The sequence below is a fragment of the Limnohabitans sp. genome (assembly GCF_044373035.1).
In the GTDB taxonomy this organism is placed as follows: Bacteria; Pseudomonadota; Gammaproteobacteria; order Burkholderiales; family Burkholderiaceae_C; genus Limnohabitans_A.
Genome location: NZ_JBILQU010000007.1, coordinates 1 through 54,781, shown reverse-complemented (window position 1 = coordinate 54,781; position 54,781 = coordinate 1). Strand labels below are relative to the sequence as shown.

The 54,781-nt window shown below is 60.0% G+C and carries 58 protein-coding genes, 1 tRNA gene and 1 pseudogene (1 of these 60 cut by a window edge); 25 read left to right on the top strand and 35 right to left on the bottom strand.

The genetic code is table 11. The features are described 5' to 3' along the window. Window positions 1-218, bottom strand: the 5' portion of a protein-coding gene (locus tag ACIQ47_RS02435; RefSeq protein WP_396436673.1) for an NAD(P)-dependent oxidoreductase. The gene continues 688 nt to the left of window position 1, outside the view; the window shows 218 of its 906 coding nt (coding positions 1-218); the start codon lies at window positions 216-218; its stop codon lies beyond the left edge, outside the window. A gap of 121 nt (window positions 219-339) precedes the next feature. Between ACIQ47_RS02435 and ACIQ47_RS02430 the strand changes: the two genes are divergently transcribed. Further along, window positions 340-1,023 carry a YggS family pyridoxal phosphate-dependent enzyme gene (locus ACIQ47_RS02430; protein ID WP_396436672.1) on the top strand — a complete coding sequence of 228 codons (684 nt, stop codon included), beginning with the start codon at window positions 340-342 and terminating at the stop codon, window positions 1,021-1,023. 139 nt (window positions 1,024-1,162) lie between these two features. Here the strand turns inward: ACIQ47_RS02430 and ACIQ47_RS02425 are convergent, their stop codons facing one another. The 4 genes from ACIQ47_RS02425 to ACIQ47_RS02410 all read right to left on the bottom strand — a co-directional run bounded on the left by ACIQ47_RS02425 (window position 1,163) and on the right by ACIQ47_RS02410 (window position 5,001). After that, complete coding sequence (locus ACIQ47_RS02425; protein WP_396436671.1) at window positions 1,163-2,173, bottom strand: asparaginase; 1,011 nt, start codon at window positions 2,171-2,173, stop codon at window positions 1,163-1,165. 126 nt (window positions 2,174-2,299) lie between these two features. Then, window positions 2,300-3,496, bottom strand: coding sequence for an amidohydrolase family protein (locus ACIQ47_RS02420; protein WP_396436670.1), 1,197 nt, complete (start codon window positions 3,494-3,496; stop codon window positions 2,300-2,302). Window positions 3,497-3,507: 11 nt separating this feature from the next. After that, complete coding sequence (locus ACIQ47_RS02415) at window positions 3,508-4,221, bottom strand: TetR family transcriptional regulator (RefSeq protein ID WP_396436669.1); 714 nt, start codon at window positions 4,219-4,221, stop codon at window positions 3,508-3,510. 6 nt (window positions 4,222-4,227) lie between these two features. Further along, the gene (locus tag ACIQ47_RS02410) at window positions 4,228-5,001 is read right to left on the bottom strand and encodes a ferredoxin--NADP reductase (RefSeq protein WP_396436668.1); all 774 of its coding nucleotides are present in this window, start codon (window positions 4,999-5,001) and stop codon (window positions 4,228-4,230) included. A 207-nt stretch (window positions 5,002-5,208) separates the two neighbouring features. Here ACIQ47_RS02410 and ACIQ47_RS02405 point away from each other — a divergent pair, with 207 nt between their 5' ends. The 11 genes from ACIQ47_RS02405 to ACIQ47_RS02355 all read left to right on the top strand — a co-directional run bounded on the left by ACIQ47_RS02405 (window position 5,209) and on the right by ACIQ47_RS02355 (window position 19,904). Further along, on the top strand, window positions 5,209-6,804 hold the full coding sequence (locus ACIQ47_RS02405; protein WP_396436667.1) for a 6-hydroxynicotinate reductase: 1,596 nt from the start codon (window positions 5,209-5,211) through the stop codon (window positions 6,802-6,804). A 10-nt stretch (window positions 6,805-6,814) separates the two neighbouring features. Beyond that, the gene (locus tag ACIQ47_RS02400) at window positions 6,815-7,735 is read left to right on the top strand and encodes a UPF0280 family protein (protein WP_396436666.1); all 921 of its coding nucleotides are present in this window, start codon (window positions 6,815-6,817) and stop codon (window positions 7,733-7,735) included. A gap of 20 nt (window positions 7,736-7,755) precedes the next feature. After that, complete coding sequence (locus tag ACIQ47_RS02395) at window positions 7,756-8,400, top strand: amino acid synthesis family protein (RefSeq protein ID WP_396436665.1); 645 nt, start codon at window positions 7,756-7,758, stop codon at window positions 8,398-8,400. 42 nt (window positions 8,401-8,442) lie between these two features. After that, complete coding sequence (locus tag ACIQ47_RS02390) at window positions 8,443-9,027, top strand: amino acid synthesis family protein (RefSeq protein ID WP_396436664.1); 585 nt, start codon at window positions 8,443-8,445, stop codon at window positions 9,025-9,027. Between the two features lie 56 nt (window positions 9,028-9,083). Continuing rightward, window positions 9,084-10,289 (top strand): ABC transporter substrate-binding protein, encoded by a 1,206-nt coding sequence (locus ACIQ47_RS02385; RefSeq protein WP_396436663.1) that lies wholly within the window; start codon window positions 9,084-9,086, stop codon window positions 10,287-10,289. 90 nt (window positions 10,290-10,379) lie between these two features. After that, entirely contained in the window at window positions 10,380-12,314 is a 1,935-nt protein-coding gene (locus ACIQ47_RS02380) for an ABC transporter permease (protein WP_396436662.1), read from the top strand. Beyond that, complete coding sequence (locus tag ACIQ47_RS02375; RefSeq protein ID WP_396436661.1) at window positions 12,311-13,081, top strand: ABC transporter ATP-binding protein; 771 nt, start codon at window positions 12,311-12,313, stop codon at window positions 13,079-13,081. The genes ACIQ47_RS02380 and ACIQ47_RS02375 overlap by 4 nt, the downstream gene beginning before the upstream one ends. Next, on the top strand, window positions 13,078-13,812 hold the full coding sequence (locus tag ACIQ47_RS02370; RefSeq protein ID WP_396436660.1) for an ABC transporter ATP-binding protein: 735 nt from the start codon (window positions 13,078-13,080) through the stop codon (window positions 13,810-13,812). The genes ACIQ47_RS02375 and ACIQ47_RS02370 overlap by 4 nt, the downstream gene beginning before the upstream one ends. A 27-nt stretch (window positions 13,813-13,839) precedes the next feature. Further along, window positions 13,840-14,328, top strand: coding sequence for a (2Fe-2S)-binding protein (locus tag ACIQ47_RS02365; RefSeq protein ID WP_396436659.1), 489 nt, complete (start codon window positions 13,840-13,842; stop codon window positions 14,326-14,328). Continuing rightward, complete coding sequence (locus ACIQ47_RS02360) at window positions 14,325-17,993, top strand: molybdopterin cofactor-binding domain-containing protein (protein ID WP_396436658.1); 3,669 nt, start codon at window positions 14,325-14,327, stop codon at window positions 17,991-17,993. Before ACIQ47_RS02365 ends, ACIQ47_RS02360 begins: the two co-directional genes overlap by 4 nt. A gap of 111 nt (window positions 17,994-18,104) precedes the next feature. Next, window positions 18,105-19,904, top strand: coding sequence for a carboxyl transferase domain-containing protein (locus tag ACIQ47_RS02355; protein ID WP_396436682.1), 1,800 nt, complete (start codon window positions 18,105-18,107; stop codon window positions 19,902-19,904). A 56-nt stretch (window positions 19,905-19,960) separates the two neighbouring features. On the opposite strand, the gene ACIQ47_RS02350 is transcribed toward ACIQ47_RS02355, so the two are convergent. The 3 genes from ACIQ47_RS02350 to ACIQ47_RS02340 all read right to left on the bottom strand — a co-directional run bounded on the left by ACIQ47_RS02350 (window position 19,961) and on the right by ACIQ47_RS02340 (window position 21,644). Continuing rightward, window positions 19,961-20,578, bottom strand: a complete 618-nt coding sequence (locus ACIQ47_RS02350) for a BON domain-containing protein (RefSeq protein ID WP_396436657.1) — start codon at window positions 20,576-20,578, stop codon at window positions 19,961-19,963. Next, on the bottom strand, window positions 20,579-21,163 hold the full coding sequence (locus ACIQ47_RS02345) for an SIS domain-containing protein (protein ID WP_396436656.1): 585 nt from the start codon (window positions 21,161-21,163) through the stop codon (window positions 20,579-20,581). A gap of 91 nt (window positions 21,164-21,254) precedes the next feature. Beyond that, a complete protein-coding gene (locus ACIQ47_RS02340) occupies window positions 21,255-21,644 on the bottom strand; it encodes a YraN family protein (protein WP_396436655.1) in 390 nt (129 codons plus the stop codon). A gap of 14 nt (window positions 21,645-21,658) precedes the next feature. Between ACIQ47_RS02340 and rsmI the strand changes: the two genes are divergently transcribed. From rsmI to ACIQ47_RS02320, 4 genes are read left to right on the top strand one after another with little or no spacing between them, the layout of a single operon-like run. Next, window positions 21,659-22,561 (top strand): 16S rRNA (cytidine(1402)-2'-O)-methyltransferase, encoded by a 903-nt coding sequence (gene rsmI / locus ACIQ47_RS02335; RefSeq protein ID WP_396436681.1) that lies wholly within the window; start codon window positions 21,659-21,661, stop codon window positions 22,559-22,561. Window positions 22,562-22,601: 40 nt separating this feature from the next. Further along, complete coding sequence (locus tag ACIQ47_RS02330; RefSeq protein WP_396436654.1) at window positions 22,602-23,003, top strand: glycerate kinase; 402 nt, start codon at window positions 22,602-22,604, stop codon at window positions 23,001-23,003. A gap of 48 nt (window positions 23,004-23,051) precedes the next feature. After that, entirely contained in the window at window positions 23,052-24,002 is a 951-nt protein-coding gene (locus ACIQ47_RS02325; RefSeq protein WP_396436653.1) for a branched-chain amino acid transaminase, read from the top strand. A 3-nt stretch (window positions 24,003-24,005) separates the two neighbouring features. Beyond that, the gene (locus ACIQ47_RS02320; RefSeq protein ID WP_396436652.1) at window positions 24,006-24,212 is read left to right on the top strand and encodes a zinc-finger domain-containing protein; all 207 of its coding nucleotides are present in this window, start codon (window positions 24,006-24,008) and stop codon (window positions 24,210-24,212) included. 51 nt (window positions 24,213-24,263) lie between these two features. Here ACIQ47_RS02320 and ACIQ47_RS02315 read toward each other — a convergent pair whose 3' ends face one another. The 3 genes from ACIQ47_RS02315 to ACIQ47_RS02305 all read right to left on the bottom strand — a co-directional run bounded on the left by ACIQ47_RS02315 (window position 24,264) and on the right by ACIQ47_RS02305 (window position 27,763). Continuing rightward, window positions 24,264-25,610 (bottom strand): ATP-binding protein, encoded by a 1,347-nt coding sequence (locus ACIQ47_RS02315; protein ID WP_396436651.1) that lies wholly within the window; start codon window positions 25,608-25,610, stop codon window positions 24,264-24,266. Window positions 25,611-25,625: 15 nt separating this feature from the next. Further along, a complete protein-coding gene (locus ACIQ47_RS02310; protein WP_396436650.1) occupies window positions 25,626-26,327 on the bottom strand; it encodes a response regulator in 702 nt (233 codons plus the stop codon). 92 nt (window positions 26,328-26,419) lie between these two features. Beyond that, window positions 26,420-27,763: an AmpG family muropeptide MFS transporter gene (locus ACIQ47_RS02305; RefSeq protein ID WP_396436649.1), complete on the bottom strand. Its 1,344-nt coding sequence runs from the start codon at window positions 27,761-27,763 to the stop codon at window positions 26,420-26,422. A gap of 85 nt (window positions 27,764-27,848) precedes the next feature. Between ACIQ47_RS02305 and ACIQ47_RS02300 the strand changes: the two genes are divergently transcribed. Next, window positions 27,849-28,721: a M48 family metallopeptidase gene (locus ACIQ47_RS02300; protein WP_396436648.1), complete on the top strand. Its 873-nt coding sequence runs from the start codon at window positions 27,849-27,851 to the stop codon at window positions 28,719-28,721. Window positions 28,722-28,768: 47 nt separating this feature from the next. Here the strand turns inward: ACIQ47_RS02300 and ACIQ47_RS02295 are convergent, their stop codons facing one another. Continuing rightward, window positions 28,769-29,410, bottom strand: a complete 642-nt coding sequence (locus tag ACIQ47_RS02295) for an MBL fold metallo-hydrolase (RefSeq protein WP_396436647.1) — start codon at window positions 29,408-29,410, stop codon at window positions 28,769-28,771. A 94-nt stretch (window positions 29,411-29,504) separates the two neighbouring features. Here ACIQ47_RS02295 and ACIQ47_RS02290 point away from each other — a divergent pair, with 94 nt between their 5' ends. Continuing rightward, window positions 29,505-30,254, top strand: coding sequence for a class I SAM-dependent methyltransferase (locus ACIQ47_RS02290; protein WP_396436646.1), 750 nt, complete (start codon window positions 29,505-29,507; stop codon window positions 30,252-30,254). 9 nt (window positions 30,255-30,263) lie between these two features. Here the strand turns inward: ACIQ47_RS02290 and ACIQ47_RS02285 are convergent, their stop codons facing one another. Beyond that, window positions 30,264-31,067 carry an exodeoxyribonuclease III gene (locus ACIQ47_RS02285; protein ID WP_396436645.1) on the bottom strand — a complete coding sequence of 268 codons (804 nt, stop codon included), beginning with the start codon at window positions 31,065-31,067 and terminating at the stop codon, window positions 30,264-30,266. Between ACIQ47_RS02285 and pyrE the strand changes: the two genes are divergently transcribed. Further along, window positions 31,066-31,770: an orotate phosphoribosyltransferase gene (gene pyrE, locus ACIQ47_RS02280; protein ID WP_396436644.1), complete on the top strand. Its 705-nt coding sequence runs from the start codon at window positions 31,066-31,068 to the stop codon at window positions 31,768-31,770. The genes ACIQ47_RS02285 and pyrE overlap by 2 nt on opposite strands. 774 nt (window positions 31,771-32,544) lie before the next feature. On the opposite strand, the gene ACIQ47_RS02275 is transcribed toward pyrE, so the two are convergent. From ACIQ47_RS02275 to ACIQ47_RS02255, 5 genes and pseudogenes are all read right to left on the bottom strand, one after another. Further along, on the bottom strand, window positions 32,545-32,793 hold the full coding sequence (locus ACIQ47_RS02275) for a hypothetical protein (protein WP_396436643.1): 249 nt from the start codon (window positions 32,791-32,793) through the stop codon (window positions 32,545-32,547). Beyond that, window positions 32,790-33,912: pseudogene (locus ACIQ47_RS02270) on the bottom strand (YhcG family protein). The gene ACIQ47_RS02275 and the pseudogene ACIQ47_RS02270 overlap by 4 nt, the downstream one beginning before the upstream one ends. A gap of 67 nt (window positions 33,913-33,979) precedes the next feature. Next, complete coding sequence (locus ACIQ47_RS02265; RefSeq protein WP_396436642.1) at window positions 33,980-35,059, bottom strand: Fic family protein; 1,080 nt, start codon at window positions 35,057-35,059, stop codon at window positions 33,980-33,982. A 304-nt stretch (window positions 35,060-35,363) separates the two neighbouring features. Further along, entirely contained in the window at window positions 35,364-36,350 is a 987-nt protein-coding gene (locus tag ACIQ47_RS02260) for a tyrosine-type recombinase/integrase (RefSeq protein ID WP_396436641.1), read from the bottom strand. A 286-nt stretch (window positions 36,351-36,636) separates the two neighbouring features. Beyond that, window positions 36,637-36,712, bottom strand: a tRNA-Arg gene (locus tag ACIQ47_RS02255). Between the two features lie 140 nt (window positions 36,713-36,852). On the opposite strand from ACIQ47_RS02255, the gene ACIQ47_RS02250 reads away from it, so the two are divergent. Continuing rightward, window positions 36,853-37,368 carry a c-type cytochrome gene (locus tag ACIQ47_RS02250; RefSeq protein WP_396436640.1) on the top strand — a complete coding sequence of 172 codons (516 nt, stop codon included), beginning with the start codon at window positions 36,853-36,855 and terminating at the stop codon, window positions 37,366-37,368. Between the two features lie 44 nt (window positions 37,369-37,412). Here ACIQ47_RS02250 and ACIQ47_RS02245 read toward each other — a convergent pair whose 3' ends face one another. From ACIQ47_RS02245 to ACIQ47_RS02190, 12 genes are all read right to left on the bottom strand, one after another. After that, window positions 37,413-37,964 (bottom strand): DUF2946 family protein, encoded by a 552-nt coding sequence (locus ACIQ47_RS02245; protein WP_396436639.1) that lies wholly within the window; start codon window positions 37,962-37,964, stop codon window positions 37,413-37,415. Then, window positions 37,957-38,970 carry a YheT family hydrolase gene (locus ACIQ47_RS02240; protein ID WP_396436638.1) on the bottom strand — a complete coding sequence of 338 codons (1,014 nt, stop codon included), beginning with the start codon at window positions 38,968-38,970 and terminating at the stop codon, window positions 37,957-37,959. The genes ACIQ47_RS02245 and ACIQ47_RS02240 overlap by 8 nt, the downstream gene beginning before the upstream one ends. A 7-nt stretch (window positions 38,971-38,977) precedes the next feature. Beyond that, window positions 38,978-39,427: a YybH family protein gene (locus ACIQ47_RS02235; RefSeq protein ID WP_396436637.1), complete on the bottom strand. Its 450-nt coding sequence runs from the start codon at window positions 39,425-39,427 to the stop codon at window positions 38,978-38,980. Between the two features lie 139 nt (window positions 39,428-39,566). Continuing rightward, window positions 39,567-39,980, bottom strand: a complete 414-nt coding sequence (locus tag ACIQ47_RS02230) for a F0F1 ATP synthase subunit epsilon (RefSeq protein WP_108352574.1) — start codon at window positions 39,978-39,980, stop codon at window positions 39,567-39,569. 69 nt (window positions 39,981-40,049) lie between these two features. Beyond that, entirely contained in the window at window positions 40,050-41,453 is a 1,404-nt protein-coding gene (atpD, locus tag ACIQ47_RS02225) for a F0F1 ATP synthase subunit beta (protein ID WP_396436636.1), read from the bottom strand. A 38-nt stretch (window positions 41,454-41,491) separates the two neighbouring features. Further along, window positions 41,492-42,376, bottom strand: coding sequence for a F0F1 ATP synthase subunit gamma (gene atpG, locus ACIQ47_RS02220; protein ID WP_396436635.1), 885 nt, complete (start codon window positions 42,374-42,376; stop codon window positions 41,492-41,494). 27 nt (window positions 42,377-42,403) lie between these two features. Further along, window positions 42,404-43,957, bottom strand: coding sequence for a F0F1 ATP synthase subunit alpha (gene atpA / locus ACIQ47_RS02215; RefSeq protein ID WP_396436634.1), 1,554 nt, complete (start codon window positions 43,955-43,957; stop codon window positions 42,404-42,406). A 44-nt stretch (window positions 43,958-44,001) separates the two neighbouring features. Then, a complete protein-coding gene (locus tag ACIQ47_RS02210) occupies window positions 44,002-44,532 on the bottom strand; it encodes a F0F1 ATP synthase subunit delta (RefSeq protein WP_396436633.1) in 531 nt (176 codons plus the stop codon). Between the two features lie 22 nt (window positions 44,533-44,554). Next, a complete protein-coding gene (locus ACIQ47_RS02205; protein WP_396436632.1) occupies window positions 44,555-45,025 on the bottom strand; it encodes a F0F1 ATP synthase subunit B in 471 nt (156 codons plus the stop codon). A gap of 36 nt (window positions 45,026-45,061) precedes the next feature. After that, on the bottom strand, window positions 45,062-45,310 hold the full coding sequence (gene atpE, locus ACIQ47_RS02200) for a F0F1 ATP synthase subunit C (RefSeq protein WP_108352568.1): 249 nt from the start codon (window positions 45,308-45,310) through the stop codon (window positions 45,062-45,064). A gap of 53 nt (window positions 45,311-45,363) precedes the next feature. Continuing rightward, complete coding sequence (gene atpB, locus ACIQ47_RS02195) at window positions 45,364-46,242, bottom strand: F0F1 ATP synthase subunit A (protein ID WP_396436631.1); 879 nt, start codon at window positions 46,240-46,242, stop codon at window positions 45,364-45,366. A 15-nt stretch (window positions 46,243-46,257) separates the two neighbouring features. Beyond that, window positions 46,258-46,767: an ATP synthase subunit I gene (locus tag ACIQ47_RS02190; RefSeq protein WP_396436630.1), complete on the bottom strand. Its 510-nt coding sequence runs from the start codon at window positions 46,765-46,767 to the stop codon at window positions 46,258-46,260. 249 nt (window positions 46,768-47,016) lie between these two features. Here ACIQ47_RS02190 and ACIQ47_RS02185 point away from each other — a divergent pair, with 249 nt between their 5' ends. The 5 genes from ACIQ47_RS02185 to yghU are packed head-to-tail and all read left to right on the top strand — an operon-like array spanning window position 47,017 to window position 50,379. Continuing rightward, the gene (locus ACIQ47_RS02185) at window positions 47,017-47,406 is read left to right on the top strand and encodes a CopD family protein (protein ID WP_396436629.1); all 390 of its coding nucleotides are present in this window, start codon (window positions 47,017-47,019) and stop codon (window positions 47,404-47,406) included. Between the two features lie 25 nt (window positions 47,407-47,431). Beyond that, entirely contained in the window at window positions 47,432-47,731 is a 300-nt protein-coding gene (locus ACIQ47_RS02180; protein WP_396436628.1) for a DUF493 family protein, read from the top strand. A gap of 2 nt (window positions 47,732-47,733) precedes the next feature. Beyond that, a complete protein-coding gene (gene lipB, locus ACIQ47_RS02175) occupies window positions 47,734-48,396 on the top strand; it encodes a lipoyl(octanoyl) transferase LipB (protein WP_396436627.1) in 663 nt (220 codons plus the stop codon). Window positions 48,397-48,454: 58 nt separating this feature from the next. After that, window positions 48,455-49,465, top strand: coding sequence for a lipoyl synthase (lipA, locus tag ACIQ47_RS02170; RefSeq protein ID WP_396436626.1), 1,011 nt, complete (start codon window positions 48,455-48,457; stop codon window positions 49,463-49,465). A 41-nt stretch (window positions 49,466-49,506) separates the two neighbouring features. Then, window positions 49,507-50,379, top strand: coding sequence for a glutathione-dependent disulfide-bond oxidoreductase (gene yghU, locus ACIQ47_RS02165; protein WP_396436625.1), 873 nt, complete (start codon window positions 49,507-49,509; stop codon window positions 50,377-50,379). 48 nt (window positions 50,380-50,427) lie between these two features. Here yghU and ptsP read toward each other — a convergent pair whose 3' ends face one another. The 5 genes from ptsP to ACIQ47_RS02140 are packed head-to-tail and all read right to left on the bottom strand — an operon-like array spanning window position 50,428 to window position 54,699. Next, complete coding sequence (gene ptsP / locus ACIQ47_RS02160; RefSeq protein ID WP_396436624.1) at window positions 50,428-52,176, bottom strand: phosphoenolpyruvate--protein phosphotransferase; 1,749 nt, start codon at window positions 52,174-52,176, stop codon at window positions 50,428-50,430. Between the two features lie 3 nt (window positions 52,177-52,179). Further along, window positions 52,180-52,449: an HPr family phosphocarrier protein gene (locus ACIQ47_RS02155; protein WP_396436623.1), complete on the bottom strand. Its 270-nt coding sequence runs from the start codon at window positions 52,447-52,449 to the stop codon at window positions 52,180-52,182. Continuing rightward, complete coding sequence (locus ACIQ47_RS02150) at window positions 52,418-52,861, bottom strand: PTS sugar transporter subunit IIA (RefSeq protein WP_396436622.1); 444 nt, start codon at window positions 52,859-52,861, stop codon at window positions 52,418-52,420. The genes ACIQ47_RS02155 and ACIQ47_RS02150 overlap by 32 nt, the downstream gene beginning before the upstream one ends. 15 nt (window positions 52,862-52,876) lie before the next feature. Continuing rightward, window positions 52,877-54,154, bottom strand: coding sequence for an MFS transporter (locus ACIQ47_RS02145; protein WP_396436621.1), 1,278 nt, complete (start codon window positions 54,152-54,154; stop codon window positions 52,877-52,879). Next, window positions 54,151-54,699, bottom strand: a complete 549-nt coding sequence (locus tag ACIQ47_RS02140; protein WP_396436620.1) for a hypothetical protein — start codon at window positions 54,697-54,699, stop codon at window positions 54,151-54,153. The genes ACIQ47_RS02145 and ACIQ47_RS02140 overlap by 4 nt, the downstream gene beginning before the upstream one ends. Between the last annotated feature and the right edge of the window lie 82 nt (window positions 54,700-54,781).

Genomic DNA, 54,781 nt, shown 5'->3' with positions numbered 1-54,781 from the left:
GCACCCGCTGCCGCTTCACGCGGGGTCGGGGCAGTGGCGTTGCCGGGGCATTCGGCGGCCCAAGCCGCGGCCTTGGCCGCACTGCGGTTGTACACGGTGACGTGGTGACCGGCACGGGCCAAATGGCCCGCCATGGGGTAGCCCATCACGCCCAAGCCCAAAAAAGCAACTTTTTTGGCAGGGGCGGCATCGTAGGTTTTGGCGGCAATTTGGCTCATGGCGTGTCTCTTTGTGGAGTGAAGAAAAGGGCTATTTTGGCAGCCTGTGGTTGGTCTGGTGTGCACCGGGTGTTTTGGACTGACGACTGGGTGACATCGCCGCTTTTGGTACGCTCCATCCATGAGCCCATCCATTGCCGACAACATCGCCCGCGTCAGGGTACTGATTCAGACCGCTTGCCAGGCGGCGGGGCGAGACGCAGGCAGCGTGCAGCTGCTGGCTGTCTCCAAAACCTGGGGGGCTGAAGCGGTGCGCCAAGCCCATGCGGCAGGGCAAACCGCCTTTGGCGAAAACTACATCCAAGAAGCGGTGGACAAGATCACGGCATTGCGCGATTTACCACTGGTCTGGCACTGCATCGGCCCCATTCAGAGCAACAAAACGCGGCTGGTGGCCGAGCATTTTGACTGGGTGCACAGCGTGGACCGCCTCAAAATCGCCCAGCGTCTGTCTGAACAACGCCTTGGACACCTGCCGCCCTTGCAGGTGTGCATTCAGGTCAATGTGGACGGGGGCGAGAACAAGTCGGGCGTGAGCCCGCAAGAGCTGCCCGCGCTGGCGCAGGCCGTGGCCGCTTTGCCGCGCCTGCAGTTGCGCGGCCTCATGACCATTCCCGAACCTGCCGAGACCGACGCGCAAATGCGGGCTGTTCATGCCCAGGCCAAAGCCTTGTTTGAATCCTTGCGCCAGCAAGGCTTGCCACTGGATACGCTGTCCATGGGCATGAGCGCCGACATGGCGGCGGCCATTGCCGAAGGCAGCACGATGGTGCGGGTGGGCACCGCCATTTTTGGTCAACGCTGACAAAGGCTGACGATCCATCGCAGACCACCACCCAGCGCCTAGAGGGTTTGCAGGGCGTGTTCCAAGCCCATCGCCCACAGGGGTGGGCTCCTACAAAAAACCCTCCCTTGAATGTTGTTCAAGATTTCAGCGTACCGATTCAATAGGCATACCGCAGCTTGAACACGCTGCGCCGCTCGCCCACCGGCGCACCCGCCACATTCAGCAGCACCTGCGCACGCCACGGGTTCAGTGCGGAGCGCTGCGCATCGTCTAACCAACCCAGTTGGTCCAAGGCCTCCACGGTGGCGGCAAACAACGCGGCTTTGTTACCGTCCATGATCTTGATGGCCAGAGCCTGGCCCCGAGAGCGGCTGCCCACCACCTGCACGCCGTCGGCGCCCACCTTGGTGACCCAGTCGCCCCGGCCAGCGCGCATGAAGTCGGCGTCGTTGCGGCCCGTGCCTGAGACCAATTCGGGGTGGGTGCTCATGGCTTGGCCCAACTGTTGCAGGCTCTCGCCGTACAGGCCGTCCGACTCGGGCTGCGCCAATCGGGCATAGCTGCGGGCCAAGCGCGACAAGGGCATGGCGTAGTTGGGGGCCGAGCAACCGTCAATGCCCAGCGCCAGCTCTTCTTCGCTCAACCCCGCCAAGTGCGCCACGGCTTGGCGCACTTGCTGCTGCAATGGGTGGTCCACCTCGGTGTAGCTGTCGGTGGGCAGGCCGTGCTGCACGCAATAGGCCAAAAAGCCGCTGTGCTTGCCGCTGCAGTTGTGGTGCCGCTCGTCGTAAGCAAAGCCTTCGGGCATGGGTTGGTCAAAAAACGTGAAGCGATAAGGCACATGGCAGCCGCAGCGCATCTGGCGCGTGCTGCTGCCGCTTTTGCGCAAGATGGACGACACCTGCTCGACATGCATCTCTTGCCCGTTGTGGCTGGCGCACATCATGGCGAGTTCTGGAGGGGTGAAGCCAAAATGCGCCACCCCGCCCGACTGGATCAGCGGCAAGGCCTGCATGGCTTTGAGGGTGGAGCGGGTGAAGCACAGCCAAAGCGGGTTGCCCACTTGCGCCAGCACGCGGCCCTCGGTATCGGTCACGGCCAGTGCACCCATGTGCACGCATTCCTGGGTGCCGTTGCGGGTCAGCTCGATCAGGGGTTCAAAGTTCATGGGACTGGAGGTCGTTATCGAAAACAAGTGGAAGGTGCCCCACCGTTGCACCGCTGTCACCGCGAAAGCGCTGGGGCAGGGTGATCAGCGGGATGCAAAAAAGCTGCCCGTGTTGCAGCCACAGCGTCAATGGCTGCCCAGCACCACCGGGATTTCGGTGGCGGGGGGCGTGTTGCGGCTGCGGCCACACCGCACGATGCCGTCGATCATGACCATGCCAATGCCGGGGATATCGCCCAGCTGAACGCTCTCCAGCAGGGTTTTGCCTGCCGTGTGCTGTGCGCGGTCCATGAAAACAAAATCGGCGGCCCGCCCGACTTCGATCAAGCCACAGTTCAGGTTGCGGATGCGGGCCGTGTTGCCGGTGGCAAAGCAAAACACCAATTCGGCCGGGATGTTGGCCAGGCTCGACAACAGGGACACCATGCGCAACATGCCCAGGGGTTGAACGCCTGAGCCCGCCGGGCCATCGGTACCCAAAATGATGCGGTGCGGGCACTTGAGTTCAAGTGCCGCACGCGCCGCCGCTATGGCCACCCGCTCGTTGCCGTTGTGCACGATCTCGATGGCGCGTGAGGATTTTTCGCACAACTCGCAGACATGGGCTTCGGGCAGCGAGGTGTGCCCGCCGTTGATGTGACCAATGACGTCGGCATCGGCTTCGAGCACCACATCCTTGTCGATCATGCCCGAGCCTGGAATGGAGGGGCCGCCGGTGTGGATCGTGCTTTGGATGCCGTGCTTGCGAGCCCAGGCCACCATTTGCTGGGCCTCATACCCGGCCTTGACGGATCCCAAGCCCACCTCTCCCAGCAGCGTGACACCTGCGTCGGCCAAATCCTTGAAGTCTTGCTCGGTCATGCCTTTTTCAATGATGGGCGCGCCCGCAATCACCTTCACGCCCCCGGGGCGGAAGTTGTCAAAAGCGCGTTGTGCCGTGATGGCCAGGGCTTTGAGACCGACGATGTCTTTGGGGCGGCCTGGCAAGTGCACTTCTCCGGCCGAAACCATGGTGGTCACGCCGCCGTTCATGGTCGAGTCAATCCAACCGATCTGATTTTGGCGCGGGGTCCAGTCGCCAAACACCGGGTGCACATGGCTGTCGATCAAACCCGGACAAACACAGGTTTGCCGCGCATCGATGACGGTTTGGGCGCCTTCCAGATCGCAATCTTTCTCGCGGCCTACGGCGGTGATGAGGCCGTCCTGCACGACGATGGTGTCCGCCTGCAAGATGGGCTGATCCAGGTCGCCCGAGAGCAGCAAGCCAATGTTTTTGATGACGACTTTGCCGGATGCGCCGGTGGTGCTGATGTCTGCCATGAGGAGTCTCCTTAAGGATGGGATGCAAGGGGGACATTGACCACGCGGAACACGGTGTCAATGACGAAAGATTTCCACTGCGCCACAGCCTGCGGGGCATCGATGTTTTCGCCCAAAAAGGCCGACAGCGTGTACCGGTTGGACATGTAGAAATAGCCGGTAGCTGCGATCAACAAGTAAACATCGCGGGCCGATATGTCGGCGCGAAAAAGCCCCTGCGATACACCAGCGCGCAAGATGTCACGGATCACGGCGATGGCTGGCGATGAAAATTCGCGTGCACGCAGCGATTTCACGATGTGCTTGCCTTTGTGCAAGTTTTCCGTGTTGAGCAGGGTGACGAATTCCGGATGACTGCGGTAGTAGTCGAGCACAAAATGAACCACTTGCTCCAAGGCAAGAAGCGGCGTGCTCACATCGATGACCAATTGCGCTTCTGCGTCGTTCATGCGGCGGTAAATCGTCTCCAGCACTTCGATGAACAAGCCTTCCTTGCTGCCGAAGTAGTAATAGATCATGCGGTCGTAGGACATGGCCTGCCGCGAAATTTTTTCGACACTGCCGCCTTCATAACCGTGCTGCGCAAACACCTTGATGGCGGCGCGCAAAATGCTCTCGCGTGTTTGTTGCGCGTTGTGTTCGCGCACCCCTACCACGCGCTTGGCACTTGGCTTGGCACCGGGCTTGGCCTGGCTGGGCTTGGGTTGACGTGATGTAGTCACCATGTGTGTTTATTTCTCGACAAATGCCCGTTCAATGACAAAGTCACCAGGGGTGCTGGTGTTGCCCTCAGCAAAGCCCTGTGTCTCCAGCATGTGCTTGAGGTCGTTGAGCATGCCCGGGCTGCCGCACAGCATGACCCGGTCCTCGGCCGGGTTCATGGGGGGCAAGGCCAGATCCGTGAACAGTTTGCCACTTTCAATCAGCGCCGTCACACGGCCCATGTTGCGGTAAGTCTCGCGCGTGACTGTCGGGTAGTAGCGCAGCTGCTGGCCGATCATGTCGCCCAGAAATTCATGTTGCGGCAAGTGATCGACGATCAGTTCGTGGTAGGCCAGTTCATCCACCTGACGCACACCATGCACCACCACCACGGTTTCAAATTTTTCATAGGTCTCGGGGTCACGGATGATGCTCAGGAACGGCGCCAAGCCCGTGCCGGTGGACAACAGGTACAAGCGTTTGGCCGGCGTCAGGTAGTCGATCAGCAAGGTGCCCGTGGGCTTTTTGCCGACGACGATGGTATCGCCCACCTGGATGTGCTGCAAGTGGGAAGTCAAAGGGCCTTCTTCAACCTTGATGCTCAGAAATTCCAGATGTTCTTCGTAGTTGGGGCTGGCGATGCTGTAAGCCCGAAGCAGCGGCTTGCCGTTCAAGCGCAGGCCAATCATGGTGAAGTGGCCATTGGAAAAACGCAGCGATGGATCGCGTGTGGTGGTGAAGGTGAACAGGCGGTCTGTCCAGTGGTGCACGCTCAATACGCGTTCTTCAAAAAAGGCGCTCATGGTCGATCAAGGTCAGGTTGAACACAACAAAAACCCTTGGCAGGGCTGTGCGCAACAGCTTGGGGAAAACACTGTTGCACGGCAAAACAGGATGCGCTACATTGACTTTAATGTAGTGAATACAACATTTTAGTGTTGTGAATGCTACACAGAATGAATCTGTCGTGCAAGTGCGCACCTCAGCTTTTGGACAAGCAAAAATCCGAGATGACCGAACACTCAAAAACCGATGGGCTTCCCGGCATGGAGACACCTGCGACGCAGCAGGTGCCAGAGCGTGCCATCCCGCGCAATGAGCGCATGAGCAGTGCCAAGATCGAGTGCAATGCCTGCCCCGTCCTTTGCCAAATTTCTGAGGGGCGGCTGGGTGCTTGTGACCGCTATGCCAACCGCGAAGGTCTGCTGGTGCGTGTGGACCCGGTGGTTTTTCTGCGCCGCACGCTCGAGAAAGACGAGCCAGTGCTCGTGCCGTTTGCGGCGGGTGCGTCTGATGAAGGGCCTACGGCGTGGCATGGTGACCTGCTGAACTCCGATCAGGTGTTTGTCACAGGCGTCGGCTCGTCCACCACCTACCCCGACTACAAACCAGCGCCTTTCATCGTGTCTTCGCAGGTCGATGGGGTGGACATGGTGACCGTGGTCACCGAAGGCATTTTCAGCTACTGCAGTTTCAAGGTGAAGATCGACACCGACCGATTCTTGGGTGCGGAGCAAGCCAATGTGCGCATGAAGGGCGAGGTGGTGGGGCATGTCACCACCGCCGAATATGGCTCGCAAATGCTGTCGCTCGGTGGGGTGCACCACCTGACCGGGGGCAGCAAGAAAGAAGGCCGTGTCACCGTGGACATGATGGAGGCTTTGGGCAACAAGCAAGCGGTGGAGCTGACCATCGATGGCGGCGCGCAGCTCGTGATCCAGGCGGGTTTTGCCCCGATTGTCAACGGCGTGCGGGAACAGCGCATGCGGGTCGGCTGCGGCTCGGCCGTGGTGGGTATTTTTGCCAAGCAATTTTTGGGCTTGGCCGACGAGGTGGTGGTGCTGGACGACCACATCACCGGCGTCCTGACCGAGCACCAAGCGGGGCGCTGCCTGGACATGAAGCCGTCGGGCATTGACATGCGTGGGCGCAAATCGACGCCGGGTCGGTATTTTCAGGTGGCCAATCCGGGCAATGGCTGGGGGGGCACCGACATTGCGGACCCCTTGTCCATCATTGAAGGCTGGGACCCGCTGGTGGCCTGGCCGGGCTTGAGAATGCTCATGACTTCAACCACGGGTGAGCATGCGGCTTGGTATGTGCTCAACGAGCAATTGCAGGCCGTGCCGCAAGATATGCCGGCGGCGGTGCGGGTCATCGTTGAACGCATTGGCGAAAATTGCGAGCCCTCGCTGTGCAGCGTGATGTTTCTGGCGGGTGCGGGCGGCAGTTTGCGGGCGGGTGTCACCGAAAACCCGGTCTTGCTCACCCGCGCCATCAAGCAGGCTTTGGTCAATGTAACGTGTGGCGGTGCGCCCGCCTTTGTCTGGCCCGGCGGTGGCATCACGGTGATGTCGGATGTGCTGCGCATGCCAGACAACAGTTTTGGCACGGTGCCCACGCCGGCCATCATTGCCCCGATTGAATTCAGCATGCGCCTGTTGGACTACCAAGCTTTGGGTGGACACATGGCGTATGTGCGCTCTCTCCAAGAAGTCTTGAAGCAAGGGGCCTGGCACAGCGACGGCGCCCCAACGGCCCTGTCATGGCAGGCCCTACCGCAAGCCAACCCCTGGCCGCTCGGGCAAGTCCCGATGCTCGGATGAGGGACCGCACGTGAGTGCTACTCGTCGCCGCTTGCCCAACGGTCGCTGGCATTTCCAGCACGGCCCCATGGACATCGTGATCGGCGCCGATCCTTTGGGCCCCGAGGGTGAGGCGGCCTTGGCGCTCGCCCACGAGCAGGCCTGGATGCGTTTTGAGCCCTTGCTGGCGGAGTTGATGGCTGAATGGCCTGTGTTGCGCTTGCCGGTGCAAACGGGCACGGCATGTCCTTTGCAAGGTGGCGTGGCGCAGCGCATGTGGCGGGCCTGTGCACCTTGGGCAGACCAGACCTACATCACGCCCATGGCGGCGGTGGCAGGCAGCGTGGCGCAAGAGTTGTTGGCTTGTTATGCCCGTGCAGGCGTGGCGCGTGCCTGGGTCAACAACGGGGGCGACATCGCCTTGCACCTGGCACCAGGCCAGTCGGTGCGGGTGGGGCTGTACGCCGATCTGGCGCGTTTGCAAGTGCAAGAATTGATGCAAGGGCTGAACCTTGATGGTGCTTTTGAAATTGCCCACCCCATGCCAGTGCGTGGTGTGGCCACCAGCGGTTGGCGAGGGCGCAGTTTTTCTTTGGGCATTGCCGACAGCGTGACGGTGCTGGCCGCCACGGCGGCGCAAGCCGATGCGGCAGCCAGCATCATTGCCAATGCCGTCAATGTGGCGCATCCAGGCATCGTTCGTCAGCCCGCCAACAGCCTGCGTGACATGACCGATCTGGGTGATTTGCAAGTGACAGTGGCTGTGCCGAGCTTGCCTGTAGAGCGGGTTCAACGCGCCCTTCATGCAGGGTGGCAGCGCGCACGAGAATGTCAGGCTCAGGGTTTGATCGCAGCGGCGGCACTGGTGTGCCAGGGGCAGTCGCGGTTGTTAACCATGGCTGCAACGCCTGCACCCTTATTCTTTGAGGAAAACCCTCTGGCCTTGGCCTGAGAAATGCTTATGGTGATGAAATGATTGAAATCCGACGTGTGTTCACCCAGGTGGAAGAAATCTTCCATGAGTTCGGTCCTGCACCAGCCCAGCCACTGCTGCGCGGGGCCATTGGTGCGGTGCTGACCAACCCCTATGCCGGGCGCTACGAACCCAACATCTTGCCGATGATGGAGGCCTTGCAGGAGGTGGGCATTGACATGGCTCGCCAGCTTCTGGTGGCCATGGATGTGCCTGCAGAGCGCATTGCCACGTATGGCAAGGGGGCGATTGTGGGTGAGTTCGGTGAACTGGAGCACGGTGCACTGTGGCATGTACCGGGTGGCTATGCCATGCGCGAATTGCTGGGCTGGAAGGGTGACCGCGCCGCTTACAAGGCGGGCAAGGTCGATGAAAAGCCCACCGGCCAGCCAGGCAATGCCTTGGCCATTGTGCCTTCCACCAAAAAAGTCGGCCCCCCCGGTGCCACGCTCGACGTGCCGCTGACCAACATCAACGCCTCTTATGTGCGCGGCCAATTTGACGCCATCGAGGTGCGTGTGCCTGGCGCGCCGCTGGCCGATGAAATCGTCTTCATTCTGGCCATGACCACCGGCTACCGCATCCATGATCGCGTGGGTGGTTTGCGTGCCCAAGACATCAACCAGTGGAACGGCCTGCGCTGATTCCGCACGACCACCCCACAACCCCTCAAGGAGACGTCTTCGATGACCGCACACATCCGAAAAATCATTGTTCAAGTGGACGAGACACGGCTTGAAATGGGCCGTGCCGTTACGCCCCCCACACGCCGCGCTTTGGCGATGGCCGTGATTGCCAACCCCTATGCCGGGCGCTACAGCGACAACCTGGACGAGTTGATCGCCATCGGTGAAGAGTTGGGTGCTTTACTGGGTCAAAAATGCGTGCAGGCTTTGGGCATTGAGCCTGGACAGGCACACAGTTATGGCAAAGCCGCTATCGTGGGGGAAGCCGGTGAGCTGGAACACGCCGCCGCCATCTTGCACCCTAAGCTGGGCGCGCCTTTGCGTGCAGCCGTCGAAAAAGGCGCTGCATTGGTGCCTTCCGCCAAAAAACGTGGCGGTATGGGCACAGCCATTGATGTGCCCTTGGGCCACAAGGATGCGGCTTTTGTGCGCAGTCATTTTGATGCCATGGAAGCACGTGTGAGCGATGCACCGCGCGCGCAAGAAATTGTGGTCGCGGTGGTGGTGACGGACAGCGGACGTCCACTGCCGCGCATTGGCGGTTTACAAGTGCAAGAGATACAAGGTCAGGACGGTTTACGCTGACGCGCAGGCCCCCTCGTTCAGAGATCGTTTTTTTAACCCACCCAAGGAGATCCTTCATGAAAGCAGCCAACCCTCTACGCCGCGCCATTGCGCTGGCAGCCCTTGCCTGGGTCGCCGTACCCGCGCAGGCCCAAAACACCTTCAAGATCGGTGAACTCAACAGCTACAAAGCCCAACCCGCTTTCCTGGAGCCCTACAAGAAGGGCATGGAGCTGGCCATTGAAGAGATCAATGCGGCAGGTGGTGTGATGGGCAAGAAGTTCGAGCTGATCACACGCGACGACAACGCCAACCCGGGTGATGCCGTGCGCGTGGCCGAAGAGCTGATCTCGCGTGAAAAGATCGATGTGCTGACAGGCACCTTCCTGTCCAACACCGGTTTGGCCGTGGCCGACTTTGCCAAGCAGAAAAAAGCTTTCTTCCTGGCTGGGGAACCGCTGACCGACAAGCTGACCTGGCAAGGCGGCAACGCCTACACTTTCCGTTTGCGCCCTGGCACCTACATGCAGGCAGCCATGCTGGTGCCTGAGGCGGTCAAGCTCAAGAAAAAGCGCTGGGCCGTGGTTTACCCCAACTATGAATATGGCCAGTCTGCCGCTGCCGCATTCAAGACCTTGCTCAAAGCCGCCCAGCCCGATGTGGAGTTTGTGGCCGAGCAGGCGCCACCGCTGGGCAGGCTCGACGCGGGCAGCGTGGTGCAGGCCCTGGCCGATGCCAAGCCCGATGCGATCTACAACGTGTTGTTTGGCGCCGATCTGTCCAAGTTTGTGCGTGAAGGCAACACCCGTGGCTTGTTCCAGGGCCGTGAAGTCGTCAGCATGCTGACCGGCGAGCCCGAGTACCTGGACCCGCTCAAGGACGAAACCCCGAACGGCTGGATCGTGACGGGCTACCCCTGGAACAACCACAACACCCGAGAGCACAACGCTTTCTTGCAGGCTTATCAAGCCAAGTTCAAGGACTACCCCCGCTTGGGCTCGGTGGTGGGTTACGCCATGATCAAGTCAGTGGCGGCCGGTGTGGCCAAGGCCCAGAGCGCCGATTCTGAAAAACTGCGCGTGGCCTTCCGTGGCCTGCAGGTGGACACACCGTTTGGCAAGATCACCTACCGCGCCGAAGACCACCAGTCGACCATGGGCGCTTTTGTGGGCCGCACCAAGAACGAAGGTGGCAAAGGCGTGATGGTGGATGCGCGTTATCTGGATGGTGCGCAGTACCAACCTTCAGCCGCCGAAGTCAAGAAGTCGCGCAACGCCGACTGATGGATTTGTTTCACGCTTGAGTGTGTGACATCCCCTGGGGACAAGCCCCATGGGGATGCCGCGCTGGGCCTTTCTTGAAATGATCGACTCATGAGCTTTTCCGGGTTTTTAGTTCAGCTCCTCAACGGACTGGCGGCTGCATCGTCCTTGTTTTTTGTGGCAGCAGGACTGTCGCTCATTTTTGGTGTGACGCGCATTGTGAATTTTGCGCACGGCTCGTTTTTCATGGCGGGCATCTACATCGCCTACAGCGTGGTGGAGCGCTTTGCCAGCAATATTGGTTTTTGGCCTTCGCTGGCCGTGGCTGCCTTGGCCGTGGGTGTGCTGGGGGCGGTCATCGAGATGCTGCTGTTGCGCCGCATTTACAAGGCCCCCGAGTTGTTCCAGTTGCTGGCCACATTTGCCCTGGTGCTGGTGCTCAAGGACGCGGTGCTGTGGCTGTGGGGCCCTGAAGAACTGTTGGGGCCACGCGCGCCGGGCCTGGCGGGTTCGGTGTCCATTTTAGGTCGGCAGTTCCCCATGTACGACCTGTTTTTGATCGTGGCGGGTCCGGTGGTGCTGGCGCTGCTGTGGCTGCTGCTCACCCGCACCCGTTTTGGCACCTTGGTGCGCGCGGCCACGCAAGACCGCGAAATGGTCAGCGCCCTGGGCGTGAACCAGGCCTGGTTGTTCACCACCGTGTTTGCGCTGGGTGCTTTGCTGGCCGGATTGGGCGGTGCCTTGCAGTTGCCCCGCGAGCCCGCCAACCTCGAGATGGACCTGCACATCATCGGTGCGGCCTTTGTCGTGGTGGTGGTGGGGGGCATGGGCTCGATCCCCGGCGCGTATCTCGCAGCTTTGCTGATTGCCGAGGTCAAGGCCGTGTGCATCTGGCTGGGTGTGGTGGATGTGTTCGGTGTGTCGGTGTCTTTTTCCAAGCTCACCCTGGTGGTGGACTTTTTGGTCATGGCGGTGGTGCTGGTGTGGCGGCCTTGGGGGCTGCTGGGCAAAGCCCAGGCACCCAGCCGCTACGTGGGCATGCGCGAAGAGCCTTTGCGTCCCGCCAGCAAGGCCTACTTGGTGGCCGCATCGGTGTTGGGTCTGGTGATGGTGGCCATGCCCATGCTCACGGCCAGTTCGCCTTACACCACGGTGCTCTTGATTGACCTGCTGATTGCAGCGCTGTTTGCGGCCAGCTTGCACTTCATCATGGGGCCTGCGGGCATGCATTCCTTCGGACATGCGGCTTACTTCGGCCTGGGCGCTTACGGCGCGGCGCTGCTGGTGCGCGCTTTAGGCTTGTCCATGGAGATGGCGCTGCTGGTCGCGCCGATGGTCGCGGCCTTGGGTGCTTTGATTTTTGGCTGGTTTGCTGTGCGCTTGTCGGGTGTTTACCTGGCCATGCTCACCTTGGCTTTTGCGCAGATCACTTGGGCCATCACCTTCCAGTGGGACAGCTTCACCGGTGGCAGCAATGGCTTGACGGGCGTGTGGCCTTCCGAGTTTTTCAGCGACAAACGCATGTATTACTGGCTCACTCTGGGCTTGGTGGCAGCGGGTGTGCTGTTGCTGCGCCGTGTTTTGTTTTCGCCTTTTGGTTATGCCTTGCGCGCAGGGCGTGACTCGGTGCTGCGGGCAGATGCGATTGGCATCGATGTCAAACGCATGCAATGGCTGGCCTTCATTTTGGCGGGCGGTGTGGCCGGGCTGGCGGGGGCGTTGTATGCCTTTTCCAAAGGCAGCATCTCGCCCGAATCCTTGAGTGTGGGCAAGTCGGTGGATGGCCTGGTCATGGTCTTGCTCGGGGGCATCCAAACCCTGGCGGGCCCCGTGGTCGGTGCGTTCAGCTTCACTTGGCTGCATGACGTGGTGGCGCGCAACACCGATTATTGGCGCGCCATGTTGGGTGCCATCATCCTGATTTTGGTGTTGTTGTTTCCTCAAGGTATTGCCGGATCGGTGCAAGGGCTGTGGGAGCGACTGCGGTCCAGCTCTTGGGCAAAGTCTTCGGCCACGTCTTCGACTGCAGGGAGGGACGCATCATGAGCGCACCACTTTTGCAAGTGAACAACCTGGGCAAGTCTTTTGGCGGCGTCAAGGCCGTAGACGGTGTCAGCTTTGATTTGTCCCCGGGCGAACTGCTGGCCCTGATCGGCCCGAATGGGGCAGGCAAGACCACCACCTTCAACATGGTCAACGGTCAGCTGAGAGCCGACCAGGGCTCCATCCAGTTCCAAGGCCAAGAGCTGGTGGGCCGAAAGCCCCGCGACATCTGGCGTCAGGGCGTGGGGCGGACCTTTCAGATTGCCGAAACCTTCGCCTCACTCACGGTGGTGGAAAACGTTCAAATGGCTTTGCTATCACACGATGACCTGTTGTTGTCCATGTGGCGGCGCGCTGCGAACCATCGCCGCGGTGACGCGCTGGCCCTGCTCGAGCAGGTGGGCATGAAGGCGCAGGCCGACCGACCTTGCAATGTGCTGGCCTATGGCGATATCAAGCGGGTGGAGTTGGCGGTGGCCATGGCCAACAGCCCCAAGCTCTTGTTGATGGACGAGCCTACCGCAGGCATGGCGCCCAAAGAGCGCAACGAACTCATGGCCCTGACCAAAGACCTGGTCATCCAGCGCGGCATGGCGGTGTTGTTCACCGAGCACAGCATGGACGTGGTATTTGCTTATGCCGACCGCATGATCGTGCTGGCTCGGGGCCGCTTGATTGCGCAAGGCAAACCCCTGGAAATTCGAGACCACCCCAAGGTGCAGGAAGTCTATTTCGGCACCGGCAAGACTTTTGAAAAGAGCAAGGCATGAGCACTTCAGACATTCTGCTCGACGCCAAAGGCCTGGCCGCCTGGTATGGTGCAGCGCAAATCCTGTACGACGTGGACCTGCAGGTGCGCCGTGGTGAAGTGGTTGCCCTCATGGGGCGCAACGGCGCAGGCAAGTCCACCACACTCAAGGCCTTGATCGGCATGCTCGGCCGCAGACGTGGCCAGATCACGTTCATGGGCCATGACCTGTCGCGCAGCGAACCGCACCATGCCGCCCGGCTGGGCATGGGCTTTGTGCCGGAAGACCGCCGGGTGTTCACCGACCTCACCGTGATGGAAAACCTGGAAGTCGGCCGTCAGCGCATACGCCAATGGCCCGATGGCACCACCGCCCCCCACTGGACGCCCGAACGCCTGTTTGAGCTGTTTCCCAACTTGGGTGAAATGCCCCAGCGCCCCGGCGGCAGCATGAGTGGCGGCGAGCAACAAATGCTCACCGTGGCCCGCACCCTCATGGGCAATCCGTTTTTGGTGCTGCTCGACGAGCCTTCTGAAGGTGTGGCACCGGTCATTGTGGAGCAGATGGTGCAGATGATCCTGGCGCTCAAGGCCCAGGGCGTGAGCATCTTGCTGTCCGAGCAAAACATGCACTTCGCCGAGCTCGTGTCAGACCGGGCCTATGTGCTTGAAAAAGGCCAAATCCGCTACCAAGCGAGCATGCAGGAATTGGCCGCCAACGAAGACGTCAGGCGCTCGTATCTGAGCGTTTGAACGGCCTGATCCCACCCTGCCCTCACCATGACCGAAGCCTTTATCCAAGTCAATCAGGTCCGGCATGTGTTGACCGAGACCACGCGCCGGGCCAACTTGCTGCATGTTTTGCGCAATGACCTGCAGCTCAACGGCCCCAAATACGGCTGTGGCCTGGGCGAATGCGGTTCTTGCACGGTGTGGGTGGACGGGTTGGCCGCAAGAGCCTGCGTGATCCCTGCACACGGGGTGGCAGGGCGCAGCATCACCACGCTGGAGGGCTTGCCCGCATTGCATGGGCAAGCGGGTGCCTTGCACCCGGTGCAGCAAGCCTTTATCGATGCCCAGGCTGCCCAGTGCGGTTATTGCCTCAATGGCATGGTCATGATGGCAGCGGCCTTGCTGGCCCGAAATCCGAACCCGAATGAGGCCGATGTGCGCAGAGAGTTGTCCGGCAATCTGTGCCGCTGCGGCACGCACCTTGAAATCATCCAGGCGGTGCTGTTGGCTGCCGAACGCATGGGCCAACCGACATGACACGCCGAGCCGAACTGCCAAAGCGGCGCGCTGATTTTCATGCGGCACAAGGCGTGTTGCTCATCACGCGTGAGCCGCCCCCTCCTGCGCCGCTCGTTAAAGGCCAGCCCATGGCGGTGCCAGGCAACCCGGCCGAGGGCGTCGAAATTTTATTGGCCGTATGGGACGACGGCAGCGTGACTGCGCTCAACGGCCATGTGGACCTGGGCACCGGTATTCGCACCGCGCTGTCGCAGCTGGTGGCCGATGAACTGGATGTGGCGCTGTCCGAGGTGCACACGGTGCTGGGCAGCACTGCGCTGGCCCCCAACCAGGGAGCCACCATTGCCAGTGCCACGCTGCAAATTCATGCTGTGCCTTTGCGAGCCGCTGCGGCGCAGGCCCGCGCCTGGTTGCTGGCTCAGGCCGCCGTCAAGCTGGGTGTTCCGGCCGATGACCTGCTAGCGCAAGACGGTGTGGTGTCCTCGCGTTCAGATCCGTCACGTCAGTGCCCCTATGGCCAGCTGCTGCAGGCGCAACACGTCGCGCTGACTTTGGCGCTGGCGACACCATTGAAGCCTGCCAGCGAGCACCGCCTGATCGGTCAGAGCGTGCAGCGGGTGGACATTCCGGCCAAGGTCAGGGGTGAGCAGGTGTTTGTGCACGACATGCGTGTGCCCGGCATGCTGCACGGGCGCGTGGTGCGGCCCCCGTATGCCGGGGCTGACCATGGCGACTTTATCGGCAACACGCTGGCGTCGGTGGACGAGTCTTCCATCGCGCACATTCCGGGTGTGCGTGCGGTGGTGGTGATCCGTGATTTTGTGGGGGTGGTCGCCGAGCGCGAAGAACAGGCTGAGCAAGCCATGCGCGAGTTGCACGTGCAATGGAAAGACTGGCCCGGACTGCCCGAACTCGGCAATTTAGAGCACGCCTTGCGCACCAACCCGTCCACCCAGCGCCGGCTGGTGGACGAGGGCGATGTGGACGCTGCACTGGCCCAGGCGTCACAGCGTTTGTCGCGCACTTATGTGTGGCCCTACCAACTGCATGGCTCGATTGGCCCGTCTTGTGCCGTGGCGCTTTGGCAGGATCAAACAACTGATGCAGCGTCTGCAAGCCAGCCTGGCCTCATCGTCTGGGCGGGCACGCAAAACCCGCATGTGCTGCGCGCGGACCTGGCCAGACTCATGGGCCTGGCCGACACCGCCATCGATGTGGTCCGCATGGAAGCGGCCGGTTGTTATGGGCGCAACGGTGCCGACGATGTGGCCGCCGATGCCGCCTTGTTGGCCCGCGCTGTGGGCGCGCCTGTACGGGTGCAACTCACGCGCGAACAAGAACATGCCTGGGAGCCCAAGGGCGCAGCCCAGCTGATGGATGTGCGCGGCGGGCTGAATGCCGATGGTTCGGTGGCGGCCTATGATTTTGAAACCAGTTACCCCTCCAACGGCGCGCCCACACTGGCGCTCTTGCTCACCCGCACGGTGGAGCCTCTGGCGCAAGCCTATGAAATGGGTGACCGCACCGCACGCCCACCCTACGACTACAGCAACTTGCGGGTGAGTGTGAACGACATGGCCCCGATTTTGCGGGCCTCTTGGTTGCGCGGTGTGTCGGCCTTGCCCAACTCCTTTGCCCACGAAAGCTACATCGACGAGCTGGCGGCGGCGGCGGGTGTGGACCCGGTTGAATTCCGCTTGCAGTACCTCAAAGACCCACGCGCTGCCGAGTTGCTGGCGACCACTGCCGAGCGCGCAGGCTGGCAACAGCGCACAGGGCCCCGGCAGCAAGCGGTGGCCGGCACAAACGGTGAGATGGTGCGGGGCCAGGGCGTGGCCTATGCGCGCTATGTGCACAGCAAATGGCCCGGCTTTGGTGCGGCTTGGGCGGCGTGGGTGGCCGATGTCGAGGTGAATCGGCGCACGGGCGAGGTGCATGTCAGCCGCGTGGTGGTGGGGCATGACGCGGGGATGATGATCAACCCCGCTGGCGTGGAGCACCAAATCCACGGCAATGTGTTGCAGACCACCAGCCGCGCATTGCATGAGCAAGTGCAGATCGATCCGCTCAAAAACACCGTGGCCACACAAGAGTGGGGCAGTTACCCGATTTTGAATTTCCGCAACGTGCCGGTGGTCGAAGTCGTCACCATGCCCCGTCAGCACGAAGCCCCCTTGGGTTCGGGTGAGTCGTCGTCCGTGCCCGGCACGGCGGCCATTGCCAATGCGATTTTTGACGCCACCGGCGTGCGCTTTCGGGAGCCGCCATTCACCCCCGAGCGTGTGCGTGCGGCCTTGCACGGCGACGCCCTCACCACTGAGCCGCCAACGCCCCAACCCCCACGCGCGCCCACGGTGATGCCGCAAGGCGTGCGCTGGCCCCAGCGTTGGCCTGTCTGGTCGCGTGCGGGTGCTGTTTTGGTGGGGGTTTTGGGCACCGCTTTTGCGCTGCTGGGCGGGCGTGCGGCCATTGCGCCGGTCGCCTACAGCCCTAGCAATTTGTACACCGCCGAAACCATCGAGCGGGGCCGCCAGTTGGCCGCCGCCGGGGACTGCGTGGTGTGTCACACCGCACCGGGCGGCGTGCCCAACGCCGGGGGCCGCGCCATGAGCACGCCTTTTGGCACCGTTTTCAGCACCAACCTCACGCCCGACCCCGAGCACGGCATCGGGCAATGGTCGTTCAGCGCTTTTCAACGCGCCATGCGCGAAGGCATCTCGCGTGATGGGCGGCATCTGTACCCGGCTTTCCCCTTCACCTCGTTTGCCAAAATGAGCGACGACGACCTGATGGCGCTGTATGGCTACTTGATGGCCCAACCTGCCGTGGCGTCGGCGCCGCCCACCACATCGCTGGCCTTTCCTTTCAACCAGCGGGCTTTCATGGCGACCTGGAATGGCCTGTTCCACGATGCAAAGCCTTGGGTGCCCACCCCGGACCGACCTGCCGAATGGAACCGCGGGGCTTATCTGGTCAGCGCTGTGGGCCACTGCGGTGCTTGCCACACGCCGCGCAACGCCTTGGGCGCAGAGCGCAGCGGCCAGGCATTTTTGAGCGGTGCCATGGTGGACGGCTGGGAAGCGCCAGCTCTGACGGCTTTGTCGCGAGCGCCTGTACCCTGGAGCGCCGAAGAGCTGTTCCGCTACCTGCGCCATGGCCACACCGAACACCATGGCATGGCCGCTGGCTCCATGGCCCCGGTGGTGCAGCAACTGGCCCAAGTGCCCGACAGCGACATCCGTGCCATGGCCACCTACCTGGCCAGCTTCAACCCGCCCGAGACCGACAGCGCCACCTTGGCCCGCCAGGTGGTGCAACAAGCGGCCGAGCAGCGCACCCGGCTGGTGGGCAGCGCCGGTCAGCGTCTGTTTGATGGCGCTTGCAGCGCCTGCCACCACGAAGGCGACGGCCCCAAGCTGCTGGGTGTGAACCGGCCTTTGGCGCTGAACACCAACCTGCACAGCGAACGGCCTGACAACCTGCTGCGCGTGATTCTGGATGGCGTGCAAGAGGTGCCGGGGCCACAAGTGGGGTTCATGCCGGGTTTCCGCCATGCGCTCAATGACCAACAAATCGCCGATCTGGCGCGTTACATGCGCCAGCGCTATGCCCCGGACCAACCCGCCTGGACAGGGCTTGATCAAGCCGTGACGCGGGTGCGCAGCGCCACCAGCGGGCACTGACCCGCCACGCTGGGGCTCCTTGGGATGCCGGGCATGAAAAGGCCACGCCCATTGTCCCGAACTTGACCGTTTGCCCTTCGGGGCGCGCCGCACAATCGCCGAATGCAAGACATTCGATCCCCCCTTCAAGCGCAAGTGGTGCAGTGGCTGGTGGCTGCCGGTGATGCCGTGGCCGCAGGCGATGTGCTGGTGATTCTGGAAGCCATGAAAATGGAGCACGAGATAAGGGCGCCCCATGCCGGGTGCTTGGCCGAGCTGTACTTCCAGGCGGGTGAGACGGTGGGGGATGGCGATGTGCTGGGGACATTGGCACCGTTGTCTGAGGCTGTGGCCAGCGCTGTGCCTGATCAGCCCCAGCATGTTGAGCCGCTGGTGGGACCTGCCGAACGGGCCGATCTGAAAAAGTTGCAAGACCGCCTGGCCTTCACGCAAGACGCACAGCGCCCCGAAGCCGTGGCCAAGCGGCATGCCTTGGGACTGCGCACCGCACGCGAGAACATCGCCGAACTGTGTGACCCTGACTCATTCGTGGAGTACGGCGCTCTGGCCGTGGCCGCGCAAAGTCGCCGCCGCAGTGCCGACGACCTGATGCGCAACACGCCCGCCGACGGCATGGTGACCGGCATCGGGAGCATCCACGGCCAGCGCGTCGTGGTCATGGCTTACGACTTCACCGTGCTGGCGGGCACGCAAGGCATGCGCAACCACCAAAAGACCGACCGCCTATTGGGTGTGGCTTTGCAAAACAAGCTGCCCGTGGTGCTGTTCGCCGAGGGCGGCGGGGGTCGGCCCGGTGATGTCGATGTCGCCATCGTGGCGGGCTTGAACCTGGCCACCTTCGCCTCGTTTGCCCGGCTCAACGGTCGTGTGCCGGTGGTGGGCGTAGTGGCGGGGCGCTGCTTTGCGGGCAATGCGGCTTTGCTGGGCTGCTGCGACGTGATCATCGCCACGACAGGCAGCAACATCGGCATGGGCGGCCCGGCGATGGTCGAAGGCGGCGGCCTGGGCGTCTTCAAGCCCGAGCAGATTGGCCCGAGCGATGTGCAGCATGGCAACGGCGTGATCGACATCCTGGTGGACAACGAAGCGCAGGCGGTGGCGGCGGCGCGGCATTACCTGTCGTGCTTTCAAGGCGCGCAATCCGAATGGCAAGCCCCGCCTGCCGAGGCCCTGCGCCATGTGGTGCCTGAAAACCGCCTGCGCGTGTACGACACCCGAGCTGCGATGCAGGGCATTGCCGACGAGGGCAGCCTCTTGCCTTTGCGCACCGGGTTCGGCGTGGGCATTCACACGGCGCTGGCGTTCATCGCAGGGCGCCCGGTGGGCCTGCTGGCCAACAACCCGCTGTACCTGGGCGGCGCGATCGACGCCGATGCCGCCGACAAAGCCGCGCGTTTCATGCAGCTGTGCAATGCGCATGGTCTGCCCATCGTGAGTCTGGTCGACACGCCCGGCTTCATGGTCGGGCCGGACACCGAAGCCACGGCGCAGGTGCGCCATGTCTCGCGCATGTTTGTGGCGGCTGCGCACCTGCGCGTGCCGCTGCTCAGCGTGGTGCTGCGCAAGGGCTATGGCCTGGGCGCGATGGCCATGACCGGCGGGGGCTTTCATCAAACCCTGAGCACCGTGGCCTGGCCCACCGGCGAGTTTGGCGGCATGGGCCTCGAAGGCGCGGTGCGCTTGGGTTACCGCAAAGAACTCGAAGCCCTGCCCGAAGGCCCCGAGCGCGAAGCGTTGTTTGAGCAGCTGCTGGCCCAGCAATACGACAACGGCAGTGCCATCAACATGGCGGCCACGCTGGAGATCGACGCGGTGATCGACCCGGCGGACACACGGCAATGGCTGATAGCGGGTTTAGATTCGGGGGTGATCGCCACCGAAGCTGGGGTGAGGGCCATTGACACTTGGTGAACCAGCGCCATGCAAAGGTGCCCGGCAGCTCACCGGGCGCATCCACCGTTGAGCGTTTATTTGCTCGGTTGGCTCAGGCGCTGCAGCTCTTGCTCAGGGATTTCCTCAAAGACGCGCACCACCTTGGACACACCGCTCATGCCGCGCACGATGTCCGTGGCCCGCTTGGCTTCACGGGGCGTGACACGGCCCATCAGGTACACCGTGCCGCGCTCCGTCACCACCTTAAAGGCATTGACCTGCAAATCCTTGGCGTCCACAAAGGCCGCCTTGATCCGGCCGGTGATGACCAAGTCTTTGGAGCGCTGGGTCAGTGAACTGATGGGCATCACAGCCAAGTCATTGACGACCGCAGTGACGTTTTCCTGGCTCTGTGCCAGTTTTTCGGCACGCTCTTTGTCAGCGGCGGTGCGCACCTCACCACTGAGCAGCACCTGGCGGTTGAAGCTGGTCACGTTCAGGTGAATGCGATCGCCCATTTCCCTGCGCACAGCGCTGGCCACCTTGATCTCGATGCTCTCGTCCTCGACCAAGGTGCCCGTGGTACGGCGGTCAGTGGCCACCACACCGGTCATGACAGCGCCACCCACGATCAAAGGCGCGCAAGCGCTCAGGCTGGCCAAAGAGGCCAGCAGCACCGCTCCATAGACCACCGTTTGAAGTTGACGTTTCATTTAATAAGACTCCTGTTCACCCAACAACTGGGTGTCAATGCCATCACACAAACAGTGCAGCACCAACTGCTGCACCTCGCGAATTCGGGCCACACGCTCGTGGGGCACGCACACATGCACATCGGTCTCGCGCAGTTGGCGGGCCAAGGCGCCGCCCTGGTGACCGGTGAGTGCCACCACGCTCATTTCACGCTCGTGCGCGGCCTGCACCGCTTGCACCATGGCGTTTTCAGCCCCATGGGCGCTGATGAGAAAGAGCACATCCCCGGTGTGGCCCAAGGCACGCACCTGATGGGCCAAAGCCTCATCCTCGGGCCATAAAGTGACCATCTGGGCATCGGCCGACAAGGCCATGGCCGACAGGCCCGGTCTTTCTCGCTCGAAGCCGCCCACCAGCAGTCCCGCCAAATATTGCGCCAGACCCGCCGATGCACCCAGCCCAGCCGTCAGCACCTTGCCACCACCGGTCACGCAAGCCAAAACGGCCTGAACAGCCGCATCAACAGGCTTGGCCAAGCCATCGGCCACCTGGTAGTGCAGATCCGCACTGTCGATGAAATGCTGTTGAATGCGCAGGTCTAACATAGGTCGGCATGATAACCCCGTCAGCCCAGTGCAGTGGCTATTGAGCCCGAGTGTGTGTGCCTAATCACTTAAGCACTCGGCCGGGGCCACATTAACTGGCGTCAAAAGCCGCCTGCAGCCACTGCGGCCCCTTGCCCTCCAGCGTCACCACATCAAAGCGCGCGGGTGGCAACTGACGCCAGCTCAGCAGGTAATGCCGTGCCGCAAACACAATGCGCCGCTGTTTGACGGGGCCGATGGTGGCGGCCGCACCGCCAAAGTCGCTTCGGCTGCGTTTTCGCACCTCGACAAACACCACCGTGCCGTCCGGACTTTGCATGATCAGGTCTATTTCGCCCCCGCCTCGGCCCGGGGTCCGATAATTGCGCTGCAGCAGCCGCAAGCCGCGTGCTTGCAAAAAGGCCAGCGCCTCGTCCTCACCCGCATCGCCCCGGGCTTTGGTAGAGGGCTGACCCACTTTGTCTTTTTTGAGGAATTGCATTGACTCCGTCTCCCTTGTCTGCCTCGTTTGCCCACGCCTTGGCTGCTGCGCACGAAGCCGCTGGTGCACAAAACCACCCAGCCAGCACACTGTATGTCGTGGCCACCCCGATTGGCAACCTGGCCGACATCAGCCTGCGGGCTTTGCATGTGCTGGCCCGGGTGGACGTGGTGGCCTGCGAAGACACCCGCCACACCCAGCAGTTACTGCGCGCCTATGGGCTGGACCGCCCGGGCAGCCAATTGCTGGCGGTGCACCAGCACAACGAAGCCGAAGCCGCCCACAACGTGCTCGAGCGCTTGGGACAAGGCCAGCGCGTGGCCTATGTGAGCGATGCGGGCACCCCCGCCATCAGCGACCCGGGGGCTCGGCTGGTGGCCGCCGTGCGCCAAGCCGGGTTTCGGGTCATGCCCTTGCCCGGTGCCAGCAGCGTGACCACTGCCCTGAGCGCATCGGGCATGACCGGTGACAGTGGCTTTGTGTTTGCCGGGTTTTTGTCCAGCAAAGCCACAGAACGCCAATTGGCCGTGCAACAGCTGGCCCAAGAAAGCCGCGCCGTGGTGCTGCTGGAGGCACCCCACCGCATCGAAGCCCTGGCCCAGGCGCTGGCGGTGCTGGGCCCGCGCCGCGTCACGCTGGGGCGCGAGCTGACCAAGCAATTCGAGCAAATCGAAACCCTGCCTGCACAAGATTTGAGCGCTTGGCTGGCCGAAAAGCCCGAGCGCTTGCGGGGTGAGTTTGTACTGGTGCTGCATGACGCGCCGGTGGGCGAGACCGCAGGCGAAGGCTTGCGTGTCTTGCAGTTGCTGTTGCCCGAATTGCCCCTCAAAACAGCGGTCAAACTGGCGGCCGAGATCTCGGGTGAATCCAAAAACACCTTGTACGACCTGGCCTTGGCCCTGAAAAAACCCAGCTGATGGCGCACCCAGTCGCGCCACCAAGGCACAATCTGCCCCCATGAATTTCACCCGAATCCTCACCCTCACCGCCATTGCCGCCCTGACCGTGGGGGCTTGGCATGCCTTTGGATGGCCGGGCATGGCCTTGGCCGTGGGCGGCATTGTCATGTGGGTGCTGCTGCACTTCACGCGCCTGCTCACCATCCTCAAAAAAGCCGCCGACCGCCCGATCGGCCATGTGGCCAGTGCGGTGATGCTCAATGCCAAGCTGAAAAAAGGGGCCACCTTGATGCATGTGATCGCCATGACCCGCGCCCTGGGCGAGCTGCAAACCGACAAAGACGCCCAACCCGAGGTGTACCGCTGGACCGATACCGGCCAGTCGAGCGTGAGCTGCACTTTTGTGGGCGGCAAGCTGACCGAATGGACACTGCAGCGGCCCGAGCAGGTCAGCCCTTAAAATCTCCCTTTTGCACTGTTTAATGCCCCTTCTTCAAAGGACACTTTCATGAGCGTTGTCATTCCCTCCATGTCAGACCGTGACGGCAAAATCTGGATGGACGGCCAGATGGTCGATTGGCGCGATGCCAAGATCCATGTGCTGAGCCACACCTTGCACTATGGCTGCGGCGCTTTTGAGGGCGTGCGCGCCTACAAAACCGAGCAAGGCACGGCCATCTTCCGCCTGCAAGATCACACCGAGCGCCTGTTTAACAGCGCCAAAATTTTGCGCATGAACATCCCCTTCACGCAAGATCAGCTCAATGAAGCCCAGCGCGCCGTGGTGCGCGAGAACAACTTGGAGTCGGGCTACATCCGGCCTCTCACCTGGATTGGCGACAAAAAGCTGGGCGTCAGCCCCAAAGGCAACACCATCCACCTGATGGTCGCCGCCTGGACCTGGGGCGCTTACTTGGGTGAAGAAGGCCTCAAGCGCGGCATCCGCGTCAAGACCAGCAGCTACACCCGCCACCACGTCAACATCACCATGACGCAGGCCAAGGCGGTCAGCAATTACACCAACAGCATTTTGGCCAACATGGAAGTGACCGACGAAGGCTACGACGAAGCCCTGCTGCTCGACACTTCGGGCTTTGTGTCTGAAGGCGCGGGCGAAAACATTTTCGTGGTCAAAAACGGTGTGATTTACACCCCCGACCTGTCGGCTGGCGCCCTGAACGGCATCACCCGCAACACGGTCTTCCACATCGCCAAAGACTTGGGGTTAGAGATCGTGCAAAAGCGCATCACGCGTGACGAGGTGTACATCTCTGACGAAGCGTTCTTCACGGGCACCGCCGCCGAGGTGACCCCGATTCGCGAACTCGACCGCATCGAGCTGGGCAAGGGCGATTACGTGGGCAGCCGAGGCCCGATCACCGAGAAAATCCAAAGTGCCTTCTTTGACATCGTCAACGGCCGCAACCCCAAGTACGCCCATTGGCTGACCCAGGTTTGAACCATGAGCAACGCGACTGTTGAACTGCTGACCGCCGACCTGAACCCCCAGGGCGGTGTGTTTTGCCCCAGCCCCAAGGCCGACATGAAGATTTGGAACAGCCACCCCAAGGTGTATCTGGATGTGGCCAAGACCGGCCAGGCCAAGTGCCCTTATTGCGGCACCCTCTACCAATTGAAAGCAGGCGAAGTGGTGGGTCACCAGCACTGAAACCCAAGCACGGCCATCCCTGCGGTGGCTGGGCACGCGCACGGCGAACCCTCAGGTGTTCGCCGTTTTGCTTTGGGGCAAATCCACCTCAAAGCAGGCACCGCCACCAGGGCGGTCTGCGCACCGGACCCGCCCGCCATGGCGCTCGGCAATTGACTTGACGAGCGAGAGCCCCAAGCCCACACCGCCCACGCGCTCACTGGCCCCAGGCAAACGGAAAAACGGCTCAAAGATCCGTTCTCGGTAGTCAGGGGGCACACCCGGGCCATGGTCACACACCCGGATGCGGACCGTCTGGCCTTGCGGAGTCAAGCTCAGGGCAATGCCCTGGCCTTGCGCGGTGTCGCGGCCGCTGGCGCCGTACCGCCCTGCGTTTTCCAGCAGGTTGCGCACCAAACGGCGCAGCAGCTTGGCCACCCCCAGCACCTCCAGCTGCGACTGGCCTGGCGGCACTTCCAGCTCGGCCCCCACACGCGCACACTCTTCAGCACACAGGCCCACCAGGTCCACCGCCTCCAAGGTGCCGATGTCGGCTTCTTTGGCATGGAGGCGACTGGCCAGCAAAATTTCGTCGATCAGCTGGTCCAGCTCGGCCATGTTGCGCAAGATTTCGGCGCGGCTGCGGGCATGTGCGTCCAAGTCGGCCGCGGGGCCGTTCAGCAGCTCCAGCCCCATGCGGATGCGTGCCAGTGGCGAGCGCAGCTCGTGCGAGGCGTTGGCCAGCAAGGATTTTTGCGAGGCCATCAGGCCTTCGATGCGCGCGGCCGCCGCGTTGAAGCGTTCGGACAAATCGGCCACTTCGTCGTCGCCTTGCACCGGCACGCGCGCCGACAAGTCGCCCTCCCCCCAGCGCTGCACGCCGCGCTGCAGGCCTTCAAGCCGCTGCGTGAGCCTGCGCACCACCGGGTACAGGCCCAGCGCCACGGCCAAGCCGATCAGGCCCAGCATCCAGAAAAACCCCGTGGGCTTGGCCCACCAGGGCATGTTTCTGCGCAAGTGGGGCGGAAAGTGGGGCGGAAAGTGCCCTGGCGCGCCCGGCCCCATGCCAAGCAGGCCAGGCATGCCCGGCCTGCCTTCTGAAGCGGAGGGGCGGTGGCGCTCACCGGCACGTTCGCCGCTGCGCTGAACTTGCAGCGCCAGGGTCTGGCCATCGGGCAAGGGCACATCAAACACCAAAGGTGCGAAAGGCCCAGCCCGGGTGGTGCTGGCCAACACGTCGCCCTGGGCGTTGAGCACCACCCATTCACGCGGGGCGGGCGGCGCGGCGTGGTGCTCGACCGTGGCCCGCCAAGCCCAACCCACCACCAGCATGAGCAGGGTCACGATGCCCACAACCGCCAGCCAAATGCGCAGGTACAGGTGACGTGACCAGTGGCGTGACAGGCTTCGAATGGGCATGTTGGGGGTCTTTGGTCAGTCTTGCTGACGTGCAAACACATAGCCCACACCGCGCACGGTGAGGATGCGTTGTGGCGCTTTGGGGTCGGCCTCGATGGCGGCGCGGATGCGGCCCATGTGCACATCAATCGATCGGTCAAAGGCTTCGAGTTCGCGGCCCCGCACGGCTTCCATGATCTGGTCGCGCGTGAGCACACGACCAGCACGTTCGGCCAAGGCCACCAGCAGGTCGTACTGGTACGAAGTCAGCTCACATTCCTGCCCCTTGACTCTGACGCGGCGGGCATCGCGGTCAATCTCCAGCGAGCCAAATTGCATGAGCTGTGGAGGCGTGTCGTTCACGTTATTTTTGCGCCGCAAAATGGCCTTGATGCGGGCCAGCAACTCACGCGGCTCAAAGGGCTTGGGCAAATAGTCGTCTGCCCCCATCTCCAGACCAATGATGCGGTCCATCGGGTCGCCCTTGGCCGTGAGCATGAGCACCGGCACTTGGGCCATGCTGCCTGGCAGGGCACGGATGCGTTGGCACACCTGCAGGCCGTCCATGTCGGGCAGCATCAGGTCGAGGATGACCAGGTCCACGCCCGCGCTTTGCAATCGGGCCAGACCACTTTGCGCATTGGGCGCAAGGCTGACGACAAAACCGTTTTGCCCCAGGTAGTCCACCACCATGCCCGCCAGGCGCAGATCGTCTTCGATCATCAAAAGTTGTTGCATGGGGTGATCATCCTCCAAGCCGAAGTGCCCAGGGTTTCGGTTTTGTAAAGCTGGGTAAATCTTGGGCCCAGCCAAACCAGCCCCTCATGGCCTCAAGCCTTGCGCGCATGCACCTTTGACGCCAGCGCCACCAGCACGAGCACCGGCAGGCCCAACCAGGCCGTGGCCGTGAAGAAGCTGGCGTAGCCGTGGGCGTCCACAAATTCCCCCGAAAAACCGGCAATGAACTTGGGCAGCAGCAGCATCATCGAGCTGAGCAAGGCGTATTGCGTGGCCGAATAACTGATGTTGGTGAGCGAGGACAAATAGGCGATGAACGCGGCAGAGGCAATGCCGCTGGCCAGGTTGTCGGCCGAGATGACCCACACCAGCGCCTGCACGTCGTGGCCCACGCCGCTGAGCCAGACAAACAGCAAATTGGTGAGCGCACTCAAGGCCGCACCCAGCATGAGCACGCGCATGACGCCCAGCCGCGCCGACAGCACACCGCCCACAAACGCCCCCACCAAAGTCATGATGACACCGTACAGCTTGGTCACGCTGGCCACTTCGCTTTTTGTGAAACCCATGTCCACATAAAACGGGTTGGCCATGATGCCCATGACCACATCGCTGATGCGGTAGACCGCGATCAGCGCCAAGAGCAAAACCGCCTGCCAGCGGTAACGCAGCCAAAAATCGGCAAAAGGCTCGACCACCGCGCCCTTGAGCCACTCGGCCACGTTGCGCGCAGGCGCAAAGGGGGCAGGCACCGGCTCGGGCGAGGCCAGCACCACCCACATGCCCGGCAGCATGCTCAGCGCCATGACCAGGTAAGCCGCTTGCCAAGCCGACTGCGCATAGCCGGGCGTTTGCTCGCCTTGGGCCAAAGCCGCGATCCACAGCACACCGGCCCCAGCCCAGATCATGGCCAAGCGGTAACCCGTCTGGTAACTGGCGGCCAAAGCGGCTTGGGCATTCACCTCGGCCGATTCAATGCGGTAGGCGTCCAGGGCAATGTCTTGCGTGGCCGAAGCGATGGCCACCGCCAAGGCGCAGGCCACCAAGGGGCCGAGCAACTGAGACGGGTCATTGAGCGCCATGCCGACCAGCCCCAAAGCGATGACCAGCTGCGACACCAGCAGCCAGCTGCGCCTGCGGCCCAGTTGGCGGGTGAGCCAGGGAATGGGCATGCGGTCCACCAGCGGAGCCCACATCCATTTCACGCCATAGGCCAGCCCCACCCAGCTGAGGTAACCAATGGTGCTGCGGTCAATGCCAGCCTCACGCAACCGGAAACTGAGCGTGCCCAGCACCAGCAGCAGCGGCAGGCCCGCCGCAAAGCCCAGCGCCAGCATGCGCAGGCTGGCGGGCTGAAGGTACAGGCGCAGCGCCTCGCGCCAGGTGCGCACGGTGGCGGGCGTGGAGGGGTTGTGTGGGGCAGCAGTTTCAAACATGGGCAGATTATCGGCTGCTGCACAGCATGGCGAAAAGCACCTTGGCCTGTGGCAAACCCGAAGCATTCGTTATGATTTCCAAACCATGTGCATAATTTGCGACCTCAAAACCCCCACAGCGGATGCCGCCCCACCATCGGACTCACCCCGCTGGCAGGCCCGACGCGCCTTCCTGCTGGCCGCTGGCGCCACAGCAGCTGCGGGCACCACAGGCGCCTTGGCCCAAGTAGATGTGGGCTCAGCGTCTGGCCTGCGCAAATTGGTTCCCGCCGAGACCCTAGAAGCCTCTGCACGCCAGCAGTACACACAAGTGCTGTCCGAAGCCCGCGCCAAGGGTGCACTGGCCCCTGACGATCACCCGCAATTGATGCGCCTGAGGGCCATTGCCAACAAACTGATCCCGCACAGCTCCCAGTGGAATGCTCGCTCCCGCGAATGGCGCTGGCAAGTCAACTTGATTGGCAGCAAACAAATCAACGCCTGGTGCATGCCCGGTGGCAAGATCGCTTTTTACACCGGCATTCTGGACCAACTGAAACTGACTGACGACGAAGTGGCCATGATCATGGGGCATGAGATGGCACACGCCCTGCGCGAACACGCCCGTGAGCGCTTGGCCAAAACCCAGGCCACTGGCATAGGCTTATCCATTGTTTCGCAATTGCTGGGGCTGGGCTCTTTGGGCGATGCGGCGGCCAACTTGGGCACACAACTGCTGACTTTGAAGTACAGCCGCGACGACGAAACCGAATCCGATTTGGTGGGCTTGGAGATCGCCGCGCGCGGCGGCTACCGGCCCGAGGCCAGCGTGACTTTGTGGCAAAAGATGCAAGCGGCCAGTAGCAATGGTGGCCCGTCTTTCCTGTCCACACACCCCAGCGGCAGCAACCGCATTCAGGAACTTGAAGCCAACTTGCCCAAGGTGCAGCGCCTTTACGAACAAGCCCGTCGGGGCTGAAGATCCCTTTGAGAGGTCATACCCGACTTGATCGGGTGTCCATGGCTTCAGCGGTCTCGCACATACGGATTGCTCTGACGCTCGCGCCCAAAGGTGCTCTCAGGCCCGTGCCCGGGAATGAATACCGTGTCATGGCCCATGGGCCACAAGCGCTCGGTGATGCTGGCGATCAGATCGTCGTGGTTGCCTTGCGGAAAATCGGTGCGGCCAATGCTGCCGGCAAACAGCACATCGCCCACAAAAGCGCGCTTGATGTCGGGTGAATAAAAAACCACATGACCGGGTGTGTGGCCCGGGCAGTGGCGCACCTGCAAAGTGTGCGCCCCCAGCGTGACGGTGTCGCCATCGGCCAGCCAGCGCGTGGGCTTGAACACCCGCGCGGGCGGAAAACCATAAGCCGCAGCGGCCTGCGGCAAGCCGTCGATCCAGAACTGGTCTGCGGGATGCGGCCCGATGATCGGCAAGCCCCCGAGTTGTTCGGCCAGGTCGGCCGTGCCCGAGGCGTGGTCCAAATGGCCATGGGTGATCCAGATTTGCTCCAGCTTGACGCCATGGCGGCGCACCGCGTCCAAAATCAAATCCAGATCGCCCCCCGGATCAACGACCGCCGCCTGGCAAGTCTGGTCGTCCCACACGAGTGAGCAGTTTTGCTGAAAAGGCGTGACGGGAATGGTTTGGTATTGCAGCATGCATCTGATTATCCCAAAAGCCAAGGTGCAAGGCACCCCACTCAACTAGGCCTGATGTACATTGCTTACCAGCCAGCGCCTTTTGGTCTTTTGCATGCGCGCTGCACCGATTGCTTTTTTGCAAACCAGCTCACCCGGCTACCTGACCCGTCAGGAAAACATCGCGGTTGCGGGCGTGGATGACCTGCTCATCCGTTCCTTGCTCGACAAACACCAGTTCCATGACCCTTTGGACGAGGCCCTTAACTTGGGCATTTCCTCGGCCACTTGGCCCTTGTTTGGTTTGCTGTGGCCCTCGGGCATGCGCTTGGCTGAGCGCATGGCGCACCGCCCCGTCACGGGTGAGCGCATTTTGGAGATCGGTTGCGGTTTGGGCCTGGCCAGTTTGGTGGCGCACCGCCGGGGCGCGCAGGTCACGGCCAGCGATTGCCACCCGCTGGCGCGTGCTTTTCTGGACGAAAACTCCCGCCTCAATGGCTTGTCACCCATGCCCTACCGCCACGGGTTGTGGGGCACAGCCGCCGCCCGCGATGACGGCCAGCCTGTTCTCACGCAGGCGCAGGATGCGCCGCTGTCAGGTCTGTTCGACCTGATTGTGGGCAGCGACATCCTGTACGAACGCGACGATGCGGGCACACTGGCCCAGTTCATCAATGAACACGCCGCCCTCAGTTCAGAGATTTGGGTGATTGACCCCAACCGGGGCAACCGCGCCGCCTTTCACAAACACATGGCGCTGCTGGGTTTTGCGATGCACGAGCAAGTGCTGGACCAGGCCGCACACCAAGGTGTGGAGGCTTACAAAGGGCGCATGCTGACGTACAAGCGCCATTGCGATGGATGACGGATCAAGTCATAAACTCATGTCGTAGCCAATCGTGATTGGGGCGTGGTCCGAAAACTTTTCGCCTTTGTAAATGTGCTCGGTACGGGCCTTCTCAGCCACAGCGGGTGTGGCCAGGTGGTAGTCCAGACGCCAGCCCACGTTGTTGGCATAGGCTTGGCCGCGATTGCTCCACCAGGTGTAGCAATCGTCGGTGGTGTGCGGCTGCAGACGGCGGTACACGTCCACCAGGCCGCCGTCGGTGGTCAGTTGCGTCATCCAGGCGCGCTCTTCGGGCAGAAAGCCGCTGTTTTTCTGGTTGCTGCGCCAATTTTTCAGGTCGGCCTGCTGGTGCGCGATGTTCACGTCGCTGCAGACGATGAACTCGCGCTCGCCCTTGAGGGCCATCAAGTGCGGGTACATCACACTCAGGAAGCGAAATTTGGCCTCCTGACGCTCAGGGCCCGATGAGCCGCTGGGAAAGTAGCAGCTGATGATGGACATCTTGCGCCTGGGCGTGTCAAAGCGCAGCTCCACATAACGCCCTTCTGCGTCGAATTCGCCGCCGTCAAAGCCGGCCACCACATCGCTGGGTTCGTGGCGGGTGTAGACGGCCACGCCCGAGTAGCCTTTTTTCTGGGCGAAGTGGAAATAGCCCTTGAGGTCCGCCAAGGCCTCGAACTTGCCCGCCACATCGGGGGCCTGGGCTTTGACCTCTTGCACGCCAATACAATCGGGTTTTTCTTGCGCCAGCCAGGCTTCAACGCCCTTGGTCGTGGCCGAGCGGATGCCGTTGAGGTTGAAGCTGGTGAGTTTGAACAAGGATTTCCCCATGTTGACAGGACAGGCAAGCAGCGCCGAGATGCAGGCACTCGCTCAGGAATTTGTGCAGTTTGCGGTCGATTCGGGCGTCTTGCGCTTTGGGCAATTCAAGACCAAGGCCGGGCGCATGAGCCCTTACTTCTTCAACGCCGGTCTGTTTGACGACGGTGCCAAGCTGAGCCGACTGGCGCAATTTTATGCACAAGCCCTGCTGGCCAGCGGTGTCGAGTTCGACATGATCTTCGGCCCGGCCTACAAAGGCATCCCATTGGGCGCGGCGGTGGCCATCGAACTGGCCCGTTTGGGCAAAAACGTGCCCTTTGCCTACAACCGCAAAGAAGCCAAAGACCACGGCGAAGGCGGCTCCTTGGTGGGGGCACCGCTCAAAGGCCGTGTGCTGATCGTGGACGACGTGATGAGTGCTGGAACGGCCGCGCGCGAGTCGATTGCCTTGATTCAGGCCGCCGGAGCCACGCCGCACGCGATCGCCATTGCGCTGGACCGTCAGGAGATGGCTACCGAAAAACAAACCGATGGCTCGGTCAGGGATGTGCCGCACAGTGCGGTTCAATATGTCCGCGGCACCTTGGGCATGCAGGTGTGCACCATCGCGCAGTTGTCTGACCTGCTGGATTTTCTGGCTTGCCAAAGCCAGCCTGATTTGCAGGCGCACCTGGGGCCTGTGCAGGCCTACCGGGACCGTTACGGCGTCTGAGCTGGTCTTTTTTGACTTGAACGTGTCGCCTTGCATTCGCTGGGATTGGAGCGGGCTTGACAGGTTCGCGCCAATCCCAAACGTCGCGAAACAATGCGACTGAATTGGCCCTGAAGCTTTGTCAAAGAATGGGAAACCCGTAGCGGACAGCGCAGCATACCGCTGGACTCGCTCATGGATTGCCAAACAGTTTCGCGACATGCTGTGGGTTCTCAATACAAATCCTCAAGCATGCCCAATGTCACGGTCGTGATCGAATCGCCAGCTTTTTTTGGAACTCAAAGCGGAATGCGCTTGGTGACACTGGCCGATGGGTGTGGATTTCTTTGACTCGGTGACAGCGGTTTTGCTGGAGTTGTCAAGCCAAAAGCCAGACATGCTTGTGGTCGAAATGTCGATGCCAAGGTCCCCACATCAAAGGACTTTCCAGACTCTTAAAAACTTCAACCAGCGGCCGCTGTCGGGGATCACAAACCGGGATGTAACCCGCATGGCGTAAAGGTTTTCTGAAGTATTTATTTTGAGATACCGTCAAAAATACCGCAAATTGTTATCAAAGGCGGTTGGCAGGCCTGTTAAAGCGCCTTTGAGCGCCCACGAGGCCGCCCATAAAAAATGTTTTTAATTTGCACGCGCAAAAATCTGTGCAAGCGCATGCATCTCTGGCCATGGGCTGTAGAGATTTCTACGCCCACCCATTAAAGTGTTCTTTAAGATGATCGCAGCAAGCTTGTAGTGCTTGGTGTCGTAACTTTTCCCGTCTGCGGCAGTTATTCAAAAATTTCGAATAACTGAATCTTCCTCCAGTTCACTGTCGGCGAACACCTTTTTCAGGTGGTAGTTGATGGTCTGGGTTTCAACGTTGTAGAGCACGCCCAGCATCTTCTGGGTCAGCCAGATACTTTCATCCGCATAAATGGCCTCCACACCATCCTGGCCGCTGGTGGCGATATAGGTCAGATATTCAGCCGCTGACGAACGGACGATGGAGACTTCGTTTTTCTTGGGGACGCGCTTATTCATTCTGCAAAGTCCCCCAACTCGCTCTCGATCTGCTCAATACTGGGCAAGCTGGTTTGCAGGGTTTCCGGCAAGGCGCGGGTGAGCTCGAAGCCAGAAACGCCGATGGGGCTCTCTACCCCGCGCAGGGCGTATTCGGCCAGCAGGCGATTGGGCTCCTGGCATAAGATCAGCCCGATGGTCGGTTTGTCGGTCTCATGGCGCAACTGATCATCGACCACGCTGCAATAAAAGTTCATTTTCCCCGCGTATTCAGGTTTGAAATCGCCGCGCTTGAGCTCAATGACCACATAGCAGCGCAGCTTGAGATGGTAGAACAGCAGGTCGATATAGAAATCCTTATCACCAATGTCGAGATGGTATTGGCGGCCGACAAAGGCAAAGCCCTGGCCGAGTTCCAGTAGAAACTTCTCCAGGTGGACAATCAATCCCGTTTCCAGCTCGCGCTCGTGAAAGCCGCTTTTCAGCGTGAGGAAATCAAACAGGTAAGGGTCTTTGAGGGTTTGCTGTACCAAATCCGAATCCGGCTTGGGCAGGCGCAGCGTGAAGTTGCTGGCCGTTTTACCCTGGCGCCGGTGGGCGTCGCTTTCGATTTGCGTGAGCAGAATGTTGCGGCTCCAGCCATTCTCAAAGGCGGCGCGCATGTACCACTGGCGCGTGGCCGGGTCTTTGACTTTGCGCATCAACTCGGCGTGATGCCCCCAAGGCAGGGCAAGGATGAGTTCCACCGCAAAAAGTGCCGCAGCTTATGGCACTTTTTGTGGGGTGGGTTGCAACAAAAGACGCGCCCGTTTCTATTTATGCCACAGGCTGTGGCACAAATTCCAGATCGGCATATTCGCGATAAAAAGCCAGCATGCGTTTGATATTGCGTTCGGAAAAGCCTTTTTCTTCCGGCAACTCGTTATGCAGATCGCGCGCCAGGCGTGGAATCACCGCTGCACACCAGCCTTCTTGCTGTTGGCGGGTGTGAATCAGGGCGCCAATATCCCAATACAGGCGAATGAGCTCGGCATTGACGGCCAGCATCGCCCGCGTTTGCGCATGACGCACACGTTGCTTGATGTCGCCCAGCAATGCGGCGTAATCGGTAGGCGTGAGAGGAACGGGTTGATCGCTCATACTTGCCTCCTTCACGCCACCGTGACCTGAATGCAAGGAATCTTGACGCGTGAGTCTTCGCTAAAAATCATCGGATCACTTCTCCCTGTACTTGTTGTGCGCTTGTCAGGCCGATCCACTTGGCCCCGCGCCCCTTGCCTGTCGGAGCAATCAGACCTTCGGCTTTCATCGTGCGCAATACCAGCCGCACCATGTCGCGGCTGATGCCGGGGCAGGCTTCTTCAATTTCAGAAATAGAAAAAGGTAGATTGCGCTTGCGTATTTCTGCCCGCACCCGGTCGCCCTTAGCACCACGTCCACGCTCAATGGTACCGACTCGTGCTTCGAATTCCTTATAAGCGCGCAGCAATGCACCCCAGAAGTAGTCGAGCCATGGGGCGATATTTTGTGCGCCCTCGTGCCAACCCTGCGAGCTGGCCTCCAGCGTTTCGTAGTAGCTCTCCTTCGATTCCTCGAAGATTCGCTCCAGACTAATGAAGCGGCCCACGGTGTAGTCGGCGTGGTAAAGCAGTTGCAAGGTGAGCAGCCGAGCCATGCGGCCGTTGCCATCAGGGAATGGATGCACGCATAAGAAATCAAGGATGACCAGCGGCACCAGCACCAGTGGGTCAGCCAGGTGCTGATCCAGCGCTGACCGGTAGCGCGCAATGGTGTCCGTCATCGCCATGGGCGTGAGGTGAGCCACTACGGGGCGAAATCGAATGCGCGTACTGCCATCGGGGTGGCGCTCAATGATGTCGTTGTTGGTGGCTTTCCAGTGACCACCCGGCTGCGGCATATAGCGGTACAAGATGCTATGCAGCTGCAGGACCGTGCCCTCTGAGAAGGGCATTTGTTCGCCGCTTTCATGAATCAGTCCTAAGGCATCGCGGTAGCCGGCGATTTCTTGTTCGGAGCGGCTCTTGGGCGTTGCGTTTTTGAGTACCAGTGACTTGAGTCTGTGGGCTGCAACGACAACACCTTCGAGTCGGTTGGATGACTCCGTCGATTCGACAACTGCCACCTGCCGCAGGTCGCTCAGCACCTCTGGCGATTGCGCAACATATAGAAGCTGCTTGCCACGGTACTCGCCCAGCGCGCGCAGCGTTGCCAGTTGCTGCGTGTCAAACCGCAGTTTGGCGAGGTAGTCTGGCGTTAGTGAGTGCATGGCGCATGAAATATGGGGAAATTGGGGTAATCTTAATGCATATTGGGGTATTTTATCAATGCATTACCCCATTATTTCGATGATTACCCCATTTGATAACAACCGTGGTAACTTGAGACAAAGGCTACGGCAATCTCAATTTGCACTCGGCATGCCCCCCCTGTTTTCAATTTGCACGTACAGAAATCTGTGCAAGCGCACGCATCTCTGGCCATGGGCTGTAGAGATTTCCACCCCCTACCTGCCAGCCCAGCCTGTCAGAGAAACGGGTTTTTGGGGATCAGCCTATGGCTGGCGAGTTTGTTTATTTCGTACCGCTGCGAATCGCAATAACATCTGCTCCAGTGCGCAACTTGTCCAAATAGTTGGCCCAATTTTGCATCATTACGCGCCGCGCTGGCAGGTGGGCTGTGCGGTTGTAGGCTCTGCCGTTTGGGTCTTTCACCGCATGCGCCAATTGGTGCTCGATCAGATCGACCCGTTCACCCATCACTTCATCCATGATGGTGCGCGCCAGCGCCCGGAATCCGTGAGCGGTATGAACCTCTTTGCTGTAGCCCATGCCACGCAAGGCGGCGTTGATGGTGTTCTCGCTCATGGGTCGCTCTCCCGTGCGCAGACTAGGGAACACGTAACGGCCGTGCCCGGTAATCGGTTGCACGCTGCGCAACAGTTCGACCGATTGCGTGGACAGCGGCACCAGGTGATCAACTTTCATCTTCATTTTGCTGGCAGGCATGCGCCACTCCGCCGCGTCAAGGTCAATCTCTGCCCATTCCGCCGTGCGAAGTTCACCGGGCCTCACAAACACCAATGGGGACAGCTTGAGCGCAGCCACAGTGCAGGGGTGCCCGGTGTAGTCAAAAATTGAGCGCATCAATTCACCCGCCTGCTTCGGTTCCGTGATTGCGGCAAAGTGCGACTCAGGTATTGCCGAGAGTGCGCCGCGAAGGTCGGTCGTCACGTCTCGCTCGGCCAGACTAATTGCAACCGTATCCCGAAAAATCTGTCCGCATATCTGCTTTGCCCGGTGTGCCGTGTCAATTGAGCCTCTCGTTTCAATTTTGCGCACTGCCCTGTCCAGAACATCCCTCGGCTTGATGGTGGATATGGGCATGTGTCCAATGAAGGGGAACACATCCTTTTTCAGAAAGGTGGTGATTCTGGATTGAGTCACCTCGGCGCGCTTGGCCGCAGTTTTGGTCAACCAGATCCGCGCCACGGCCTCAAAGGTATTGGCTGCTGCATCTGCCTGTTCCTGCTGTCGACAAAGCGGTAATCCATTCGCCAATATTTGCCCACTGCGTTGACCAGCAAATACAAGGCGCGGCCATCTGTGTACTTATCCCCAGAGGTAACCCCAGTGTTTTAAACGTTCTTGATAAAGATGTTGGTCAGCGCCATTGGGTCTACTTTGACGGTATGTGGGTTTTCGGCTCTTCAGATACCGTCAAATCTACTGCTTTTTTGACGGTATGTCATGTTATCGCCTGAAATCCGATGAGACAAATAAAAACCCGCAATGCCAATGAACATGCGGGTTTTGAGGTGTTCTGACACGTTAAAAAACTGTCGGTTGGTGCGGCTGGCGGGGATCGAACCCACGACCCTTGGCTTCGGAGGCCAATACTCTATCCACTGAGCTACAGCCGCACTTCAATGTTTAGATTATGTCACGCCCGCACTCAAGATCGCCTGATTTGAAAGTTCGATCAAGGGTGCAACGCTATAATCCAAGGTTGATTTTTGACCTACACATTGGCCCTTGTGGTCACGCCCCAACAGAGGATCTCATGAGCGACAACAGCCACGATCAGCACGAAGCCCACACCGGCCCGGTCAAAACCCCAAAGCAAATGCTTTTGTTGAGTTTGGCCTCTTTCGTCATCCCCGTGTTCATCATCATTGGCTTGGTGTACTACGTGACTTCGGCCAACAAGCCAGCCGCAGGTGCGGTCAATACCGAAAAAGCCACGGCCATGCGCATCCAGAAGGTGGGCGTTGTTGAAGTGCGCGATGCCAATCGCCCTCTCAAACCTGGTGCTGAGGTTTACAAAGCGCAGTGTGCGGCATGCCACGATGCCGGTGCTGCTGGCGCACCGAAGTTTGCAGATGCAGGTGCATGGCGTGCGCGCTTGGGCCAAGGCCTTGAGGGCTTGGTGAACTCCGCCCTCAAGGGCAAGGGTGCGATGGGTGCTCAGGGTGGCGGCGATTTCAACGATACCGAAATTGCCCGCGCTGTGGTCCACTTGGTCAATTCAGGGGGTGGCAAATTCGACGAGCCCAAAGCCCCGGAAGCGGCCAAATAAATTACCCACTCTCCCATAAAACCGACGTGCACCGTCGGTTTTTTTTATGCTTGTTTTTGTCCGATTTTTACCTGGAGTGGGCTCAGTTCATACGCATATCGGGCAGGCAAATCCCTGGCTTCAGCATCCTCCAAAGTCCATCGCCCCATCTCTATCGCTTGCGCTGCCCTTGCCACATCCAGTGTGTGCACCAGCCCCAAGCCCAGCGTGGTGTCCAAGTAGACCAGGCCGTTTTCGTCCACCAACATTTTGCGAACCTCTGCCATCACCCCGGTGTGCGCCATCACCGTGAAGTCATTTTCAATGCGCCAGATGTGGGGCGTTATTTCGAGTTCGACGTAAACCCTTTGCGGCCCGTTCTGGAAATACCATTGCCCTTGCGCATCGGACTCGTAATTGCGTTGGATGAAGTCGATCAGTTTTTCATGCCTTAACAACGAGCCTTTGGTGCCCGGCTGTCCACTTTGGAAAGCGCCCAGTGCCTGCACCCGGTCATCGCGCATCCACCATTGTCCTCGGCTGTCCAGGCCCAGCCAACCATAACAATCCGGAACATCGGGCCATTTGACCATGGCTTGCCGAACGATGTCATCCATGCTGGGCCTCCCCTGTCTTTGTGCCCTGTCCTGTGACCTGCAACAGCCATCCCCCCACCGCTTCAGGTAATGCCCTCACATGACCCGGCCACACCCCTTGTGCAAATCCGACATGACCGCCTTGCTCGGGTTGCCAGAGCGTCACGCTGTTGGACACACCGCCTTTCACAGGAAGACTATTGGCAGGTACAAAAGGGTCATTCAAGGCGTTGAGTGCGAGCGCGGGCAATCGAATGTCGCGCATCACGGGCTTGGCGGACGCATGGGTCCAGTAATCTTCGGTTCCCTTGAAGCCATGCAAAGGGGCGGTGAAGACGTCGTCAAACGCATAAAGATCCTTGGCTGCGATCAAGGCCGCCTTGTCAAACAGGCCCGGGTGTTGGGCCCATTTGGCCAGAGCTTTGGGTTTCATGCTGCGCAAAAACATGGGCGTGTAGATCTGCCGGTTGAGCCCCCGACCTATGGCAATTCCACTTTGCATCAGGTCAAGTGGCGCACAGATGGCGGCGATTGCATCGGCTTTGAGTGCAGCTTCATGACCTTGCATGGCGGCCCAGCGCATCAAGGCATTGCCCCCCAAGGAAATGCCAACGGCCAGCAGTATTTGACCGCCAGCGGCCCGGTGTTCGCTGCGAAGTCGCTCCAACACCCAGTTGATCTCTTCATGATCCCCTGAATGGTAGGCGCGCGGTGCGAGGTTCAGCTGGCCACTGCAGCCCCTGAAATGAGGCACAGCAAAATTCATGTCTTGCGCGTCGGCCCAAGCGGCAAATGCTTGAGCATAGTGGCTCATCGAAGAACCTTCCAAACCATGGAAAAGGACCAGCAAGGGCCGATCTGCTCGACTGGCCATTTGCTTGTCGATGTCCAAAAAATCAGAATCGGGTGTTGTCCACCGTTCTCTGCGCATGGGCTTGATGGGGCCCGATCGCCTGCGCGCGTAAAGTGCGGGCCAAATCGTCTGGGCATGTCCACCTGGCAGCCAGGCGGGTGCTTGGTATTGCATGCGCTTTTCAGTGCAAGACCGTGGGTTTGACCCCCACATCGACGGCATCTTGGGGTGTGCCTGGACTGGCGTGGTGGGCCACCATGCGCCAGCCTTGCGGGGTCTTGTGGTAAACATTCGTGGCGATCACATAGGCCTGCCGTGCCCCTTGTGGCGTGATGACTTCCACCCTTTCAACCAGGTGGTGAACTGAACTGGCCAATGATTCCACCTTGTACACCCGTTCGGGAAACGCCTGAACACTGCCATTGTTGAACATGGCCTCGAATGTGGCGCGTATTGCCCCTGCCCCGATCATGCGTCCTCCACCGGGATGCACGCAGACGATGTCGTCCTCTTCAGCCCAGCATGACATGAGTTTTTCGATGTCGGCGTTGTGCAAGGCTTCGTAAAAGGCCTGTTCGATGTCATCAGGCGTGCCGCCGACCACTGCCGCCTGGAGTTTTGCGCGCTTCATGGGCTTGTTCTGGTCCAGCAATTCATCGCGACATTTTGCACTGTTTACCTGTCCAATAAAAAACCCGGTCACAAGAGACTGTGCCGGGTTCTGGTCATTTTCTGGATGTCAAGCTCAGCCTGGCTTGAGCAAAAGCAGATTACTTTTTACGGTATTTACGAAGGGCCGACAACTGGGCCGCCAGCACCGCCAATTCAGACTGCGCGACAGCCAAGTCGATTTCGCTGTTGGCGTTGCGCAGTGCCTCTTCGGCCAATTGTTTGGCCGCATTGGCTTTTTCTTCGTCGAGGTCTTTGCCGCGAATCGCGGTGTCCGACATCACGGTCACGCAGTCAGGTTGCACTTCCAAAATGCCACCGGCCACGAAAACGAATTCTTCACCGCCGTCGGCCTTCTCGATGCGAACCGAGCCGGCTTTGATGCGCGTGATCAGGGGCGTGTGGCGTGGGTAAATGCCCAGCTCGCCAGACTCACCGGGCAAGGCCACAAAACGGGCTTCACCTGACCAGATGGACTCTTCGGCACTGACCACATCAACGTGGATGGTGTTCATGTTTTCTCCTTAAAAAGGTGCTTTGAAGCGGGCTGCAGGGAGACTGGTCGGCCACCCTGCGGCACTGCTTTAAGCGGCCTTTTTGGCCTTTTCGAAAGCTTCGTCGATGGTGCCGACCATGTAGAAAGCTTGCTCTGGCAGGTGATCGCATTCGCCAGCCACAATCATCTTGAAACCACGGATGGTTTCGGCCAATGTGACGTACTTGCCAGGCGAGCCGGTGAACACTTCAGCGACGTGGAAAGGTTGTGACAGGAAACGCTGGATCTTGCGAGCGCGCGCCACGGCCAACTTGTCTTCGGGTGCCAAGTCGTCCATGCCCATGATGGCGATGATGTCGCGCAATTCACGGTAGCGCTGCAATGTGCCTTGCACAGCGCGCGCGGTTTCGTAATGGTCCTGGCCCACGACCAAGGGGTCGAGCTGGCGGCTGGTGGAGTCCAGTGGATCCACAGCAGGGTAGATACCCAAAGAAGCGATGTCACGCGACAACACCACGGTGGAGTCCAAGTGCGCGAAAGTGGTCGCAGGCGATGGATCGGTCAAGTCGTCCGCTGGCACGTAAACGGCCTGAATCGATGTGATCGAGCCGACTTTGGTCGACGTGATGCGTTCTTGCAAACGGCCCATTTCTTCGGCGAGTGTTGGCTGGTAACCCACCGCAGAAGGCATACGACCCAACAAAGCGGACACTTCGGTACCAGCCAGTGTGTAGCGGTAGATGTTGTCCACGAAGAACAACACATCTTTGCCTTCGTCACGGAAAGACTCAGCGATGGTCAGACCAGTCAAAGCCACGCGCAAACGGTTGCCTGGTGGCTCGTTCATCTGACCGTACACCATGGCCACTTTGGACTCAGGCAGGTTCTCGAGGTTCACAACGCCGGAGTCGGCCATCTCGTGGTAGAAATCGTTGCCTTCACGGGTACGCTCACCCACACCTGCGAACACGGACAAGCCGCTGTGCGCTTTGGCGATGTTGTTGATGAGTTCCATCATGTTCACGGTTTTGCCCACACCGGCGCCACCGAACAAGCCCACCTTACCGCCCTTGGCGAACGGGCAAACCAAGTCAATCACCTTGATGCCGGTTTCCAGCAGCTCTTGTGAAGGACTCAGTTCATCGTAAGCAGGCGCTTTTCGGTGAATCGATGCGGTCAGTTCTTGGCTGACGGGGCCACGCTCGTCGATGGGTGAGCCGAGCACGTCCATGATGCGGCCCAGTGTGGCTTTGCCCACGGGAACGGTGATGGGGTTGCCGGTGTTGGACACGATCAAACCGCGGCGCAAACCGTCGGATGAGCCGAGCGCAATGGTGCGCACGATGCCGTCACCGAGTTGCTGCTGCACTTCAAGGGTCAGCGCAGAGCCTTCCATTTTGAGCGCGTCATAAATTTTGGGCATCTGGTTGCGTGGGAATTCCACGTCGACCACGGCACCAATACACTGGACAATTTTTCCTTGGGCTTGCATTTTTCGCTCCAAATAATTTGAATTTGCTGAACTGGGAATCAACCGCTGATCGCGGCTGCGCCAGAGACGATTTCCGACAGTTCTTTGGTGATGGCGGCTTGACGGGTCTTGTTGTAGACGAGTTTGAGTTCGCCAATCACATTGCCAGCGTTGTCTGTGGCAGCCTTCATGGCCACCATCCGTGCTGCGTGCTCTGAGGCCATGTTTTCGGCCACAGCTTGGTAAGCCAGAGCTTCTGCATAGCGGATCAACAAATCGTCAATGACTGCCTGGGCATCGGGTTCGTAGATGTAATCCCAAGCGTGTGTGTGACCAGCTTCTTTCGTTTCGGCCTTCATATCGGCGGCAGACAAGGGCAGCAGCATGTCGATGGTGGGCACTTGCGCCATGGTACTGACAAACTTGTTGTAGCACAGGTAAACCGCACTCACTTCGCCAGCAGCGTACGCATCGAGCATGACCTTGACAGGGCCGATCAGCTTGTCCAGGTGCGGTTTATCGCCCAATTGCGTCACATGAGACACCACCTTGGCATTGACACGGTTCAAAAAACCGAGACCCTTGCCACCGATGGCCACCGCCACAGGGGTTTTGCCCTGTGTTTGTGTTTCACGCAATTGAACCGTCACGGCACGCAACAGGTTGGTGTTCAAGCCACCACACAAACCCTTGTCCGTGGTGACCACAATAAAGCCCACCGACTTGCCGTCGTTGCGCTTCATGAATGGGTGCACATACTCAGGGTTGGCTTGACCAAGATGGCTCGCAATGGTGCGAATCTTCTCGCTGTAAGGCCGGGCCGTGCGCATACGCTCCTGCGCTTTGCGCATTTTGGAGACGGAAATCATCTCCATGGCCTTGGTGATCTTCTTGGTGTTTTCCACCGATTTGATCTTGGTGCGTAGTTCCTTGCCCGATGCCATCAGAGGCTCCTTTTGATCAGGTGGAAATTAAGCAAAGCTTTTCTTGAAAGCGGCCACGGCAGAGTGCAATTCGGCTTCCGCCTCTTTGTCCAGTGCTTTGCTGCTTTCGATCTTGGCCAACAAAGCAGCGCATGAATCTTTCAAGTAAGCGTGCAAGCCGTGCTCGAAAGCCAAGACCTTCTTGACGTCGATGTCGTCCATGAAGCCTTTGTTCACCGCAAACAAGCTGGCACCCATCAGGCTGATGGACAGCGGGCTGTACTGGGCTTGCTTGAGCAATTCCGTCACGCGGGCACCGCGGTCCAGCTGCTTGCGTGTGGACTCGTCCAAGTCAGAAGCGAACTGCGCAAACGCCGCCAATTCACGGTACTGGGCCAAGTCGGTACGGATACCGCCGGACTGGCCTTTGATGACTTTGGTCTGGGCCGAGCTACCCACGCGAGACACCGAGATACCGGCGTTGATCGCAGGGCGGATACCGGCGTTGAACAAACTGGTTTCCAAGAAAATCTGACCGTCGGTGATCGAAATCACGTTGGTGGGCACGAAGGCCGACACGTCACCGGCTTGGGTTTCGATGATGGGCAGAGCCGTCAAAGAACCCGTCTTGCCCGTCACGGCACCTTTGGTGAAGGCTTCGACGTAATCGGCGTTGACTCGGGCTGCGCGCTCGAGCAGACGGCTGTGGAGATAGAACACGTCGCCAGGGTAGGCTTCGCGGCCTGGTGGGCGGCGCAGCAGCAGCGACACCTGACGGTAAGCCACGGCTTGCTTGGACAGGTCGTCATAAACGATCAAAGCGTCTTCGCCGCGGTCACGGAAGTACTCGCCCATCGTGCAGCCGGAATAGGCTGACACGTACTGCATCGCAGCGGATTCAGAGGCGGAAGCGGCCACCACAATGGTGTATTCCATTGCGCCAGCTTGCTCCAAAGCACGCACCACGTTCTTGATCGACGAGGCTTTTTGGCCAATCGCGACGTAAACGCAGGTCATGTTCTGACCTTTTTGGTTGATGATGGCGTCGATCGCAACAGCGGTTTTGCCTGTCTGGCGGTCGCCAATGATCAGTTCGCGCTGGCCACGGCCCACGGGCACCATGGAGTCGATCGACTTCAGGCCGGTTTGCATGGGCTGGTCTACCGACTTACGCGCAATCACGCCGGGGGCGACTTTTTCGATCACGTCGGTCATCTTGGCGTTGATCGGGCCTTTGCCGTCAATCGGCTGACCCAGAGCGTTCACCACACGGCCAATCAACTCGGGGCCGACGGGCACTTCCAGAATGCGGCCAGTGCACTTGACTGTGTCGCCTTCAGAGATGTGCTCGTACTCGCCCAAAATCACGGCGCCGACTGAGTCACGCTCGAGGTTCAGGGCCAAGCCGAATGTAGCGATACCATCGGCTGTGGATGGGAATTCAAGCATTTCGCCCTGCATCACATCAGACAAACCGTGAACGCGAACGATACCGTCGGTCACAGACACCACAGTGCCCTGGTTGCGGATATCGGCGCTGGCGGACAGCCCTTCAATGCGGCTCTTGATCAGTTCAGAAATTTCTGCGGAATTGAGTTGCATGACTCTTTCCTTCTTTCTTTAAATATGTCCGGTCTCAATCCGCATCAAGCGGTGAGGGCCGATTTCATTTGTTCCAGTTGGGCCTTGACAGAGGTATCGAGCACCTCGTCGCCCACCACCACACAGATGCCGCCAATCAAGGTGGCATCGAGCTCGACAGACACATTGAGCTTGCGCGCAAAGCGTTTTTCGAGCGTGGACGACAAGTCGGCCAAGGCCGATGCGTCAATGGGGAATGGGCTGTAGACCACCGCGTCAGCGGTGCCACTTTGCGCATTCACAAGGGCCCTGTACTGCCGTGCAACGACAGGCAGCGCACTGAGACGGCTATTTTCGATCACCAGTTGCAGGAAATTCTTGCCAGCCTCGGGCAGTGCTGTTCGCAACAAGCCAGAGATCAGATCGAATGCCTGCGCAGCGGACACTTTGGGGCTGTCGACAAACTGTTGCAGTTGCGCGTTCTCGGCAATGGCCGCAAGTTCGTCCAGCCAAGCGGCCGTGCCAGCAAGATCGGATGCCTGCGCTTTGAAAAGCGCATCGGCATAAGGGCGGGCGATGGTAGCAAGTTCTGCCATGGTCTTCTCTGGCTGGAGCTTCTTACAGCTCGGTCTTGAGGCGGCTCAGCAGATCAGCGTGGACACCAGCGTTGACTTCCTTGCGGAGAATCTGCTCGGCACCCTTGACCGCCAAAGCTGCGACCTGCTCTCGCAGACTTTCGCGCACTTTGACAGCTTGCTGCTCAGCTTCGGCTTTTGCAGCAATGATGATCTTGTTGGCTTCTTCGGTGGCTCGTGCTTTGGCTTCTTCAACAATGCCATTTGCACGGCGCTCGGCATCGGCCAAACGCGATGCGGACTCATTGCGCGACTGGACCAGTTCGGACTCCACACGCGCATTGGCGTTGCTGAGTTCGGCTTTGGCTTTGTCTGCGGCAGCGAGACCGTCAGCGATTTTCAGTGCCCGTTCGTCAAGCGCTTTTGTGATCGGGGGCCACACGAATTTCATCGTGAACCACACCAAAATCGCAAAAACGATCATCTGTATGAACAGAGTAGCGTTAATGTTCACGGTTCGGTCCTTCTTCTAGGGGAAGAGGTGCGTGAATCACTTCAGAATGAAGGGATTGGCGAAAGCGAACAACAACGCAATGGCCACACCGATCAAAAAGGCGGCGTCGATCAAACCAGCCAACAAAAACATTTTGGTCTGCAACTCGTTCATCAATTCAGGCTGACGTGCACCGGATTCGAGGAATTTGCCACCCATCATGCCAATGCCAATGGAGGCACCCAAAGCGCCCAAACCAACGATCAAACCGCAAGCCAATGCCACCAGGCCGAGAATGTTTTCCATGTGAAGCTCCTAAAGTGAGAGGAAAAAAGAAACAAGAAACGAAAAAAATGTCATCAATGCGCGTCGTGCGCTTGGCCTGTGTAGACCAGCGTCAACATCATAAAGATGAAAGCTTGCAAAGTGATCACCAAGATGTGGAACAAAGTCCACACCGTGCCGCCGATGATGTGGCCAATGGCCAAGCCCACACCGGTTGCTGACAATGCCCAGCCACCGCCCATGAGGGCAATCAGCATGAACACCAACTCACCTGCAAACATGTTGCCAAACAGCCGCATGCCATGCGAGACCGTCTTGGCCAAATATTCGATCATCTGCATCAAGAAATTGATGGGGTACAGCGCCCAATGGTCACCAAAAGGCGCCGAAATCAGCTCATGCACCCAGCCGCCGAGGCCCTTGATCTTGATGTTGTAAAACAAACAAATCAACAACACAGAGCATGACAAACCCAAAGTTGTGGACAGGTCAGCGGTCGGGACCACACGCATGTAATCTTTAAAACCCAAAGCAGGACCCACTGCATGCCAAGCACCTGGGAGCAAGTCCACTGGCAGCATGTCCATGGCATTCATCAGAAAAATCCAAACAAAAACCGTCAGCGCCAGCGGTGAAATCAGCTTGCGGCTGTTGGCATTGCGAATCACGCCTTTGGCCTGGTTTTCAACCATTTCGGACAGCAATTCAACAGCCGCCTGGAAGCGCCCCGGCACACCCGATGTGGCTTTGCGGGCAGCCGACCACAAAAGAAAGCAACCGACCATGCCCAAAAACACCGACAGAACAACCGAGTCGAGGTTGAACAAACTGAAATCCACAATGCTAGTTTGCTTCACACCTTCAAATGAAAAGTTCATTTGTAAGTGCTGCAAGTGATGCTGGATGTACTCTCCAGCCGTTGGGGCGTGCGCGCCAGCGTTTTCAGCAGCCATAAATCACCAATCAGTTCAAAAAATAGTCGGCTTCGACTTCCGTTGCATATAGCCCAGCGCCATGGCCAGCCAATACACCTTGGTCGTCACCACAAAGCCAGCCACCAGGGCAAGCCAGCTTAAATTCGAAATCACTTTTGGCGCCACCAAGAGCAACGCCACGGTCAAGATGATCTTGACCAACTCCCAAAAAAACAAACCTATCAAGACAGCTTTAGGCTGAATTTGACGCATTTGTCTGCTCAAAGCCCTGATGAAAACCACAGCAGGGATCACAGCCGATGCGCAACCCCAAGCCACCGATGCGGCCAAATGGAAATCTCGGGTGAACAATCCCGTCAACAACACCATCAAAGCGCCTATGCCTATTTGCAGGAATAAGACATGCCATGGCGAGGTTTGAGGATGGCTTAACCGCCAAGCCGCCGCCTCTTCAGCAGTCAAAGTCTTGAATTCATCATCCGAGACCTCGACAACACCTTCTTTAACTTGCGGATTGTTTTGCGATGATGCAATTTTGACCATCTCAAATTACAATCAGGTTACAGATCAGACAACAACTACAGAGCTCAAAATTATACCTAGAAACCCTTGTGTGCTCGATTTATTCGAATCAATTTTTTGACCCTGCAAAAGCCAAGCGCAGTCACTGCGGCCACAATGACTCACCTCGTGGGCTGATAATTTATTTAATCCACGCAAAATCAAACGGTTTTTATGTACGAATGGTTTAAATTTTTCCATCTTGCCGCCGCTATCGTTTGGATGGGTGGCATGGCTTTGGTCATTTTGGCGCTGCGCCCCGTGGTCATTGCCCAGATGGCACCGCCTGAACGCTTGAACCTGATGGCGGGCGTCTTGTCACGCTTTTTCAACATGGTCTGGGTGTCGGTCGCTCTGATTTTGGCGTCGGGCTTGTGGATGTTGTCCATGACCGACATGAAACTTGCCCCCCGAGGTTGGCACGCCATGTCGGCGCTGGGTGTCTTGATGTGCTTGATCTTTGCGCACATTTGGTTTGTCCCGTTTCGGCGTCTGAAAGCTGCCGTGTCAGTGTCCGACTGGCCTGCGGCTGGCAAGGCTTTGGGGCAAATTCACCCCATGGTGTTGACCAATTTCGCCTTGGGTTGGTTGGCGGTTTTGGCCGTGCTGGTGTGGCGTTAAGCTGGCTAACCGAACGTCTTTCTCCATGAGCGCCTCCACCACCCCGCCCAATGGCATAGACCCGCGCAAAGACACCCTGATCGAGTACCCCTCGGTCTTTCCCATCAAGGTCATGGGTGCCATGGTCGACGGCTTTGCCGAAGCCATGTGCCAAGTCGCCCTGCAATTTGACCCGGGCTTTGACGCGCGCAGCATCGAGCTGCGCCCCAGCAAGGGCGGCAACTACCTGGGCGTGACACTGAGCATCACGGCCACCAGCCGCGAACAACTCGACGACCTGTACCGCGCCCTGACCTCGCACCCGATGGTCAAAATCGTGCTTTGAGCATGGACATCCGGCAGCTTGGGCGGGTGGACTACTTGCCAACCTACGAGGCCATGCAGGCCTTCACGGCGGCCAGGACAGCTGACACCCCGAATGAACTTTGGCTGTGTGAGCACCCCCCCGTGTTCACCCAAGGGCTGGCGGGGCAAGCCTCGCACCTTTTGATGCCAGGCGATATTCCAGTGGTGCAGACCAACCGGGGCGGGCAAGTCACTTTTCATGGCCCCGGGCAGGTCATGGCCTACCCCTTGGTCAACCTGCAGCGCGCCGGTTACTACGTGAAGGAATATGTCTTCAAACTCGAGGAATCCATCATCCGCACCTTGGCCCACTTTGGCGTCACCGGCCACCGCGTGGCAGGCGCACCGGGCATTTATGTGCGCTTGAATGATCCTTTCAGCCATGCGGCGCTGGTGGGCCCGGCCCCCGCCAACGACCCGTTCAAGGGCCTGGGCAAGATCAGCGCTCTGGGCATCAAGGTCAGCCGACATTGCGCCTACCACGGTGCGGCCCTGAACGTGGCCATGGACCTTCAACCCTTTGAGCGTATCAACCCCTGTGGTCATGCCGGGTTAAAAACCGTGGACCTTTTTACAATCGGGGTAGAGACCACTTGGGACGAAGTCGCCCAGGTGCTGACGAGCCAACTCGCCGCCCTACTTTGAAACACCGCTCCGAACTGACGCACCTGACCCGCCGCCTTGCGGCGACCGAAAGAAACCCATGAGCAACACCCACACCGAACGCCCCGTGGTCCGCGAAGCGCAAAGCGTTGAAAACTACGACCCCATGGCCAAGCAAAAAGCGGCGGCCAAACTCTCGCGCATCCCGGTCAAAGTGGAACAAGCCGAAGTGCTGAAAAAGCCCGACTGGATACGCGTCAGGGCGGGTTCATCCAGCTCGCGCTTTGACGAAATCAAAAAAATCTTGCGCAGCAACAAACTGGTGACTGTGTGCGAAGAGGCCAGCTGCCCCAACATCGGCGAATGCTTTGGCAAGGGCACGGCCACCTTCATGATCATGGGCGACAAATGCACGCGCCGCTGCCCATTTTGCGACGTGGGCCACGGCCGCCCCGACCCGCTGGACGTGAACGAGCCGGACAACCTGGCCAAGACGATTGCACAGCTCAAGCTGCAATACGTGGTCATCACCAGCGTGGACCGCGATGACCTGCGCGACGGCGGCGCTGGACACTTTGTCGAGTGCATCCGCAAAACCCGCGAACTCTCGCCCAACACCCAGATCGAAGTGCTGGTGCCCGACTTCCGGGGCCGCGATGACCGCGCACTCGAGATCCTGAAGGCCGCACCGCCCGATGTGATGAACCACAACATGGAAACCGTACCGCGACTGTACAAGGAAGCGCGCCCCGGCTCTGACTACCAGTTTTCACTGAACCTGCTGAAAAAATTCAAGGCACTGTTCCCAAATGTGCCGACCAAGAGCGGCCTGATGGTCGGCCTGGGCGAGACCGACGAAGAAATTCTGGACGTCATGCGCGACATGCGTGCGCACCACATCGAGATGCTGACCATTGGCCAGTACCTGGCCCCCAGCAACAGCCACCTGCCGGTGCGCCGCTACGTGCACCCCGACACCTTCAAGATGTTCGAGGCCAAGGCCTACGAAATGGGCTTTTCGCACGCGGCTGTGGGTGCGATGGTGCGCAGCAGTTACCACGCGGACCAACAAGCCCACTCGGCGCAAATGAGCTTGGCCGAGAAGGCCTGAAGCCCCATTTTTTGATCAACCGCACTTGGACTTTCACCGCCATGACCGACGCCAGCACTTACACCCCTGCCTCCGTATGGACTTGGAACAAGGCCAACGGCGGTCGCTTTGCCAGCATCAACCGCCCTATCTCCGGTGCGACGCACGAACAGGACCTGCCGCGCGGCAAGCACCCGCTTCAGCTGTACTCATTGGGCACGCCCAACGGCGTCAAGGTCACGGTCATGCTCGAAGAATTGCTGGCCCTGGGACACTCTGGTGCTGAGTACGATGCGTGGCTGATCCGCATTCAAGAAGGCCAACAGTTCAGCAGCGGATTTGTGAGCGTGAACCCCAACTCCAAAATACCTGCGTTGTTGGACTGCAGCGGTGAACAATCCGTGCGGGTGTTCGAGTCAGGGGCCATCTTGCTGTACTTGGCCGAAAAGTTCGGCGTCTTGGTGCCCACCGATCCGGCTGAACGTGCGGAATGTCTGTCATGGCTGTTCTGGCAAATGGGCAGCGCCCCTTATTTGGGCGGCGGTTTCGGGCATTTTTATGCCTATGCCCCGGTCAAAATCGAATACGCCATTGACCGATTTGCCATGGAAGTCAAACGCGAAATGGATGTGCTGGACCGCCGCCTGGCCGAGCACCGTTTCATCGCGGGCGACGACTACACCATCGCCGACATCGCCATCTGGCCCTGGTACGGCGCCCTGGCCAAAGGTCTGCTTTACGACGCGGGTGAGTTCTTGCAGGTGCAGGAATACACCCATGTTCAGCGCTGGGCCAATGAGCTCGCACAACGCCCAGCCGTACAACGTGGGCGCATGGTCAACCGCGTGATGGGCACCCCAGAGTCACAGCTGCACGAACGCCACGACGCCAGCGATTTCGACACCCGCACGCAGGACAAACTCAACAAGGTTTGAGATCAGGCATGCATCATTGTCTTTGCGTCCCGCCGGTGCCCACCGTCTTCAGCGGGCCATGTCACTCGCCGGGTCTTCGCTGTCCAACACCTCTTCAGCCCAAGGTGCCAACTTGGCGCAATCCGAGCGCAACACCTGTTGTTTGACGGAAAGAATTTGCGACGGGTGCATGGAAAAACTGCGCAGGCCCAGACCCAGCAACAAACGGGTCATGGCCACGTCACCGGCCATCTCGCCGCACACGGAAACACTTTTCCCTTGTCGGTGACATTCGGAAATGGTGTCAGCGATCAGGTGCAACACGGCTGGATGCATCGAGTCGTACAAATGCGCCACCGACTCGTCAGCGCGGTCTATGGCCAAGGTGTACTGAATCAGGTCATTGGTGCCGATGGACAAAAAGTCGAAGTGTTTCAGAAACAAGCGCAAAGACAAAGCCGCCGCCGGGATCTCGATCATGGCACCCAACCGAACAGGACCATAGGCCACACCCCGGCGGTCCAATTCTTGGCGCGCCTGTTCAATCAGAACCAAAGTCTGGCGAATTTCGCTGCCATGGGCCAGCATGGGAATCAGCAAATTGACCTGGCCATACGCTGCGGCACGCAAAATGGCGCGCAATTGGGTCAAGAACATCGCCGGGTCGGCCAAGCACCAACGGATGGCCCGCAAGCCCAGCGCAGGGTTCAAGTGAGAAGCTTCATGCCGGGTGTCGTCCAGCGGTTTGTCGGCCCCCACGTCCACCGTGCGGATGGTCACGGGCAAACCCTTCATGCCGTCCAACGCACGGCAGTAGGCTTGAAACTGCTCTTCTTCGTCGGGCAAATGGCCTTGTCGGCCCATGAACAAGAATTCGCTGCGAAACAAACCCACACCGACCGCACCTGCAGTGAGTGCAGCCGCGGTGTCTTCAGGCATCTCGATGTTGGCCAGCAGTTCGATTTTTTGTCCGTCGAGCGTGACGGACGGGGTATGGCGCAAGCGCGCCAGGCGCTCGCGCTCCAGGTCGCCCTGGCGTTGTTTGAAGCCGTAATCGGCCAGGATGATGGGCGAAGGGTCCACGATGACCACGCCTGCATCGCCATCGATGATCACCCAGTCGTCTTGCTTGACCAGCTGGCTGGCGGTGCGCGCGCCCACCACCGCCGGAATGTCCAGACTGCGCGCCACGATGGCGGTGTGCGAGGTCTTGCCGCCGACATCGGTCACGAAGCCGGTGAACACGCTTTGCTTGAACTGCAACATGTCGGCGGGCGAGAGGTCGTGCGCCACCAGCACCAAGGGCACATCGGTGTCGCCCAATTGCAACTCTTGCTGGGGCCGCTGGGGTCGCTTGGTTTGTGCCACCAAAGGCCCTGTGCCCTTGAGGCAGTGCAGTACCCGCTCGCCCACTTGCTCCATGTCGGCCTTGCGTTCGCGCAGGTAAGGGTCTTCCATTTCCTCGAACTGACGCACGATGATGTCGAGCTGACTGGTCAGCGCCCACTCTGCGTTGTACAAGCGCGTTTTGATCCATTGCACCACGCCAGAGGTCAGCTCTTCGTCTTGCAGCAGCATCAAGTGCACATCCAGCAGGGCATCCAGTTCGTGCGGCGCGTCCTTGGGCATGTCTTTTTGGAGGCGCTGCAGTTCGTCAACCACCGCATCGCGGGCCACGCGCAAGCGCTGGATTTCGGCGTTGACTTGGTCGGGTTTCACAAAGTAGTGCGCCACATCGGCCCGGCTGGAGGCCACCAGAACGGCACGCCCGATGGCGATGCCGCGCGCCACTGCCAGTCCATGGATACTGAAGGTCATGGCTTACTCGCCTTCACCAAACTTGTCGTTGATCAGGGCCAACAGCGCCGCCAAGGCTTCTTCTTCTCGCTCGCCCAGGGTCTCGACCATCACCTCACTGCCCAGACCGGCAGCCAACATCATCACGCCCATGATGCTTTTGCCATTGATGCGCCGCTCAGCCTTGCTCATCCAGACATCGCAAGGAAAGCTGCCCGCCAGTTTGGTCAACTTGGCCGATGCGCGGGCATGCAGGCCCAATTTATTGCTGATGGTCACGTTGGCTTGGGGCATGTCTTTGTCCGGTTTGGTTTTGGGGTGCGGTGCTGCCCACGGGCATCACGCCCTGGGTGCCGCCTGCGTGGGCGCGTGCGGCCAGCGCATCCAGGCTTTCGTGTCGGTAGCACACGCTGCGCAGCAGCATGGGCAAATTGGCCCCGGCCACCAGGCGCGTGTGCAGCCCATCACCCAACTGCTGGGCCACATTGCAGGGCGTGGCACCAAACACGTCACTGAGCAGCAACACATCGGCCGTGTCCAGTGCGGCCATGACTTCGCGAGCCCGGGTCAAGGTGTCTTCGGGCGTGTCGTGGGGCAACACGTCCAGCGCCAGCACGCCACTGGCGCAATCGGGAAACACGTGCAGGGCGCACTCGCGCAAAGCGGTGGCCAGGGGGGCGTGGGCGATGATGAGGATGCCGATCATGGTGGGGACCGATTATCAACTCTGCGCTGGTTTTTTCAGCATGAAAAAGACCCACGAGGCGAACGAAGTCAGGCCGAAACAGGCCAGTGCCACTTGGTACGCCTGTGTGTTGGCCAGCCCCAGGCCGCGCCCGGCATCGACCAGCAAGCCGATGCCCCACTGCACCACAAAAATGCCCGCAAAAATCACCAGGTTGTAAGCCGATAAAGCGCGACCCGCCAAGTGCGATGGAAAAGCCATGCCCACGGCAGGTTGGGCCAGCGACACGAAGGTGCTGCTGACGCAAAACAGCGCCACGCCCACGGCCGCGGCGTCGCCAATGGCAGGGCCAATCCCAACCAGGGCCGCGATGACCCCGAAACTCAATGGCAACCCCCAGGCGATCAGACGCTCGACCGGGATGCCCCGGCGAGCCAGTCCCGGCGTCATCAAGCCCCACAACCAAAAGGTCACCAGCATGGCCAAGTTGATGAGGAACAGCCCGTACGCCGCCTCCGACGCCGTCCAACCCGCCACCTGGGTCATCCAGGGGCCCGCCCACAGGGTCTGAATGGCCACCATGCCGCCGTAGGTGAAAAAGCCAATCGGCGTCATGCGCCAAAAGTAGGCGCTGCGCCAGATTTCGCGGTAACTGCCGTCGTCGTCGGGCGGCGTCTGCGCGGCTGCGGTCGTCAGCGTGGCTTTTTGCCAAACCGGCACCAACAGGGCAATCAAGAACATGGAGATGGCGATCATCACGCCCAGCACCACAAACAGGGCACGCCAGCCCCAGATGGGCATGAGCCACTGCACCGGCAAGGTGGCCGCCAACATGCCCAAAGAGCCGGTCATCAGCATCCAGGAGTTGGTGCGCAGTTGGGTGCTGGCGTCAAACCAACGCCGGTAGCCCGTCAGCGGCGCCATCAGGCAAGCACTCACGCCCATGCCGCACAACACGCGCGCCGCCAGCAAACCATGAAAACTGTCGGCCCAGGCAAAGGCCAGGCAACCGAGCACCGCAAAGCTCAAAAAAGCCAGGATGACTTTTTTGGGCCCGTGCTGGTCCAGCCAGCGCCCCAAAGGCAGTTGGGTGAGCGAAAAGCCCAAAAAGTACCCACCAGCCAGCAGACCCAGGTCCTGCGCGCTCAGGTTGAATTCGGCCGTCAAGGTGGGCGACAGGGTGGCGGTGATGGCCCGCACCAGGGCCGAGAAAAAATAGGCCAGCGCAAAGGCCAAAAACACCACCACGGCCATGCGGCGCGGCAAATGGTCGGGATGCGCCAAGGTGTTGCTGCTCACGGTGGTGGCGCTCATGGCTGAATGCTTTCAAACAAGGTCGAGGACAATTCCACCGCGATTTTGCGGTCATACACCACGGCATGGACCAACCGCACGCGCTCGCCCTCTGCCAACGCTCCCCAGACAGCATCCATGCTCACCGGCTCACCATTGGCGCGCAGGCCTGGGGCTTGTACCCGCAAAGAAGTCGCCAAGGGCAACTGGCCAGGGCGATGCCAAGCCTGCTGCTGCCCGGCCACCAAGGGTTGGGGCACGCGGGCATTGTCGAGGGTGGCTTTTTGCCAAGCGGCCATCACGGCGCTGGCGTCGGACCCGGCAGGCAAGGCCGCGCTCATCACCGCAAACATGGCCGTGCCGCTTTCGCAGCCTACCACTTGCAACTCCACAGGCACGCCGCCCAAAGGCACGCTGCGGGCGGTTCGGTCGGGTTTGCAGGGCAGTTGGACTTTGAGCGCACTGCCCTCAAAAGCCACATCGCGCCAGTTTTGGGCAGGGTTGCAAGCGCTCAAAGTCAGGGCCCCGAAGAGGCTGGCCACCAGGGCCGAGGAATAGATTCGCATGGGGTGATTATCCTGATCAGCGGCCGCATTGGGTTTTGGCGACAATGTGCCCCATGAACTCACTCGACGGCATCCGCGTTCT

Bases quoted from the DNA above. Each gene is read 5' to 3' on its own strand.
- ACIQ47_RS02430 (WP_396436672.1), top strand. From the start codon at position 340: ATGAGCCCATCCATTGCCGACAACATCGCCCGCGTCAGGGTACTGATT.
- ACIQ47_RS02425 (WP_396436671.1), bottom strand. From the start codon at position 2,173: ATGAACTTTGAACCCCTGATCGAGCTGACCCGCAACGGCACCCAGGAA.
- ACIQ47_RS02420 (WP_396436670.1), bottom strand. From the start codon at position 3,496: ATGGCAGACATCAGCACCACCGGCGCATCCGGCAAAGTCGTCATCAAA.
- ACIQ47_RS02415 (WP_396436669.1), bottom strand. From the start codon at position 4,221: ATGGTGACTACATCACGTCAACCCAAGCCCAGCCAGGCCAAGCCCGGT.
- ACIQ47_RS02410 (WP_396436668.1), bottom strand. From the start codon at position 5,001: ATGAGCGCCTTTTTTGAAGAACGCGTATTGAGCGTGCACCACTGGACA.
- ACIQ47_RS02405 (WP_396436667.1), top strand. From the start codon at position 5,209: ATGACCGAACACTCAAAAACCGATGGGCTTCCCGGCATGGAGACACCT.
- ACIQ47_RS02395 (WP_396436665.1), top strand. From the start codon at position 7,756: ATGATTGAAATCCGACGTGTGTTCACCCAGGTGGAAGAAATCTTCCAT.
- ACIQ47_RS02390 (WP_396436664.1), top strand. From the start codon at position 8,443: ATGACCGCACACATCCGAAAAATCATTGTTCAAGTGGACGAGACACGG.
- ACIQ47_RS02385 (WP_396436663.1), top strand. From the start codon at position 9,084: ATGAAAGCAGCCAACCCTCTACGCCGCGCCATTGCGCTGGCAGCCCTT.
- ACIQ47_RS02380 (WP_396436662.1), top strand. From the start codon at position 10,380: ATGAGCTTTTCCGGGTTTTTAGTTCAGCTCCTCAACGGACTGGCGGCT.
- ACIQ47_RS02375 (WP_396436661.1), top strand. From the start codon at position 12,311: ATGAGCGCACCACTTTTGCAAGTGAACAACCTGGGCAAGTCTTTTGGC.
- ACIQ47_RS02370 (WP_396436660.1), top strand. From the start codon at position 13,078: ATGAGCACTTCAGACATTCTGCTCGACGCCAAAGGCCTGGCCGCCTGG.
- ACIQ47_RS02365 (WP_396436659.1), top strand. From the start codon at position 13,840: ATGACCGAAGCCTTTATCCAAGTCAATCAGGTCCGGCATGTGTTGACC.
- ACIQ47_RS02360 (WP_396436658.1), top strand. From the start codon at position 14,325: ATGACACGCCGAGCCGAACTGCCAAAGCGGCGCGCTGATTTTCATGCG.
- ACIQ47_RS02350 (WP_396436657.1), bottom strand. From the start codon at position 20,578: ATGAAACGTCAACTTCAAACGGTGGTCTATGGAGCGGTGCTGCTGGCC.
- ACIQ47_RS02345 (WP_396436656.1), bottom strand. From the start codon at position 21,163: ATGTTAGACCTGCGCATTCAACAGCATTTCATCGACAGTGCGGATCTG.
- ACIQ47_RS02340 (WP_396436655.1), bottom strand. From the start codon at position 21,644: ATGCAATTCCTCAAAAAAGACAAAGTGGGTCAGCCCTCTACCAAAGCC.
- ACIQ47_RS02330 (WP_396436654.1), top strand. From the start codon at position 22,602: ATGAATTTCACCCGAATCCTCACCCTCACCGCCATTGCCGCCCTGACC.
- ACIQ47_RS02325 (WP_396436653.1), top strand. From the start codon at position 23,052: ATGAGCGTTGTCATTCCCTCCATGTCAGACCGTGACGGCAAAATCTGG.
- ACIQ47_RS02320 (WP_396436652.1), top strand. From the start codon at position 24,006: ATGAGCAACGCGACTGTTGAACTGCTGACCGCCGACCTGAACCCCCAG.
- ACIQ47_RS02315 (WP_396436651.1), bottom strand. From the start codon at position 25,610: ATGCCCATTCGAAGCCTGTCACGCCACTGGTCACGTCACCTGTACCTG.
- ACIQ47_RS02310 (WP_396436650.1), bottom strand. From the start codon at position 26,327: ATGCAACAACTTTTGATGATCGAAGACGATCTGCGCCTGGCGGGCATG.
- ACIQ47_RS02305 (WP_396436649.1), bottom strand. From the start codon at position 27,763: ATGTTTGAAACTGCTGCCCCACACAACCCCTCCACGCCCGCCACCGTG.
- ACIQ47_RS02300 (WP_396436648.1), top strand. From the start codon at position 27,849: ATGTGCATAATTTGCGACCTCAAAACCCCCACAGCGGATGCCGCCCCA.
- ACIQ47_RS02295 (WP_396436647.1), bottom strand. From the start codon at position 29,410: ATGCTGCAATACCAAACCATTCCCGTCACGCCTTTTCAGCAAAACTGC.
- ACIQ47_RS02290 (WP_396436646.1), top strand. From the start codon at position 29,505: ATGCGCGCTGCACCGATTGCTTTTTTGCAAACCAGCTCACCCGGCTAC.
- pyrE (WP_396436644.1), top strand. From the start codon at position 31,066: ATGTTGACAGGACAGGCAAGCAGCGCCGAGATGCAGGCACTCGCTCAG.
- ACIQ47_RS02285 (WP_396436645.1), bottom strand. From the start codon at position 31,067: ATGGGGAAATCCTTGTTCAAACTCACCAGCTTCAACCTCAACGGCATC.
- ACIQ47_RS02275 (WP_396436643.1), bottom strand. From the start codon at position 32,793: ATGAATAAGCGCGTCCCCAAGAAAAACGAAGTCTCCATCGTCCGTTCG.
- ACIQ47_RS02265 (WP_396436642.1), bottom strand. From the start codon at position 35,059: ATGCACTCACTAACGCCAGACTACCTCGCCAAACTGCGGTTTGACACG.
- ACIQ47_RS02250 (WP_396436640.1), top strand. From the start codon at position 36,853: ATGAGCGACAACAGCCACGATCAGCACGAAGCCCACACCGGCCCGGTC.
- ACIQ47_RS02245 (WP_396436639.1), bottom strand. From the start codon at position 37,964: ATGGATGACATCGTTCGGCAAGCCATGGTCAAATGGCCCGATGTTCCG.
- ACIQ47_RS02240 (WP_396436638.1), bottom strand. From the start codon at position 38,970: ATGCAATACCAAGCACCCGCCTGGCTGCCAGGTGGACATGCCCAGACG.
- ACIQ47_RS02235 (WP_396436637.1), bottom strand. From the start codon at position 39,427: ATGAAGCGCGCAAAACTCCAGGCGGCAGTGGTCGGCGGCACGCCTGAT.
- ACIQ47_RS02230 (WP_108352574.1), bottom strand. From the start codon at position 39,980: ATGAACACCATCCACGTTGATGTGGTCAGTGCCGAAGAGTCCATCTGG.
- atpD (WP_396436636.1), bottom strand. From the start codon at position 41,453: ATGCAAGCCCAAGGAAAAATTGTCCAGTGTATTGGTGCCGTGGTCGAC.
- atpG (WP_396436635.1), bottom strand. From the start codon at position 42,376: ATGGCATCGGGCAAGGAACTACGCACCAAGATCAAATCGGTGGAAAAC.
- atpA (WP_396436634.1), bottom strand. From the start codon at position 43,957: ATGCAACTCAATTCCGCAGAAATTTCTGAACTGATCAAGAGCCGCATT.
- ACIQ47_RS02210 (WP_396436633.1), bottom strand. From the start codon at position 44,532: ATGGCAGAACTTGCTACCATCGCCCGCCCTTATGCCGATGCGCTTTTC.
- atpE (WP_108352568.1), bottom strand. From the start codon at position 45,310: ATGGAAAACATTCTCGGCCTGGTGGCATTGGCTTGCGGTTTGATCGTT.
- atpB (WP_396436631.1), bottom strand. From the start codon at position 46,242: ATGGCTGCTGAAAACGCTGGCGCGCACGCCCCAACGGCTGGAGAGTAC.
- ACIQ47_RS02190 (WP_396436630.1), bottom strand. From the start codon at position 46,767: ATGGTCAAAATTGCATCATCGCAAAACAATCCGCAAGTTAAAGAAGGT.
- ACIQ47_RS02185 (WP_396436629.1), top strand. From the start codon at position 47,017: ATGGCTTTGGTCATTTTGGCGCTGCGCCCCGTGGTCATTGCCCAGATG.
- ACIQ47_RS02180 (WP_396436628.1), top strand. From the start codon at position 47,432: ATGAGCGCCTCCACCACCCCGCCCAATGGCATAGACCCGCGCAAAGAC.
- lipB (WP_396436627.1), top strand. From the start codon at position 47,734: ATGGACATCCGGCAGCTTGGGCGGGTGGACTACTTGCCAACCTACGAG.
- lipA (WP_396436626.1), top strand. From the start codon at position 48,455: ATGAGCAACACCCACACCGAACGCCCCGTGGTCCGCGAAGCGCAAAGC.
- yghU (WP_396436625.1), top strand. From the start codon at position 49,507: ATGACCGACGCCAGCACTTACACCCCTGCCTCCGTATGGACTTGGAAC.
- ptsP (WP_396436624.1), bottom strand. From the start codon at position 52,176: ATGACCTTCAGTATCCATGGACTGGCAGTGGCGCGCGGCATCGCCATC.
- ACIQ47_RS02155 (WP_396436623.1), bottom strand. From the start codon at position 52,449: ATGCCCCAAGCCAACGTGACCATCAGCAATAAATTGGGCCTGCATGCC.
- ACIQ47_RS02150 (WP_396436622.1), bottom strand. From the start codon at position 52,861: ATGATCGGCATCCTCATCATCGCCCACGCCCCCCTGGCCACCGCTTTG.
- ACIQ47_RS02145 (WP_396436621.1), bottom strand. From the start codon at position 54,154: ATGAGCGCCACCACCGTGAGCAGCAACACCTTGGCGCATCCCGACCAT.
- ACIQ47_RS02140 (WP_396436620.1), bottom strand. From the start codon at position 54,699: ATGCGAATCTATTCCTCGGCCCTGGTGGCCAGCCTCTTCGGGGCCCTG.